Source organism: Rothia koreensis, assembly GCF_004136575.1.
GTDB classification, from domain to species: Bacteria; Actinomycetota; Actinomycetes; order Actinomycetales; family Micrococcaceae; genus Rothia; species Rothia koreensis.
In genome coordinates, this window is sequence record NZ_NOIQ01000006.1 from 57672 (window position 1) to 115107 (window position 57436).

The window sequence follows — 57436 nt, forward strand, 5'->3', positions numbered from 1 at the left end:
GACCAGCTGGAGAACGTCCCGCGGTACACCGGCCTCCCACAGGGCATCGGCGATGACGGCACCGCAACGCTTCGATTCGCCGGCGGGCTTGAAGAGGACCGCCGACCCCGCCGCCAGAGCCGCCAGGGTCGAGCCCGTGGGGATGGCCACCGGGAAGTTCCACGGCGGGGTCACCATGGTGACCTGGGAGGGGTGGTACTGGGCGCCGTCGACCTTCTCCAGGGCTTCGGCAAGTCCCGCGTAGTAGTTGGCGAAGTCGATCGCCTCGGAGACCTCCGGGTCTCCCTGGTCCAGCAGCTTGCCCGCCTCGGAAGCCATGACCTCGAGCAGCTCCGCGCGCTTCGCACCGAGAACTCGACCTGCCTTCCGCAGGATCTCGGCACGCTCGTGGGCCGGGCGCGATCCCCATTCCCGGCCGGCCTTCTTGGCGCGTGCGACGGCGTCGAGGACCTGATCCTCTGAGGTGAGAACCGACTTCTCCACGAGTTCGCGCCCCAGGTCCGAGTTCTCGGCCCGGGCCAGGATCTGTTTGCCCCACTCGCGGTTGTGGGCGAGGGACGTGTCGGTGTCCGGCGTGTTCTCGAAGACCTCGCCCGGGGAGTAGACGTTGTCCACGGTCTCCTCCGAACGGTTCTGCTGCCTCTTCGGCGCGGGAATCTCGGAGGTGACCTTCTCGAGCGAGCGCTCGAAGCGTGCCTTCTCGCGGTCGAAGAGGAACTGGCTGTCGTTCAGATCGAAGATGGCCGACATGAAGTTCTCGCTCGAGGCATTCTCCTCGAGGCGGCGGACCAAGTAGGAGATCGCGACGTCGAATTCTTCGGGACGGACCACGGGCGTGTACAGCAGCAGTTGGCCGACGTCGCGCCGGACCACCTCGGCCTGCTGGGCCGCCATGCCGATGAGCATTTCGTACTCGACGTCGTCGAGAACGCCACGGTGTTCGGCCAGCAACCAGGAGAAGGCGATGTCGAACAGGTTGTGGCCCGCGACGCCGAGGCGGATGTTCTTGGTGTGTTCGGGCCTGAGCGCATAGTCCAGGACCCTCTTGTAATTGGTGTCCGTGGCTTCCTTCGAATCCCAGGTGGTCAGTGGCCACTTGTGGACCACGGCCTCGACCATTTCGAGCGAGAGGTTGGCGCCCTTGACCAAGCGGACCTTGATCCGCGAGCCGCCGTTCTCGACGCGCCGCGCCGCCCACTCCTGAAGGCGTTCCATGGCCTCGAGGGTGTCCGGCAGGTAGGCCTGGAGCACGATTCCGGCCTCGAGGTTCTTCAGGTGCGGCTGGTCCAGAATCCGGGTGAAGACCTCGATCGTCATGTCGAGGTCCTTGTACTCCTCCATGTCCATGTTGATGAACTTCCGGGTTCCGGCCTGGGCCGCGTACTCGTAGAGGGGCGTCAGGCGTTCGACGGCGCGATCGACGACCGCGTCGAAGGACCAGGGAGAGTGCGGTCCCGAGACGGCAGAGACCTTGATGGACACGTAGTCGACGTCGTCCCGGCGCAGGATGCGCTCGGTCTCGCGCAGGCGACGCTCGGCCTCCTCGTTGCCGAGAACGGCCTCGCCCAGGAGGTTGATGTTGAGCTTGTTGCCCCCGGCCGTCAGGTGCTTGATCGCGGGACCGAGCTTCTCGTCCCGGGCGTCCACGATCAGGTGTCCCACCATGTCCCTCATCGCCTTGCGCGCGACGGGGATCGTGGGCCAGGGCATCTTGGGGGCCACGACTCCGCCCGCGCGGACGGCCGCGCGCAGGTGCGGGGGAAGGAATTTGGGCACGATGGGCGCGAGTCGCCCGAGGTTCTTGCCCGCCGCGGCGTCGTCCTCGGGGCGAATGACCTCGTCAACGAAACCTACAGTGAATTCGAGCCCGTGGGGGTCCTTGAGGACGCCGGCCAGCTGCGCCGCAGCCTTGTCCTCCGGAACGTCCCGAGAGGCTTCCAACCAGCCCCTGACAATCTTTCCGGCCTCGGTGGCCATCTTCTGGTATTCCACGGAAGCGAAAGGGTTCGACGACAAAAAATGCCTCCTCTAGAAGTAGCGGTGCCGCAAAGACAGCCGACAGCGTACGTCTCCATTGACGTGTGCGCACAGCGCGCTCCGGTCCAGTATGTACCATGATTTCAGTTAGAAAAAGTTACTGAAATTTACGATTATTCGTAAGCTCGGCTCATGAATTGAGGAACATGCTCGACGTCCGGAAATTGCGCGTCCTCCAGGAACTGTCCGCCCGCGGAACCCTCGCGGAAACCGCGGATGTCCTGGGGTACACCCCGTCAGCCGTTTCCCAGCAGCTGACCGCCCTGGAGAAGGAATGCGGGCACCGCCTTCTCCTGAAACAAGGGCGGACGGTCGCACTCACGCCGAAGGCCCGGATCCTCGTCGAGCATACCGAGAAGATACTGCACGAGCTGACGCTTGCCCAGACAGCCCTCGAGTCCACGGACGACTCCCCCGCCGGCACCGTGCGTCTCGCCATTTTCCAGACCGCGGCGATGGCGTTGCTGACGGACACGCTCGAGGCCCTGGCCGACACGCACCCTGACCTCAAGGTTGAAGTACTGCAACGCGAACCGGAGGCGGCCCTCGAACACACCTACATGAGAGACGTGGACCTGGTGATCGCGGAGCAGTACCCGCACCACGCGGTCAGGGAATTCGCCGAGCTCGACTCGCGCCCCCTGAATGAGGATCCCGTCATGCTGGCCGTTGCGCCCGAGTCCGAGGTCTACTCGATCGCGGACGCCGCCAACGCACCATGGGTCATGGAGACTCGTTCGAATGCCAGCCGCAGCTGGGCGGAACACGTCTGTCGGTCCGCAGGATTCGAACCGGATGTCCGGTTCGAATTCGACGACGTCCGGACGCACATCGACCTCGTGGAATGCGGCCAGGCTGTAGGCCTTCTCCCGGGGTTCGCCTGGGCCGGGTCCACGCCCCGTGTTCGCCTCATCGAGCTCCCGAATCTGCCGCACCGGCGAGTCTTCACTTCGGCCAGGCGAGACATGGCCCAGAGACCGGCCATCGAAGCCGTACGACGCGCACTCGAAATCTCGGCCATGAAGGTCAAGCTCTTGTAGAAGTTCACTCGTGGCCGCGAGGCTGGAGAGTGCGCGCGGCCGCAGTCTTGTCGAGCAGAATCTTGGCGGTCAAGGAGTCGACGACGAGGTCGGTCACCGCTCTGGCTCGCAGAGCGCCGAGGAGCGCACCGGCTCGGTGCGGACCGGAAACGACGCACAACCGCCGACGGACGCGGGACAGCTCGACCGGCGTCGGCCCCGACGCCCTTCTGTTCATCTCAATGTCCTGCCAAGTGCCGTCCTCCCTGAGAAGCACGGTACAGATGTCGCCCACGACGCCCTCCTTGGAGAGCACGTCGAAGTCCCGTTCATCGAGGTATCCGGAACTGTAGACGTGGGACGGAACCGGGCCATTCAGAGCCCCGACCCCGAACACGGCAACATCGACTTGAGATTGAAGGTGGAGAACGCTCCGAATGCTGCGCTCCCGCCACATCGCCTGCTTCGTGTCGGCGTAGTCGAAGAAGGCCGGCACGGGAAAGTGGACGATCTGGGAACCGAAGGCCTCGGCCACCGAGTTCAGGATCGCCCCCGTGTACGGGATGCCCGATCGACGGGCATTGCCCGCCCCGTTGAGCTGCACGACAACCGAATCCGGGACCTTGCGGGGCACGAGGTGACGGGACATCTCGGTCACGGTCGACCCCCAGGCCATACCGAGAACCGTGCCCGGCTCCATCATCCCGTCGAGAGCCGACGCCGCAACCCGTGAGACCTGCTCCATCTGCCCGATCGGCGAGGAACTCCCCCGGACCGGAACGACTTGCGCGTGGATCCCGAAGTTCTTTTCCAGACGCCCACCCAGCTCATTGCGTTCGCTGGGTGCGTCGGCGACCGTGATTCGGACCAGCCCAGTATCGCGGGCGTACTTGAGCAACCGGGACACGGTTGCCCGGGACACGTCGAACTCCTTGGCGACCGCGTCCATCGTCTGCTCCTGGACGTAGTACATCGTCGCCGCTTTGTGAGCCAGGTCATCACGTTTGTTCATGTCGGAACCCTTGAGGTGAACGTTTGTGCAGAAGTGATGATCATTCTTTCACGTTTGAGTAAGAATGGAGGAATCGGGTCCTCGGCGTCACCGCGCCGCGCGGACGCGATCGGAATGAACCACCACGATCAAGGAGGCTCCATGAAAACCGCCGCAACCCACCTCACCGCGGCTTCCCGCCACAAGGCTCTCCAGGAAATGTCGGATGCCGAAGGTGTGGACGTCCTCATCATCGGCGGTGGAGTCACGGGGGCAGGCATCGCTCTCGACGCGGCGACGCGCGGCCTGCGCACGGCCGTCGTCGACGCCGGCGACTGGGCATCCGGCACGTCGGCCTGGTCCTCCAAGCTCGTCCACGGTGGCCTGCGCTACCTGCTCAACTTGGACTTCAAACTCGTCGCGGAGGCCCTCAAGGAGCGCGGACTGCTCCTGACGAGCCTGGCCCCGCACCTCGTCAAGGCCCAGCCCTTCCTGTGGCCCCTGAAGATGCCGGTCATCGAACGCAGCTACTCGGCCGTCGGCATCGGAATGTACGACGCCATGGCCATTGCCGGCGCCCGCGGACACAAGACCGTGCCGACGCAGAAGCACTACTCCAAAAAGGGTGCCAAGCAGATTTTCCCGGACATCAAGGACTCCGCCCTGACCGGCGCCATCCAGTTCTACGACGCCCGTGTCGACGATGCCCGCCTGGTCATCGACCTCATCCGCACCGCGGCCGGCTACGGCGCCCTCGCCGCGAGCCGCACCCAGGTCACCGGCCTCCTGAAATCCGAGACCGGACGCGTGGTCGGTGCCAAAATCACCGACCTGGAGACCCAGGACGTCCACGAGGTCAAGGCGAAGCACGTCATCAACGCGACAGGCGTGTGGACCGAGGAGACCGAAAGCCTGACGGGCGAGGAACGCGGCCTGCAGGTCCTGGCGTCCAAGGGTGTGCACATCGTGGTACCCCGCGAGCGCATCAACGCGGAGTCGGGGATCTTCCTGCGAACCGAGAAGTCGGTGCTGTTCATCATCCCGTGGCAGCGCTACTGGGTCATCGGCACCACGGACACCCCGTACGACCAGGACGTCGCCCGTCCAGTGGCCACCGCGGAGGACATCGACTACATCCTCGATCACGCCAACGCGATCCTCGATACCCCTCTGACGAGGGACGACATCATTTCGACCTACGCGGGTCTCCGCCCCTTGCTCCAGCCGGGAGTCAAGGGCCAGGATTCGACCCAGTCGACCAAGGTTTCGCGTGAGCACACGGTGGCCGAGGTGGTCCCGGGCATGTCGGCCATCGCGGGCGGAAAGCTCACGACCTACCGCGTGATGGCCAAGGACGCCGTGGACTTCGCGCTCGGCTCCGTCGCCGGTGCCCGGCCCTCCGTCACGGAGGACATCCCCTTGGTCGGGGCCCAGGGGTACCGGGCCGCCGTGGCGCGTGCCGGCGAGATCGCGGAGGAGAACGGCTGGACCGCCGCTCGCGTCGAGAGCCTTCTGGATCGTTACGGTTCCGAGATCGACGACGTGCTCGATCTCGTCCGCGAGGACCCGGAGCTCGGCAAGCCGCTGAGCCATGCCCCCATGTTCCTTCGGGCCGAGGTTCTGCTTGCGGTCCGCTACGAAGGTGCGCTCCACCTCGAGGACGTCCTGATGCGACGGGTCCGCCTGGACCTTGAACAGCGGGACCGCGGTCTTGCCGCGGCCCCCGAAATCGTCGACATCCTGGCGGCCGAGCTCGGGTGGGGCGAGAACGAACGCCAGCGCGAGCTGGACAATTATGCGCAGCGGGTTCGCAACATCGCCCGCGCGGAGGAGGAAAAGGACGACGCCGGCGCGTCCGACGTCGTCACCTCCGACCCGGAGATCATGCCGCGCAAGATCCTGGGTTCCGACTGATCCGATGCTGCCGGGCCGGGCGGGAGGACAGAGCGCCAACCGCCCGGCCCGTGTTCCACCCATCCGACATCTACCCACCGGTCGAGAGCCGGTGTCAGTAACACAGAAAAAGGCACGAAGACGTGCCGGAAAGTGAGCGGTCATGACCGGTTCATTGCTCGCCGACGGGTCCACCGGGATCCTCGGCTTCGCCCCGCAACTGCTGGACAACGGGGTACCGACAACGCTCGGCATGTTCGCCTCAGAATTCATCGGGACCCTCTTGCTGGTCCTGCTGGGTTGCGGCGTCGTGGCCGGTCAGGTCCTGTCTCGCACCAAGAACAACGCCGGTGGCTGGCTCATGGTCGCTTTCGGTTGGGCACTGGGCGTGTATGCGGGAGCGTACGCGGCCTACGCGACCGGCGGCCATCTGAACCCCGTGGTCACCTTGTCCTTCTGGGCCGCCCACAAGGATCTCAGCGACGGAATCCCCGCGACCTTCGGCAATGTGGTCATCTACATTGTCGCCCAGATGGTCGGCGCGATCGTCGGCGCCATCCTCGTCTATCTGACGCACAAGAAGCACTTCGACCTCGAGGCACCTGCCGCCGACAAACTCGGCGTCTTCTCGACCGGTCCGGAGATCCGGGCTTACGGCTGGAACTTCTTCACGGAGGTCATCGCGACCTTCGTGCTGATTGCGTTCATCCTCTTTTCCGACAAGACTCCTAGCGAGATCGGACCGCTTCCGGTCGCTCTCGTCGTGCTGGCCATCGGCATCTCGCTCGGCGGACCGACCGGCTATGCGATCAACCCCGCCCGTGACCTGGGGCCGCGCATCGCTCACGCGATCCTCCCGATTCGTGGCAAGGGGTCCTCCGACTGGTCCTACTCCTGGATCCCGGTCTTCGGACCGATCGTCGGCGGTCTCCTCGCGGCCCTGGTGGTTCCGCTCATGGTGGCCCTCTAGAAAACCGGGCCGCAAGGACGCGGCCCATCAGGAAAGGCAATCCGAATGACCAACCAGAAAGACGGCACAAGGAACAACGCGTTGTTCTCCGAGACTATGAATACAAACAAGAAATACATCCTCGCCATTGACCAGGGAACGACCAGCTCCCGGGCCATAGTCTTCGACAAGAACGGCCAGATCATCACGGTCGGCCAGTACGAGCACGAGCAGATTTTCCCGCGGGCCGGCTGGGTCGAGCACGACCCGCTCGAGATCTGGCGCAACGTCCGCAAGTCCGTTGCTGACTGCTTCTCCGACGCCGAGATCAACCACCACGAAATCGCATCGGTTGGTATCACGAACCAGAGGGAGACCGCGGTCGTCTGGGACAAGAACACCGGCGAACCCGTGTACAACGCGATCGTGTGGCAGGACACCCGGACCCAGAAGATCTGCGACGAGCTCGCCGGTGACGAGGGCTACGACAAGTACCACGATCGCGTGGGTCTGTCCCTGAACACCTACTTCGCCGGCCCCAAGGTCAAGTGGATCCTGGACAACGTCGAGGGTGCCCGCGAGCGCGCCGAGAAGGGCGACCTGCTGTTCGGAACCACGGACTCGTGGGTCCTGTGGAATCTGACCGGCGGACCCGAGGGCGGCGTGCACGTGACCGACGTGACGAACGCTTCGCGCACGATGCTCATGAACATTCGCACCCTCGAGTGGGAGAAGGACATCGCGGACGACTTCGGAATTCCGATGTCGATGCTGCCGGAGATCAAGTCCTCCGCCGAGGTGTACGGATACGGTCGTGCCCGTGGCTTCCTGCGGGGAACCCCGATCGCCGGCATTCTGGGCGATCAGCAGGCAGCGACCTTCGGCCAGGCCTGCTTCGGGGAAGGCCAGTCCAAGAACACCTACGGCACCGGCAACTTCATGCTCATGAACACGGGCACCGACCCGGTGTTCTCGGAGAACGGGTTGCTGACCACGGTCGCGTACAAGATCGGGGACCAGAAGCAGGTCTACGCGCTCGAGGGGTCCATCGCGGTCTCCGGGTCACTGATCCAGTGGTTGCGCGACAACCTGGAGCTGATCGACAGTGCAGCGGACTCCGAGGCCCTCGCGACATCGGTTGAGGATTCGGGCGGGACCTACTTCGTCCCGGCGTTCTCGGGGCTGTTCGCGCCCTACTGGCGCCCGGACGCCCGCGGGGTGCTCGTCGGCATGACCCGGTACGTCAAGAAGGCTCATATCGTCCGGGCGGCCCTCGAGGCGACGGCGTTCCAGACCCGCGAGGTCATCGACGCGATGAACGCGGATTCCGGGGTCGATCTGACCGAGTTGCGTGTCGACGGCGGCATGACCGCCAACGAATTCCTGATGCAGTTCCAGGCGGACTTGTTGCGTGTACCGGTGATCCGGCCGAAGGTCGTCGAGACCACGGCCCTCGGCGCCGCGTACGCCGCTGGTATCGCCGTCGGCTTCTGGAAGGGCGAGGACGACGTCGTCGCCAACTGGCAGGAGGACAAGCGCTGGACGCCTGAGATGGACAACAAGGAAGTCGAGCGCCAGTACCGGCTCTGGAAGAAGGCCGTCACGCGGACCTTCGACTGGGTGGATGAGGATACATCCACCGAGTAGCCTGTGAGGTGCTGATTCGAACCCCGGATCGCGCTCGGTCGGGTCAACCCGACCGGCGTGGTCCGGGGTTTCGCTCGTTATGGCCCGGAGTCCGTGTTCGGCTCCGGGCCCCGGTGCGGAAAGGACGCGCGATGACCGAGACCGAAGGACTGTTTTCGGACGATGCCTTCGACCGCGAACCGCGGGAGGTCGTGCCGGGCGTCATGCATCTGCCCGGATGGTTGACGCCGCGGAGTCAGTCCTGGCTCGCGCGGCAATGGGACGACTGGGGTCGGGGCCCGATTCCTCCGCATTCACCCCTCATCAATGGACACCCGATGTCGGTCCGGTTGACGACGCTCGGCTGGCATTGGGATTCGAGCGGTCTCGCCCCGAGGGCGAGGCACTTCGATGATGCGGCACCGCTCCCGGTTCCCGACTGGCTCGTCCGTTGGGGGAGGAAAGCCGTCCAGGAGGCCTACTCCCCCAGCCACGGCGGAAGTTGGCCCGCCCTCTCCGAAAAGGAGGTTGCGGCGTGGGCCGGCGACTACACGCCCGACGTCGTGCTCATCAACTATTACGAGCCGACCGCCAGAATGGGTATGCACCAGGACAAGGACGAGCGTTCCAGCGAGCCCGTGGTCAGTTTCAGCGTTGGGGATACCGCGATTTTCAGGGTCGGAAATCCACAAACGAAGTCCAAACCGTACCGGGACATCCGGCTGGCCTCCGGCGACCTGATAGTTTTCGGTGGACCGAGCCGCTACATGTTCCACGGTGTGCCACGAATTCTGCCGAATACGGCACCTGCGGACTGCCCTGTACGGAGCGGCCGGTTCAACATGACCCTGCGGATGACGGGATGGGACAAGCAATGACGGCTTCGCCTTCTTCAGGCACGGCGGCCTCGGACGATTCGACGGCGAACAGCCGGAATCTGCCTCGGACCGCATGGGCCAACGGCAGCGCAATGATGCGGGAGTACTACGACCACGAGTGGGGCCTGCCCGTGATCTCGGAAGCGGGCCTCTACGAACGCGTGTGCCTGGAGGGTTTCCAGGCCGGGCTCTCCTGGGCGACGATCCTCGCCCGGAGGGACGCATTCCGCCGAGCTTTCGCCGATTTCGACCCCGACGTCGTCGCAAAGTACACCGATCAGACCGTTGAGGAACTTCTCCAGGACGCTTCCATCATCAGAAGCAGACCCAAGATCATGGCCGCGATCGGCAACGCCCGGGCAACTCTGGAACTTCGGGAAGCAGCGGAGCAGGATCCGATGCTCCAAGGGTTCTCGCTCCCGCTGCAGGACGGCGACTCCTTGCAGATAGCTTCCGGACTTCCGGCTCTCGTGTGGTCCCATGCCCCGGAGACCACGCCCTCTCCGACTCGCGCCGACGAGGTTCCCACCCAGTCCCCCGAGTCCGTTGCCCTCGCCCGGGCGCTGAAGAAACACGGATTCCGCTTCGTCGGGCCCACGACGATCTTCGCGCTCATGGAAGCGGTGGGCATCGTCGACACACACTGGGTGGGAAGCCACAAGCGGGCCGTGTCGAAGATCTATGCGCCAGACGGTCACCGCCACGCGTTCGTGGCCGACTGACAGCGTTCCGGACCCAATCCCAAGATGGCCTGCGGTCGTTCGGAGACGTGAGCACGGGCCACCGGGCATGGCTGGCCTCAAAAAGAACGACCGCCGGAGAGACCCCCGACGGTCGGTCCTGGACTTGGCTCCTGGGCAACGCGGTCACCAGGCAATGCTGTGGCGGTCAGTCGGCCCCGCGGGTGATCGCTTCGGCCTCAGCAACGGCCGTCTCGTGAGGACGCTGGGCACGGGTCAGGAGATGGCCGCCGAAGACGAGCACCAGGATGGACACCGCAAGAGTCGCCACAGCCATCCAGTAAGGGGCGCCGGCTCCCACCGCGTCGGACACGGGCCCGGCGACCGCGGGGGCGATAGCACCGCCGATGAAACGCACACCTGAGTACGTGGACGACGCGATCGACCGCGGCAGGCTTGTCGCTTCCATGACCGTCTCGGTGAGCGCGGTGTTCATAACACCCTGCCCCAGACCGGCGATCACGATGAACACGATCAAGGCGACCACGGATTCGTGCGACACCGCGGCACACGCCATCATGACCGCCAGAAGCCCCAGCATCGCGAACAGTACCGGGCGGAGCCCGAACCGACGTGTCAGGATCGGCGCAAGGAAGACGGAAGCGATGGCCAGGGCGACGCCCCAACCGAAGAAGACCAGGCCGAGTTCGTGGGCTCCGAATTCAGTGCCGTGCTTCGCCGCGGCCGCCTCGAGCGGGTAAGGGCTGTAGGCCAGGAGCACGAAGAAGGCGAAGTTGTAGAACAGGGCCGTAAAAGCCAGAACGCGCAGCGCAGGGTCCTTGAGGGCCTTGAGACCCGCGGTGAAGGCGTGCTTCTGAACGGGTGCGGACGCGTCCTTCTTGGGTGCCCGCAGAAGGCTGATGATCGCGATGAACCCGATGGCCATGAGTGCCGCCGTACCGAAGAACGGACCACGCCAGGAAATGGAGCCCAACAGCCCACCGACGAGCGGACCCACGGCCATACCGACGCCGAGAGCGGCCTCGTACAGCATCACGGCCTGACTGCTTCCACCCGCCGCGGCTCCGACGATGGCCGAGAGCGCCGTGGAAATGAACAACGCGTTGCCCAGGCCCCACCCTGCACGGAAGCCGATGATCTCGCCAACGGTTCCGGATGCGCCCGCCAGCGCGGCGAAAGCGATGATCAGAATCAGACCGACCAGAAGGGTCGTCTTGACGCCAATGCGACTGGATACCCAGCCGGTGAAGAACATGGCAATGCCCGTGATGAAGAGATAGCTCGTGAAGAGCAACATGGTCTGCCCCGCACTCGCGTCCAACTCCTTGCTGATGGCGGGCAGGATCGGGTCGACCAACCCGATACCCATGAAGGAGACCATGCAGGCGAATGCGATCGCCCATACCGCAATGGGCTGACGCAGGATGGACTGCTTCTTCTCCGGGGCCGGTTCGGGCTCCTGAATCCGTGTCTCCACCACGGGATGCGATCCGGTAGGTGTACTGGTACTCATTGGGTTTTTCCTCCACTGCGTGCGACCGCTTCGGTGCGAAACCGTCACACATTGCCTCACTATATAAATATGCAAAAGAAAGCACCCTGGCAACTCCAGAGTGATTTCCCGGTGGATCCGACCGGAGCCTCGCCAGTTCGCGCGGGCCCCGATCGGATTCTGGTGATTGCTACAAGACGTCGAGCTGCTTGCTCAGGGCCTCGAAGATGCCCGAGGCCCTCCACAGGGTCTGCCGCTCTTCGAGGGTCAGCTGGGCCAGCGCGGGCTGAATTCGCCGCGTGGCCTTCTTGCGGAAGTCGTCGAGAGCCTCCTTGCCCGTCGGGGTGATATCGATGAGCTGAGCACGACCGTCGAACGGATCCGCTTTCCTCTTGACGAGGCCTTCGGCCTCCAGGCGCTTCAGCACACCGGTCATGGTCGGCTGAGTGATGTGTTCCGCACTGGCGAGGTCGCCGATCCGCATGGGTCCCGCCAGGCTCAGGTTCGAGAGTGTGCGCAGGACAATGGTCGAGCGCTCACGGCCGCTGTGACGGGATGCCGCGCGAACGAATCGGCTGGCCAGCACGATCAATTCCGTAGCTTTTTCGGAGTCGGAAGCGGACAGTTCGTGGGCTTCCGAAGGACTGGTATTCAGGTGCGAGTCTGACATGCCACCCATTATACCCCAAGAAACTTAGCTTTGCTAATTATCTGCCGGTGACCCCCGGCGTTTCGCGAGAAATGGAAGAAAAACGGCACTCCAGATGCCGGCGCTCGCGGCCCGGAACGGCCCCATGTGGCCGATTGACCCGACCCCCAACCTCTTCGGCGAGAACCGAAAATGCATCTTTCGGGCCCCCGAATAGAAGGACAGCAACATCCGCAGCGCCGCCTTGGACATGACGACGTCGTCGGTGAAGGACACCGCGGTGATCGGCGACGTGATGCTCGCGTACCGCGGAGCCAGCCACGGCCGCTCCCCCAGGATATACCGAGGGTAGGCGACCCATGTTCTCCACTGACTCATCACACCGGAGGGAAGGTTCCCGAAGAACCTGAGCCGGCGCCCCGGATAGTAGCCGCAGAGCTTCTGAGCGATCGGCCCGACGAGGAAAAACATCACCATTCCCGGCACGGCGGTCTGCCAGGGGGACTTCCAGCCGGATCCGACACCGGTCGCGACAAAAATGCTCTGTGTTACGCCGCGGTCACCGGCAAGGCCCAGAAGTTGGCCGCCCAGGCTGTGACCGACCCAGGTCACGGGCAGCGTCGCATCTTTCTCAGCGACCCAGTCGAGAACGGTGCGCGCGTCCCGCGCCCAATCCAGGATGTCCACCGGCGAGTCCTTGAGCGGTCCCCGGAGGGAATCCCCGTAGCCGGAAAAGTCGAAGGTCACGGCCACAAACCCTTGGCCCACGAGCCAGCGAGCAAACGCGTTGTAATGCCGAGCGCGAGTGGCTATGGCCGGAACCACCAGGACCACACCTTCGGCCGAAGCCCAGTCGCCCCAGCTCGACACCGAAATCGGCAGACCCCGCTCACTGGTCAGTTCGAAGCGCTCGGGTTCGGCAACCGTCTCCGCGGTCGTGGACGATTCGGCTGTCACTCGAGACTCCTCCCCACGGCACCTTCCGGCGCCGCGTACTCTGGATCCGGAGGGGTGAACCCACCGATCACTTCACGATACCGAGCGTATCGGATATGAGCCACCTCACCACAAGCACCGGGGTGCCTGGGCAACGGCTTCGGGCGAGAAGAGAGGAAAACTATGTCACGAGCATTCCGACAGGTCGACGTCTTCGCACCGGGACCGCAACCCGGAAACCCCGTTGCCGTGGTTCACGATGCCGACCGGCTCACGGACCAGCAGATGCAGACCTTCGCCCACTGGACCAATCTCTCGGAGACCACGTTTCTCTTGAGGCCGACGCAGCCCGGTGCCGACTACAGAGTTCGCATCTTCACTCCCCAGAGGGAACTGCCCTTCGCGGGCCATCCCACGCTCGGCACGGCCCACGCGTGGCTCGAAGCCGGCGGCCGGCCCGGCTCCGAGACCGAGCTCGTCCAGGAGACCGCCGCCGGACTGATCACGGTGCGCCGATCCGACGACGCGCTCTTCTTCGCGGCGCCGCCTCTGGTGCGGGACGAGCCCGCCGACGAGAGCACGCGAAGCACGGTTGCTCGGCTCCTCGATATCGACGTCGCCCGCATCGAAGCCATGCGCTGGATCGACAACGGCCCCGGGTGGGTCGGCGTCGTCCTTCCCTCGGCCGATGACGTGCTCGGCCTCCGACCGCGCATGAGCGAGATCGGAGAGAGCCAGTTCAAGATCGGCGTCGTGGGATTCTTCGACTCTCCCGATTCCCCCGCGGACGTGGAGGTGCGCGCCTTCGGCGCGGGTGACGGCAGTCAGGAAGATCCGGTCACGGGAAGCCTCAACGCGGGATTGGCGCAGTGGCTGATTCGTGAGGGACGAGCCCCCGCCACCTACGTGGCACGCCAGGGCACGGCCCTGGGTCGACGCGGCATGGTTCGCGTCGAGGCCGATCACGAGAACGTGTGGGTGGGAGGGGCCACCCGAACGATCATCCGAGGCTCGGTCGATGCGTTCGGGTAGCCCCACCGGCTTCAGTCCTGGATACGGACCACCATCTTGCCGGTATTGGCTCCCTGCATCATCGAGATGAAGGCGTCGGTCGCGTTGTCGAGGCCGTCGACGACGGTCTCGTCGTACCGGATCTTGCCCTCACGGATCCAGGCGCTCATCCGCTCCTGGAATTCGCCGGCGTACTCCATGTAGTCGCTGACGATGAACCCCTTGAAGCCCAGCGACTGCTTGACGAAATTCGCCATGTTGTCCGGGCCCGGGTCCGGTTCCGTGTTGTTGTACTGGCTGATCGCACCGCACAGCGCCGCCCGGCCGTAACGGTTCAGAACATCCAGGGCGGCCTCGAGGTGGTCGCCGCCGACATTGTCGAAGTAGACGTCGATGCCGTTCGGAGCTGCCTTGGGCAGCTGTTCCCGGATCGGTGCGTCCTTGTAGTTCAGCGCGACGTCGTACCCGTACTTCTGCACGAGCACGTCCGTCTTCTCCTTGCTCCCTGCCGAACCGATGACCTTCGACGCGCCGAGCAATTGGGCGATCTGGCCGACGGCCGAGCCCACGGCGCCGGCCGCGCCCGACACGAACACGACGTCGTCCTCCTGCATCTTCGCGACCCGGGTGAGCCCGACGTACGCCGTCAGACCCGTGAGCCCCAGCATGCCGAGGTACAAGGACGGTGCAACCCCGGGGATCTCCGGGACCTCGTTGAACTGTCCTGCCGGAGCCTGAGCGACGTCGCGCCAACCGAACTGGTGCAGCACGAGGGCGCCCTCGGACAGGTCGTCGCTGCGGGATTCCACGACCTTGCCGACCGCTCCGCCGGTCATGGTCTCGCCGACCTCGAACGGTGCGACGTAGCTCTTGGCCGCGGACATCCGACCGCGCATGTACGGGTCGACGGAGATGTACAGGTTCTGGACGCGAACCTCTCCCTCGGACAGGTCAGGAAGGTCGACCGACACGGTCTCGAAATTTTCTTCGGAGGGCCAGCCCTTGGGCCGGGACGCGAGTTGGATCTGCTTGCTGACTTGGGTAGTCATAAATCAATTCCTCTCCAGTGATTTCGTGACCGACTATACTTCCAAGCACCGATGTCCCCGATCCGAATTAGCTATCAATGAACCAAACCTCGCAGGATCTCAGGTCGTCTCTCCAGCGTCTCGACGGCAATGGGTACGGCGCCTACAAACGCATCAGAGGCACCTACGACTTCGGGACCTTCGACCTCGCGATCGACCATGTGCAGTCCGACCCGTACGCCCCGCCGTCCTCGGCCCGTGTGATTCTTCCGCTGAACGGGACGTCGTTGCCCGAACATCTGGAGAACGAGCCCGAGGAGCGCGTCGCCGCCGCGGACTTCATCGCACGTCATCTCACCAAGACTCTGTGCGGATGCTCCTACCGCGGCATCAATATCACCAAACCGGGCCAAGAGGTTCTCGAGCGGTCCAGCGTGGTGGTCCGGCCTGATTCGGTCGAGGTTCGCCTCTCGGTTTCTCTGCCGGCGGCGGGGCGCCGCATCAAAGGGCGGGCCGCGGCGCACCTTTTGACGGACGACCTGCCCGAACTCGTTCAGGGATCCGCACTGTTGGACGGTTTGGATCCCGAGGCCCTCGAGCGCCACATGGAGCTGTACACGGACCAGCTCGCGCTCCAGGCCGAGCTGAAGGAGCGCGGTCTCATATCCTTCGTGGGCGACGACGCCGTTCTTCCCCGCGCATCGGGCAACTCCGACGTGCCCCTTCGTGACGCCGTGGCCTTCCGCTCCCCCGACAGCATGCGAGTCGACTTCTCGCTGCCCAGCGGGCGGACGGTGTCCGGCATGGGCGTCCCCCGCGGGATCACGGTGATCGTGGGCGGCGGCTACCACGGAAAATCCACCCTGCTCAGGGCCATGGAACGCGGGGTGTACCCGCATATCGGTGGCGACGGCCGCGAGTGGGTCCTGACTGTGCCCGATGCGATGAGCATCCGTGCCGAAGACGGACGGGCCGTCACCGGCACGGACATCTCGCCTTTCATCTCGAACCTGCCGTCCGGCGCCGACACCTCTCATTTCACGACCACGAATGCCTCCGGCTCGACGTCGCAGGCCGCCAATCTGGCGGAATCCTTGGAAATCGGGACGTCGCTGCTCCTCATCGACGAAGACACCTCGGCCACCAACTTCATGATTCGCGACCCGGCGATGCGACAGCTCATCCCCTCGGGCTCCGAACCGATCACCCCCTTTGTCGAACGCATCCGCCCCCTGCTGGATGAACGGGATATTTCGACGATCCTGGTGGCCGGAGGCACGGGGGCCTTCTTCGGCATGGCAGACCACGTCATCGCCATGGACGCATACACGCCCTCGGAGGTCACCGACCGGGCCCATCGCATTGCAGCCGACGACGCCTCCGAGAACGCGGGCACCACGGAATCGGCCGACAGTGTCTTCGTCGGGTCCGACGAGAGAATCCCCACGGCCGGCGCCTTGGACCCATCGGACAAGAAAAAGAGCACCCGCGCCCGGGGGCTCGGGACGATTCAGGTAGGCCGGGAGGATATCGACGTCGCCTACCTTGCCCAGCTGGTCGATCCTTCACAGACCAGCGCGATCGCCCAGTGCATCGAGGCGGTTTCGCGGGAACTGGACGGACAGCTGGGCTTCGTGGACGCCGTGGAGCGTGTCTGGCGTCGAATTCGGAAGAACGGCCTGGACGATCTGACCGGCGGTGGCCGGCCCCGCGGTGACCTGGCAATGCCCCGTCCGCAGGAAATCCATGGGGCCATCAGCAGGTACAGGAAACTGAAGCTGCGTTGAGATCATGCGCGTGGAGCGGGCACTACCCACAAAGGTAGTGCCCGCTCCACTGCGTCCGTCCCCGTGAGCCCCTAGCGTGGGAACCATGGCACTCAAGAGATCACGCAATCACAAAGTCATCGCCGGCGTCTGCGGAGGCATCGCAGAGGCACTCGACTGGAGCCCGAACTGGGTCCGGTTCCTGTTCCTCCTGTCCTTCCTGATCCCCGGCCCACAGGCGATCTTCTACGTGGTGGCCTGGATCATCATCCCGAAGGAGAACAGAATCTAGGCCTTCTTCCGCAGCACGACCACGGCGTCCTCGAGAACCGCCGGATTCCCCTCGGGGTCGGCGGCCTCGCGCTTCCGGACCTCCTGGACCTCGGTCTCCCATTCGGGTCCGAGGTCCAGGGCCCGCACTTCCTCACCCAGATCGGGGAAGTCCGCGTCGTGATGATGTTCTGCCCACGGCGGAGGCGCCGCGTGGGACAGGAGGCATATCCGGCCGCCACGGACCACGGCACGGCTTGCCCGCCGAAGGACGGCCACGCGGTCCAATGCCACGGGTGATTGGAAGAAACTGCCCGTGACCAGGTCGAGGTCCTCCGATGGCGTCCACTGCTCGAGGTCCTCGGCCACAAACGCGGCGCGATCCTCGAGCTGCGCGTCCCGGGCCGCCCCACGTGCCCGGTCGACGGCCGTCTCGGAGATATCGATCCCCGTGGCCTTCCACCCGCGGGCGGCGAGCCACAGCACGTCGCCACCTTCGCCGCACCCGAGATCCACCGCGCGCCCGGGCTCGATCCCATCGAGCAGGTCGACGAGGGTCGCATTCGCGTTCCCCGACCAGATCCTGTCCTGGGACCGGTACCTGCTCTCCCAGAAGTCCTTCGCGGGCTCGGGAGCGGCGTCGTCGAAGTCCTGCCCGACCAGGTACATGTTCACCATGCCTCCGGTCGTCGATCCCGCGCCCATCGTTCCCGGAACCGTCAGCGCCGGATTGACGACATTGCCGATCGCCCAGAGCCCTGGGACCGAGGTGGCCCCGAACTCGTCCACGGACAGAAAGTTGCCCATGGGTCCGTCCGCTCGCTCCGGCCCCAGGGATTCGAGGAAATCGTCGTGCGGGCGGAAGGCTCCGCCGGCGAACAGGGCGTCGATGGGATACACGCCCTTCTCGGTGCGAACCTCCGTCAGGTCCTGCCCGGGACCGTCCACGCCGACCACCGGCTCAGGCACCAGGCGGACTCCCCGCGATTCGAGGCGCGCCTGGGTGACCGGGTCGACCCCGCCGATTCCGGAGGTGAAGACGGTCAGGTCCTCGGACCACTGCCGCAGCAACTCGGCCCGCATGATGTCGTGCGGGGCCGTGGCCAGCAGGCCGAGGCGCCGGTCGCCGAATTCCCAGCCGTGGCAGTAGGGGCAGTGCAGTACGCTGGTTCCCCACCGTTCGGCCAGCCCCGGGATCTCGGGCAGAACGTCGGTCAGGCCCGTCGCCACGACGACGGCGCGAGCGCCCCGTCGTTTCCCCTCGGTGTCCGTGAGTACGAAGTCGCGCCCGTCCCGGTCGACCCGCTCGACCCTGGCCTCGGCGAATTCGACGCCGTAGGCTGCGACCTCCTCTCGTCCCTCGCGCAACAGCTGTGCCGGGTCCTTTCCTTCGTGCCCGAGCACTCCGTGCATGTGGTCCGCGAACCGGTTCCGCGGCATCCCTTCGTCCAGGACGAGAGCCCGACGCCGCGAGCGCCCCAGCATCAGCGCGGTGCTGAGCCCTGCGGACCCGCCGCCAACAACAATGACATCCCATGTGTTTTCCATGATCTCGACGCTAGACCTGAGAACTCAGATATGGCAAACTGTTTTGCTGAAATGGCAAGGAGTGATTTCTGTGGACGAACAGTTGTCCAAGGTGGGCCCACGACTGCGGGCGGCACGGCAACGGCTGGGATGGACCCTGGATGAGCTGGCGGATCGCGCAGGCTTGTCCGTGAGCACGCTGTCCAGGCTCGAGTCCGGCAAGCGACAATCGAGCCTCGAATTGTTGCTGCCCCTGACCCGGCAGCTCGGCATCGGGATCGACGAGCTCGTCCGCGCGGACACCCCGGACCCGCGGGTTCGTCGTCGCGCATACCGTCGTAACGGGACGCTCATCGCGCCCCTGAGCCCGGAGGCTTCGCCCGTCAACGCATTCAAGATGACCTACCCACCGCAGAGCACGTTGTCCGAACCGGGAGTGCACCCTGGGTTCGACTGGGTGTATGTGCTGTCGGGAACCCTGCGGCTGCGACTCGGGGACGACGAGCTCACGCTCCACCCCGGCGAAGCGGCCGAATTCGACACCACCACCCCGCACAGCATGTGCGCTGCCGGGCCCCAGGCAGCCGAGGTCATCAGCATCTTCAACCGGGACGGTGCACGCTTTCACACCCACGGGGCGGATGGGTTCCCGGATGACGACTAGGGTGTCTTCGTTCCGAAACCGGATGGAAAAGTACCAGGTCTGGGCATACCTGCTCGCCATTGCGATCGGCCTCGGTCTCGGCCTGTGTCTTCCCGGCTCCCGGCCATTCGCCGAGGCGCTGATATGGCCCGGGCTCGCCCTCCTGATGTATGCGACGTTCTCTCAGGTATCCCTGACCGAGATTCCGCACGCGGTCCGGGACGGTCGGTTCCTGGCGGCGGCGCTGGTCGGCAACTTTCTTCTGATCCCGTTGGCGGCGTGGGGACTGCTCCACTGGGCGCCGGACTCTCCCGCCGCCCGTCTGGGCCTTCTCCTGACATTGGTGGCGCCCTGCACGGATTGGTTCATCACTTTCACCCACCTGGGTCGCGGGGATTCCGTCCGTGCCACGGCTCTGGCGCCCCTGAACATGCTCATTCAGCTGCCGCTCGTACCCTTGTACATCAGCCTGTTCGGCCGCGATTCCGCCGGACCGATCCTGACTGCCGGCGCCGTGATCCCGGCCGCCGCCGTCATCCTGGTTCCGTTGGCGACGGTCGCGGGCACTGAGGTTCTGATGTCGCGGGTCTCCCGCGCGGAGGGCCCCGAACGTTCGCACGGGCACCGAGGGCGACGCTCCGTGGCCCTCGGCCGGCGTGCCGCTCTGTGGCATGAGAAGCTCGGCGTCCTGCCCGTACCGCTCCTCGCCGCGGTCATCCTGTGCGTGATGACATCGCACGCGGGCGAGGTCGTGGCGTCGCTGGAGCTGTTGCCGCAGGTCGGACGCGTGTGCGTGGCCTACCTGGTGGTTGCCCTGGTCCTGGCCAAGGCCATGGCCAGCGCCCTGCACATGACGAAGGAGCCCTCACGCACCCTGGCTTTCACCTTCGGTACGCGGAACTCCTTCGTCGTTCTGCCCCTCGCGCTCGCTCTTCCCGCCGGGTGGGGCCTGGCGGCCGTCGTCGTGATCTTGCAGTCGATCATCGAGTTGCTCGGGATGATCGTTTTCCTGTGGTTCGTTCCCCGGATCCTCTTTCCGGGCGACGACGTCGCGGCCGGTTAGCGCGCCGCCCCGGCCACGGGCTCGAAGACCGGAACCTTGCCCGTCTCCGGGACATCGGTTCCGCGCAGGGACGCGCCCTTGGTCTCCTTCATGAACAGGGACGCGACGAAGCCAATCAGGCAGGCACCCATCATGTAATAGGCCGGGACCAGGTCGTTGCCCGTCGCACCGATCAGGGCCTCGTTGACCATGGGCGAGGTACCGCCGAAGATCATCGTCGAGACGTTGTAGGAGATGGCAAAGCCGGCGTAGCGCACCGGGGCGGGGAACATGGCCGGGAACGTCGCCGAAATGGTGCTGAGCTGAGGAATGTAGAGCAGGCCCAGCACCGCGAAGCCGATCAGCGCGAACCAGAACCCCTGGGCCATGAGCATGTACATCGGCACGGCCAGCACGAACAAGGCGATCATCGAGGTGAACCACATCGGTTTGCGGCCGATCTTGTCCGAGAGCGCTCCGCCGAGGGGCATCACGAGCATCATGGCGAACTGGGCGATGAACATGACCGTCAGGGTCGTGGAGCTCTCCATGCCGACCGAGCTCTCCAAATAGGTGGGCATGTAGGTCAACAACGTGTAGTTGACGACGTTGACTGCCACGACGAGACCGAACACGATCGACATCTGACGGAAGTGGCCGGTGAACAGGTCCCTGAGTCCGCCGCCCATGGAGCTTTCCCTCTGCGTGTCCTCGAGCTCCTCGAAGATCGGCGATTCGGAGAGTTTGGACCTCAGGTACCAACCGATCAGGCCGAGGGGACCCGCGACGAGGAACGGAACGCGCCATCCCCATTCCATCATCGTGTCGTTGCCGAGCGTGAGCTCACCGATCAGCACGATCAGCGAGCCGAAGGCGAAACCTCCGAGAGTCCCGAATTCGAGGAAGCTTCCGTAGAATCCGCGACGCTTGTCCGGGGCGTACTCGGCCATGAAGGTCGCAGCACCCCCGTATTCGCCGCCGGAGGAGAAGCCCTGGATGACACGCAGGACGGCCAGCGTGATCGGTGCGAAGACTCCGATGGTATTCACATCGGGGATCAGGCCGATGCAGAAGGTCGCCCCCGCCATGAGCACGATCGTCATGGCCAGCACGCCCTTGCGCCCGAGCTTGTCGCCGATCGGCCCCCAGATTATGCCACCAATGGGTCGCATGATGAACGAGAGGGCGAGCAGGGACAGCGTCCAGAGCTGCCCGTTTCCCCCAGGGAAGAAGTGATGCGTCAGGTAGGCGGTGGACACCGCGTAGAGACCGTAATCGAACCACTCCGTGGCGTTGCCGATCGCCGATGCTCCCACGGCCTTCCGAACCGTCTTCAGGTCCGGTTCCACCGGGGCGGGCGCGGTCGAGGGGTCGCTGACGCTGGTACGACTCGCGTGAATATGGTTCTTCGATTCCTGTGCCATAGTTGGCCAATGCCTCGCTGTAGACCCAACCGCACTCATGCGGCGTACTTTGTCCCGACTGACGCTAGAGGGAGGGTCTGTGACAGTCAACACGAATACGGGCCCTCGGAACCGGTATTCCGCGGTATAGATGGGAAGTAGGCTGATGAAATTAATTTTGGGACGACACCTCACTTCCGCGCGGTGAGACGCGACTGCCTCATGATGGATCAGAAAATTCCGTTCGAGACGATTGTTCGGCGCCACGGCCCCACGGTGTGGCGGGTGTGCCGCGCCGTCCTGGGCCCCGGCCAGGACGCGGAGGACGCCTGGGCCGAGACGTTTATGGCGGCCCTGACCGTCTGGGAGGGGCTTCCGCCCGAGACCAACGTCGAGGCGTGGCTCGTCCGTGTCGCACGGAACAAGGCCGTCGACGTCGTCCGCTCCTCGGCGCGGCGCGCGGCGCCGACCGCTTCCCCGCCCGAATCCACCACGCACGACGACGCGGGACCACGGACCGGAATCGATCCCGCGGACGCCGCCGTGACGCGGGAGCGCGAGGACATGCTGTGGGTCGCCGTCGATGCGTTGCCCGAGCGGCAACGACTTGCGGTGGCCTATCACCACCTCGGCGGGCTGCCCCACGAAGAGGTCGCCGGCATCATCGGAGGCACACCGGCGGCGGTGAGGAGAGCGTCGTCGGACGGAATGCGGGCCCTGCGCCACCGACTCGGCGCATCGGGCAAGGCAGACGATCCCCTGGATCTCGACGCGAACACGGGAGGCACATCATGACATCCCCAGAGGAACTCACCCCGGACACGTTCCCGGTGAATGATCAGACCATGAAGGCACTGCATCGGCGTCTGGAGCGACGAGCCCCGGAAGACGGCGTCGTCGACATTTCCTACAGGACTCTTGAGACCCCTCTCGGTCGGTTGATGCTCGCCGCCACGAACAACGGGCTGCTCCGCGTGGCATTCGAGAACGAAGGGTTCGACGCCGTCCTGAATACCCTTGCCGACAGCGTGAGCCCACGCATCCTGGAGGCGCCTGCGGCGTTGGATGCCCCGGCACGGGAGATCGACGAGTACTTCGGGGGCCGACGTCGGAGCTTCGACCTGCGCCTGGACCGGACGCTGTCCCACGGGTTCCGGGGTGAGGTGCACGAATTCCTCCCCCGGATTGGGTACGGAGAGACCCTCAGTTACAAGGATCTCGCCGAAAGGGTCGGGAATCCTCGCGCGGTCCGGGCCGTCGGTTCGGCCTGCGCGACCAACCCGCTGCCGGTCGTCGTCCCCTGCCACAGGGTCCTGCGAACCGACGGAGCCTTGGGAGGATATGTGGGCGGGCTCGAGGCCAAGTCGACACTTCTGGAGCTGGAAGCCTCGGCCTAGGAGAACCGCTCCTGGAGATTCCGAACCGTTACTGCAATCTTCTCAGGATCGACCACCGGGAATCCTTTGGCCTCGAGGACCTTGGGATCCGTGATGTCCGACCAGTCGCAGTAGTTGGTCACTGACGTGCCGCCCTCGGCCGTCTCGAAGAGCCACCCCCATCGCCATCCCTGCGGGTCGTTGCCGTAATCCGCGACCAACCATTCGATGCCGTCGTCACCGATCCGCGTCACGGTGTTCTCGACCTGGTACTTCGTGGTGCCGTCGGTCCAGAGCATGTCCATGACGAAGACTTGGCCCTCGCTGTCCAGGGCTCCCTGCACGGCCTCGCCCTCGGACCCGGGGTCCGCGCTGGCCGCCCGAATCATTCCGGATCCGTCCACAGCGGCCTGGTTGCGCGGGTCCCGCAAGTATTCGTACAGGGCGTGGGGCGACGCCGCCACGAATCCGGACGCCGACACGGATTTTTCTGCGGTGTGAGTCTGTGCCTGTGGTTCGTTCATTCCCCCATCGTTGCAGTCAGTCCATGGGGCGTCCAGAGCGATCGCGGGAATGCGCGTGGGTGCGGTCAGGCCTCCCGGACCACGGACAGCACGGCTTCTCCGTAGTGTTCGAGCTTTTTCTCGCCGATCCCGCTCACCGCGCCCAATTCGGCGAGGCTGGACGGTGCCAAACGGGCGATCTCGATCAGCGTCGCGTCCGGGAAGACCACGTAGGCCGGCACTTGCTGCGCCTTGGCCTGGCCGGTCCGCCACGTCCGCAGGCTGTCGAAGACGGCCTTGTGCGCGTCGTCCAGCTCCGCCGAAGCCAGCGACGCACCGCTCGCTTTCCTGCCCCGACTCTTCTTGGTCACCGGGCGATCCGGGGCAGACCGCAGCATCAAGGTTTCTTCGCCGCGGAGAATCGGCCCGGCCGCGGGCGTCAGGACCAGGGCGCCGAACTCCCCCGTCGTCGAGATGATGCCCCTGGCCAGAATTTGCCGGACGACGGCGCGCCAGGAAACCTCGCTCATGTCGGCGCCGATCCCCCACACGGTCAGTTCATCGTGCCGGTACTGCGTGGACCGATCGTTCTCCTTGCCACGGAGTATGTCGATGATCTGTCCGGCCCCGAACCGTTGTCCGCGTTCGCGGTCCAGCCTCACGATGGCGGAGAGCAGCTTCTGGACAGGGACGGTCGCGTCCCACGAGGCGGGCGGGTTCAGGCAGGTGTCGCAATTCCCGCAGGGTTCGATCTCCTGGCCGAAATAGCGAAGGATCTGCACGCGGCGACAGTCGGTGGTCTCGCACAGGGCCAGCATCGCGTCGAGGTGGCGTCGCTGTATCCACCGGAAGTCTTCACTGCCCTCGGAGTCGTCGATCATGCGACGCAACTGGACGACATCCTGGAGCCCGTACGCCAACCAGGCGGTCGCCGGGAGGCCGTCGCGTCCGGCGCGGCCCGTCTCCTGGTAGTAACCCTCGATCGACTTGGGGAGGTCCAGGTGGGCCACGAATCTGACGTCAGGCTTGTCGATGCCCATGCCGAAGGCGATGGTCGCGACCACCACAACCCCGTCCTCCCGCAGAAACCGGCGCTGCCCTTCGGCACGCTCCGATTCGCTCAGCCCGGCGTGGTACGCGACGGCGTCGACCCCCTGTTTCCGCAACCAGGTGGCGGTCTGCTCGACGCGTTTCCTGGAGAGGCAGTAGACGATCCCGGCGTCGCCGTCGTGCTCGGTGCGGATCAGGTCGAACAATTGTTGGCGGGCGTTGTTCTTCTCGGTGATGCGGTATTGGATATTGGGGCGGTCGAAGCTCGAGACGAAGTGTCGCGCACCGTCGAGCTCCAGGTTCTGGGTCAGCTCGCGGTGGGTTGCCTCGGTCGCCGTCGCGGTCAGGGCTATACGCGGGACCCGGGGAAAACGACCGGCCAGCACGCTGAGGCCGAGGTAGTCCTTGCGGAAGTCGTGGCCCCACTGGGCCACGCAGTGCGCTTCGTCGATGGCGAAGAGCCCGATACGCACCCTGTCCAGGAGGTCCAGCGTTCGGGCCTGCACCAGACGTTCGGGGGCCAGGTACACGAGGTCGTATTCGTTGTTGACCAGCCCCTGTTCTACTGCCCGAACCTCTTCCGGCCCCAAGGTCGAGTTGAGGCAGGCGGCCCTGACACCGACCGCTTCCAAGGCATCGACTTGGTCCTGCATGAGCGCGATCAGAGGCGAGATGACGATTCCGACGCCTTCCCGGACGATCGCGGGGATCTGATAGCACAGCGACTTGCCACCGCCTGTAGGCATGAGCACGACGGCGTCGCCACCTCGGGTCACATGGTCGATGATCTCGGCCTGGTCTCCGCGAAAGTGCTCGTACCCGAAGGTAGTACGAAGGACATCCTGGGGCGTGGTGGGCGTTTCTGGTCCGGGGTTCACCCGTCCACGGTATCGGTTCTGGCACGCGACCGGGCGCGGGCCTGTGGATATATGCCCTTCCGAGCCCGTCACAGCGCGTCGAAGTAGGTTTTGACCGCCTGGTTGGCGATTTTCTGGCCCTCTTCGAAGGATTCGAATCCTACCGAGACCACGGCGACGGAGTAGGCGGCGTCGTCCGTGAAGACCGCTCCCATGGACGTGATGTTCCAGGTTCCGTCGTCGTTGGGAAGCCAGCCATTCTTGACCTCGACGGTACGCACCTGTTTGTTGCCGGCACGCCCGTTCTTCATGGACCCGACGCCCCAGCCCTGGGATTCGTCCTCAGGCGACATGAGGGATCTCAGGTACGCCATGTCGTCCGGGTGAACCCAGTCGACGCCGTCAACCAGCCCGCGGGCCACCTGCACCTGGTCTGCCGAACAGGTGGTGTTGTCACCCCATGTCTTGGCGGAACGCGTGTACTGGACGCCCAATCTGGTGTAGGTCAGATTGATGGCGTTGGCAGAGAGTGCTTCGCGGTCGTTTTGGCTGGACGAAATGGTGTCCGACGGGTTGTCCGCCAACGAACTGAACAGCTCGGCGGTGGCTTCATTGTCGGATTGTTCCACCGAGCGGCGGATCAGTTCTCGCTGGTCGTCGTCGATCTTGCCGCCGTGCTCCGCCGCCTGCCTCATCACGGACAGCGCGATCGGCACCTTGACCACGCTGGCCTCGTAGCTCTCCGTGTCGCCGTGGTCGTCGAATTCCTTCTGTCGCGAGTGATCGAACACGGACAGGCCGATTTTGGCCGAGTACTCCGTGCGGAGGGCATCCAGGGTGATCTTGGGGTCACGTCTGTCACCGTTGGTGCCGGAAATATCGCCCGAACATGCCGCGAGCAGCCCAGTCGCGGCCGCTCCCCCGGCCAGCCCCAGGAACGATCTGCGGGACAGTTCCCCGGCAGGGGTCATTCCGATGCCACGGTGCCCGTGCATCGGAGAGGCGTTGTCCGCCTCGCGCTGCTCGCCGCGGGATTTCCCCGCGTTGTCGGCGATGCCGTCTCGCCTGTGTGGAAACATAACCTTCCACGATACGTCTCTTGCCGGTACTTCTCGATGCCTCGGATGCTTTTGCGCCATGTCCTTGGGCACAGGACACGATGACGTGAACAACGACGCCGGCGGATTCGCTCGTTCGCCGACTCGTCGAGCCGAGGCGGCAGTGAGGTGGCATTTTCGGGCGCCTGAGCCCGCGAGGTGGCAGTTTTGGGACGAAAATCCGGGTTTTTTGTCCCAAAATTGCCACCTCGCGGGTCACCCCAGAGACACCTCGCGGGTCACCCCGGACACAAAAAAGCCCCGGATCACCAACACACGGTTGGCAATCCGGGGCAGTTCCGTCGGGTTGACAGGATTTGAACCTGCGACCCCATCACCCCCAGTGATGTGCGCTACCAAGCTGCGCCACAACCCGAAACCTTGCTCGGACAACGCCCGAGCACTCGATCAATAGTACAGGATCCGGCGCCCGAACGCACATCCGAGAGACTAGCGGCGTCGACCGCCCTTGCCGTCGCGGGAGGCCGATCGACGCTCGCGCACACGCATCGATATTTCGAGCGGGGTCCCCTCGAAATCGAAGGTCTCACGCAGTCGCCGGATGATGAACCTCCGGTACCCGGGGTCCAGGAATCCGGTCGTGAACAGCACGAACTTCGGCGGGCGGGAAGAAACCTGTGTACCGAAGAGAATCCGCGGCTGCTTGCCTCCTCGCAGCGGGTGCGGGTGCGCGGCCACGATCTCCCCCAGGAACGCGTTCAGGCGGCCCGTCGGAATACGCGAATCCCACGCATCGAGAGACCTCAACAGGGCCGGGACCATCTTGTCCTTGTGCCATCCGGTCTTTGCCGAAATATTGACCCTGGGTGCCCACGAGACATGGGACAGGTCCCGGTCGATCTCGCGCTCGAGCTCATCACGACGGTCCTCGTCCAGGGTGTCCCACTTGTTGAAGACCAGGACCATGGCCCGACCGGAGTCGATCGCGAGCTGGAGGATACGGACGTCCTGCTCCGAGAGCGGCTCGGAGACGTCCAAGAGCACCAGCGCAACCTCCGAACGCTCCAACGCGGTCTGCGTCCGCAGGGATGCATAGAACTCCGCGCCCTTGGCCATGTGCTGACGACGTCGGATCCCCGCCGTGTCCACGAACCGGAAGGGCTGCCCGCCCAATTCGATCAGTTCGTCCACCGGGTCACGGGTCGTGCCCGCGATGTCGTTGACGACGGCTCGGTCCTCCCCCGCCAGCTTGTTGAGCAACGACGACTTGCCCACGTTCGGTCGGCCGATGATCGCGACGCGTCGGGGCCCTTCGAACAGCTCGGGCTCGGCGTACTGCGAGTGCTCCGGCATGACCTTGAGCAACTCGTCGAGAAGGTCGGCGATGCCGCGACCGTGAACACCGGAAACCGGGTGGGGTTCGCCCAACCCGAGGCTCCACAGGGCGGCGGCTTCGGGCTCTTGGTACGAATCGTCGATCTTGTTGGCTGCCAGGAGCAGGGGCTTCTTGACGCGACGGAGCATCTGGACGATCGCTTCGTCCATCGTCGTGATGCCCACGAGGGCGTCGACCACCAGCACGACGACGTCCGCGTGCGCGACCGCAATTTCCGCCTGCGCCGCGACCTGGGCGTCGATGCCCTTCGCATCGGACTCCCACCCGCCGGTGTCCACCAGCGTGAAGTGCTTGCCGTTCCATTCGGCCTTGTAGGACACGCGGTCGCGGGTGACGCCGGGCTTGTCCTCGACCACGGCTTCGCGCCGACCGAGGATTCTGTTGATCACCGTGGATTTGCCCACGTTCGGCCGGCCGACGACGGCCACGACGGGATCGGGCTCGTCGGTGGGCTCGGAGCCGATATCGAATCCCCAGTCGACCAGCAGTTCCCGGTCTTCGTCCTCGAGTTCGTACTCGTCGAGCCCCGCGCGAAGCGCCTCCGCACGTTTCTCGGCCTCTTCGTCGTCGAGATTCGCCAGGTGCTCCTCGACCTGGTCGTCGGCGTCGGCGCCGCCCAAGTACTTTTCCTGGTACTCGTCGAAATTCTCAGTCATTGTCGTTGCTCTTGTCGCTCTCTCCATGGTGCTGGGCGGTCGTCGTCCGAATGACGTCGATGACCGCCTGCACCGTCTGGTCGAAGTCCAGCTCGGTCGAGTCCACCAAGGTGACCCCGTCGGCTGCTTCGGTGAAATTGTTGACCTTGGAATCCGCGGCGTCGCGCTGGGCGACCTCGAGCTTCAGCCGGTCCTCGTCCCCGGTCGCTCCGATCTGCTCCCCGCGGCGCTTCATGCGCGCCTCCTCGCTGGCGGTCAGCAGGATCCTCACGGAGGCGTCCGGGGCGACGACGGTCGTGATATCCCGTCCCTCCGCCACGATCCTGCGCCCGTTGGACACGATCTCCATGCGCTGCCGACCGATGAGGGCATCGCGCGCCTTCTGGTTCTTGGCCACCGCCGACACGTTCTCGGTGACCCGGGCTTCCCGGATGGCTTCGCGGATGTCGATGCCGCCGACCATGATGGTTTCGACGATCGGATCGGTGCCCATCTGGAGCTGGAAGTCGTTGGCCGCCGAGGCGACGGCGTCTTCGTCGTCCAGATCCACGCTCGCCTCGAGGCACCACCAGGTCAGGGCCCGATACATCGCTCCCGTGTCCAGGTACGCGAGCCCCAGGCGGTTGGCGACCTCCCGTGAAACCGAGGACTTGCCCGATCCGGAGGGGCCGTCCACGGCCACGACCAGCTCGGTCCGCCATGCTTCGGTCTGGTCCTCGTGCTTGAACTGGGAGGCGGCCGGTTCTGCGGGCACTGCCGCTTCCTCGAGGGCCTCCTGATTGTCCTGGCTCATGGTGTCCTCCAACTCGTCGTTGCCGGCCCGTGGCCGGGCGCTGCAGTGTCTATTCTGCGATTTTCCAACCGCGCTCCGTCAGCTCGTGGACCAGGCCGTCGCGGGCCGTGGGGACCACGGATATCTCGACCATACCGACCGGTTGGCCCTGGGAGTGCTCCATCCGCATGTCTTCGACGTTCACGCCGATCTCTCCGACCTCCGCGAGGAGGCGAGCGATCTGGCCCGGGGTGTCGTCCACGAGCACCGTGAGCGCGGAGAATGCCTTGGGCGCGCCGCCGTGTTTGCCGGGGATCCGCGCGACGCCGTCGTTGCCTTCCGTCATCAACTCCGCGATGTCCAGGCGGGCGCCGTCGGCCGTGGGCCGCTCGAGGGTCGCGATGAGCCGGTTCAGGTCCTCGCGAACCCCGTACAGGGTCTCGACCACGGGCCGGGCATTCGCGGACAGGATCTGGACCCACAGGCCCGGGTCCGATGCCGCGATGCGCGTGGTATCCCGGAGCCCCTGGCCGGCGAGGCTCAAGGACTCGAGCGGTGTTTCGCGCAGACGGGACGCCAACAGCGACGACATGACCTGCGGGACGTGTGAGATCAGGGCGACCGTCGCGTCATGCTCCTGGACGTCCATGGTGGCCACGTTCGCGCCCAGGTCCGTGGCCAGCCCTCGGGCCAGACGCACCGTTTCGGGGGCGACGTCGTCGTGTTCGCAGATCACCCACGGGCGGGACATGAACAACTCGCCGCGCGCCGCGACCGGCCCGGACTTCTCCCGACCCGACATGGGGTGGGTACCGATGTATCTGCTGAGATCCGCCCCGGTCTCGCGCAGAGCCAGAAGGACCGGTTCCTTGACGGAAGCGATGTCCACGACCGCGGCCTGCGGGTAGTCCTCGAGTGCCTGGGCCACGGTATGCGCCGCAACATCCGGAGGGGTCGCGACGACGACCAATTGCGGATCGATGTCGGCTCGCGCGCTCTCCGGCCCGACCTGTTCGACCAGGCGGGCCAATGACCGACCGGCCCCGATGTCCGCGGCGACGGCTTCGGTGGTCGGAGAGATGTCGGAAACCCACGTCTCCACACCCTGCACGGACAGGCCGAGCCCCACGGAGGCGCCCAGGAGTCCGGAACCGATGACCAGCACCGGCCCTGAAACCGTGGCAGCAGAATTCCGATGCATCGTCACAGACCCACCGAGGACAGCAGGGCACCGATTTCGACCTTCGACAGGTTGCGAACCGTCCCTTGCTTCTGGGATCCGATCCGTACCGGTCCCATCTCGGTGCGCACGAGTTTCTCCACGGGGTGACCGACCGCGTCGAAGAGCCGGCGAACAATACGGTTCTTGCCAGAATGGATCGTGACCTCAACCAGGAGGTGGCCCGGCGTCGAATCGACGAGCCGGAACTCGTCCACCCGTGCGACGCCGTCCTCGAGGCGAATCCCCTTCTTCATTTCCAGACCGACGCCGTTTTCCATGGGCCCGCGAACCTGGACCAGGTATTTCTTCGGCACCTCGTAGGAGGGGTGGGTCAGTCGATTGGCGAGTTCGCCGTCGTTGGTCAGCAGGAGCAACCCTTCGGTCGCGACGTCGAGACGGCCGACGTGAAAGATTCTTTCCTTGCGCTGCGGATTCAGGTAATCCGAGATGCACGAACGGCCCTCGGGGTCCTCCATGGTCGCGATGACGCCCTCGGGCTTGTTGAAGGCGTAGTAGACCTTGGAATCGTCCGTCTGGATGGTCACGCCGTCCACCTGAATGTGGGCCTTGCTCGGGTCGACTCGCACACCGAGCTCGGTGACGACCTCGTCGTCGACCATCACTCGGCCCTCGGAGATCATCATTTCGCACACACGACGCGAGGCGACGCCGGCCTGCGCCATGAGTTTCTGCAGACGGACGCCGTCACGGTCGTAGACGTCCAGCCGGTCGGCCGGTTCGGCGCGCGGGCGCCGGGGACGGTGCGGTCCCTTGTATTCGTGGTCGGGACGGTATTCGCCGCGTTCCCGGGCGAAGATCTTCCCGGCCTGCCCCTTCTTGGGCTTGAACTTCTTGGCGTCGGACTTGTTGGCGCCCGATTTCACGGACGGCTTCTGTGACCGTCCCGGGGCTCCGGGGCGCCCCGTACCCTTGAAATCCTTGTTGTTCTTGGACGCACCACCGCGCGCAGAGGGTTTCCCCTGCGCTCCTCGCGAGGTTCCGCGCGAGGAATTCTTGCCGGTGTTCTGACGTCCCGTCGATCTGTTGGCCATGATGTGTTCTTTCGGTGGTGTTGATCCAATTCTTCGGTGTGCGGCAACCGTGCCGGGTTCGGCACGGCTCCGCCGATCAGCCGCCCTGGAGGCGCTGTTCGTATTCGCCGATGTCTTCCACATCGGGAAGGTACGGCGAAATCTTGGGGAGTTCGTCCAAGGACTCCAACCCCATTTTCTCGAGAAACAACGGTGTCGTCACGTAGAGAATCGAACCGGATTCCCCCGGTTCGTCGTCTTCCGTGACAAGCCCCCTGGTCTTGAGGGTCCGCACGACGCCGTCCACGGTGACCCCGCGGATGGACGAAACTCGTGCTCGGGAAACGGGCTGGCGGTACGCGATGACCGCGAGGGTTTCCAGTGCGGCTTGCGACAACTTCGAGGTCTGGCCCTCGAGGATGAAACGTGAGACCCACGGCGCAAACTCCGTCCGCGCGTACAGTCGCCACCCTCCGCCGACGCGACGCAGTTCCATGCCCCGCGGCTCTCGGGGTCCCCGGCCGTCCGAGGAGTCCTCATCCGCGACGCCGTCGTTCGCGAAGGATCCAGTATACCCGTCATAATCCCTGGCCAGTTCATCGAGGGCACGTTCGACTCGGGACACGGGCACCAGCAGGGCTTCGGCCAGCTCGAATTCGTTGACCGCGGTCTCCGTGACCATCAGGATCGCCTCGACGGCTGCTTTGACACCGCCAGGCACCAGATCCACGCGGCCCGGTTCCGGCTTCTCCGGGGACGTCGTCTCCTGGTCGGGGTCCGTGGTCTCGCTCATTCTCCGTCCTCCCCCACGTAGTCGTCGTCGGCCAGACGCGCCGCCGTCCAGCCCTCCTCCGTGCCGACCCAGCGCACCGACAGTTCTTCCAGGGGACCTTCCTGGGCGAACCCGACGACGCGGTCCCGGTACATCTCGAGCAGGGCGAGAAAGCGGACGACGACGACCAGCATGTCCTCTGCATCCGATACCAATCGTGTGAACGTCGCGGGTGTTCCGTCCATGATGAGCGCTGCGATGTGTTCGGCCTCGTCGCGCACGGTCACTCGAGCCCCGTGCAGGTGGTCCAGACCGACTTCGGTCGATTCCTCGCGTTTGGGCCGCATCGCGTTCTCCGCGATCTCGGCCAGTCGTTGAGGGCTGGTGGTGACGATGAGCTCGGGGAGCAGATTCGCGAATTCGGGTTGCAGACCGCCCGGCCGGGGGAACCTGCTGTTCTCGGCCTCCATGCGATCCGCGAGAACGTGTGCGACGTCCTTGAATGCCTTGTACTGCAGGAGCCGCGCGAAGAGAAGATCGCGTGCCTCGAGCATCGCGATGTCTTCCTCGTCCTCGACCTCTCCCGCGGGCAGGAGACGAGCGGCCTTGAGGTCCAGGAGGGTCGCGGCGATCACCAGGAACTCGCTCGCTTCGTCCAGGGCCTTCTCCAGGCCCGTGTCGCGCAGCGCCCGAACGTATGCGATGAATTCGTCCGTCACGGCCGCCAGCGCGACCTCCGTGATGTCCATTTCCCGCTTGGAAATCATCGAGAGCAGGACCTCGAAGGGCCCCGCAAAATTCTCCAGGGACACCGCGAACCCGGTGCCCGCAGACTCTGCGGGCACCGGGTCCTGGGCGACGGCCTCGTCCGTGCCCAGGGATCCCGACCGCTTGTCGTCCGGAACGAGTTCCGGGTCGGTGGGAATCCCCTCAGCGGTCGGTCTCAGCGAGATCCTCCTCGGCTGATGAGCTCCTTGGCCAGCTCTCGGTAGGCGACCGAGCCGGTGTGCGTGGGCGCATAGCTGAGGATCGGCTCGGCGGAGACCGTCGCGTCCGGGAACTTGACCGTGCGCTTGATCACGGTGTCGAAGACCTTGTCCCCGAACGCGTCGATAATGCGCGCGATGACTTCCTTGGAGTGGAGTGTTCGCGAGTCGAACATGGTGGCCAGGACGCCGTCGATCTTCAGGTCCGGGTTGAGCCTGTCCTGGACCTTTTCGATCGAGTCAACGAGCAGAGCAACCGCACGCAGGGCGAAGAACTCACAGATCAGAGGAATGATGACGCCGTCCGCCGCGGTCAGGGCGTTGACCGTCAGGAGACCGAGCGAGGGCTGGCAGTCGATCAGGATGACGTCGTAGTCGTCCTTGAGCTTCCGGAGAGCACCGGAGAGCACCTGTTCGCGAGCCACCTCGTTGACCAACTGCACTTCGGCTGCAGACAGATCGATATTGGCCGGCAGAAGATCCATGTTCTCGAATTCGGTGCGACGAACAGCCTCGTGGACCTCGACCTTGCGGTCCATCATCACGTTGTAGACCGTCGTGTCCAGTTCGTGGGGGTTGACGCCGAATCCTGCCGAAAGGGCACCCTGCGGATCGAAATCGACCATGAGAACGCGTCGGCCCAATTCGGCGAGCGCCGCACCGAGATTGATGGTCGAGGTCGTCTTGCCGACGCCGCCCTTCTGATTGACCATTGCGATCACCCGTGCCGGCCCGTGGGAGTCCAAGACGGCCGGTTCCGGGAACTGCCGGAGGGGACGCCCGGTGGGGCCGAGTTCTGGTTCGGAGTTCTGAGTACTCACGCACACCCTTTTCAGATCGTTGGGCACATATGACTGCCCTTAACCCTACAACCCGCCATCCCTCAGATACGGATCGAGGTGGCCCCGAAGCGCACTCCCCTTGTGTGGGGTGCGGCTCGGTGCCACCTCGATACTCGGGAGGAGCAGGTTATCGGTCCTGGACCGCGGTCGCGGGGCCCGCGCCCCCGGAAGAGCTCGACCCGTGGGTCGCGCCTGCCGCGGCGCTCTCGACGGGGACGGCTTGTTTCTCCTCACCGTCGATGTCGACGTGGAAGTCACCACCCATCGTCGATTCGTCGAATTTCAATTTCCCGTCGAGCACGTCATGGACTCGGCCCATGTCAATTTCCCTCGACCACTTGCCCATGAGGAGGGCGGCCACGGCGTTGCCCGTGAAGTTGGTGAGCGCGCGGGCCTCGGACATGAAGCGATCGATGCCGAGAATGAGGCCGACCCCGTCCACCAGATCCGGGCGGTGGGATTTGAGCCCGACCGCGAGGGTCGCGATTCCCGCGCCGGAGACGCCGGCCGCACCCTTCGAGGCGATGATCATGAACACCAGCAACGAGATCTGCTGTCCGAGCTCGAGGGGCTTGCCCATCGCGTCGGATACGAAGATCGACGCCATCGTCAGGTAGATCGCGGTCCCGTCCAGGTTGAAGGAATAGCCGGTCGGGACCACGATGCCGACCACAGGCTTGGATACTCCGACGTGTTCCATCTTGGCGATCAGACGGGGCAACGCCGCTTCGGAGGACGACGTCGAGAAGATCAGCAGGTACTCGCGCGCCAGGTACTTCATGAGCTTGAGGATGTTGACCCCGGTGGCGAACTTCAGCAACGCACCCAGGACGACGACGATGAACAGGATGCAGGTGACGTAGAAGCCGATCATGAGGATCGCCATCTGTCCCACGGCCTTGAGCCCGGTCGAGCCGACCACGGCGGCCATGGCACCGAAGGCGCCGACCGGTGCGGCCCACATGATCATTCCGAGCAGGCGGAACACGAGGGCCTGGACGTAGCCGACGAATTTGAGGATCGGCTTGCCCGCCTCTCCCATGCGCTGAAGAGCGAAGCCGACGAGGAGCGCCACCAGCAGAGTCTGCAGGATCTTCCCGGAGGTCAGCGACGAGAGCAGGGAGGTGGGAATGATACCCATCAGGAACCCGGCGAGCCCCCCGGCCTCTTCGCCCTCGGAACCGCCCTCGGGCGTGTATCCGGTGGGCTCGTAGTGGAGGTTGTCCCCCGGGTGGAGCACATTGCCCACGATCAGGCCGATGGCGAGTGCGAACGTGGACATGACAAGGAAGTAGATGATCGCCATGCCACCGACTTTCCCGACGGTGACGGCCTTGGCCACCGAGCCCACACCGAGCACGAGGGTGCAGAAAATGATCGGTGCGATCATCATCGTGATGAGCTTGACGAACCCCTTGCCGAGCGGCTCCAGGGACTTTCCGACACCCGGAGCTACGAGGCCGACGATGACTCCGAGGACGACAGCCAGGATCACCGAGACGTAGAGCATGTGGGTACCGTCTTTGTACCACGGCTTCTTCGCTGTGGACTGGCCCATGACGCTCTCCTTTCAGGTTCGAGTCGATTGGTGCTTCGTGGTCCGAACCACGGTCGGGCTCGGCGAAGGTATTCAAGAAGTATGGTGGTCTAGGCCACAAGGAGACAATTGTGGTCATTAAGTTCTTGACCGTCCACTGATACCCGTCCGCATCCGCCCGTGAGGAGAGTCCGTGTCGCCCCAGGAAACGAGCCGTCCCCGCCTCGCCGCAGGGACGAGGTCCTCGTGGGCCATCGCTCGGATTTTCCTGCTGACCCAAATGGTGATCGTGGTCGTCGTCTGCGCGTCGGTCGGTGCTCTTCTCTATTGGCAGATCCAGGACTCGGCACGGGAGCAGGCCTCGGAGATTACGCGCGCCGAGAGCGCGACCCTGGCCCACGACCCGTTCGTGGTCGAAAACATCGCGTCGGGCCACCCGACGGATCGACTCCAGCCGTACGTCAAGGACGTCCTGTCGAACTCCTCGGTCAGCTTCATCACCATCATGTCCCCGGACGGAATCCGTTACACGCATCCCACCGAAGACAAAATCGGTCAGCATTACATCGGGGACATTTCCCGTGCCCAACATGGCGAGACCATGACCGTGGAAGAAGAAGGCAGCCTGGGCGTCTCGATGCGGACCATCACTCCGATCCGTGACGACGACGGCTCGATCATCGGGCTCGTGTCCACCGGGGTGACCATCAGCGAGATCGCTGCCGTGGCCCGCAACGGCGTGCCCGCCGTCGCCATGATCGCGGGTCTTCTGCTGCTCACGACCACGTTCACGACGCTGCTGCTCTACCGGTACCTGAATCGCGCAACCCTGGGATACAGCCGCGACGACATTCTGAAGTCCGAAGCCACCCGCTCGATGGCGGCGATGCTGCGAACCCAGAATCACGAGCACCGGAACCGGATGCACACCGTGCTGTCCCTCTTGGACCTGGGCAGGCTGGACGACGCCCGAAACTTCGCGCGCGAGGATTTGGCCTCCTCCGAGCAGAACGAGGTGCATTGGGGCAACTACAAGCAGCTCCCGGGCGTCACCGCGCTCCTTGCAGGCAAGAAGACGGAAGCGGAGGAACGCCGCATCGATCTCGGCCTCAAGATAGAGGGCGAATGGTCCGGCATCCCGTTGTCCGAGGTCGAACTCGTATCCGTGGTCAGCAACCTGGTCGACAACGCGATGGACGCCGTGGCCGACGCACCCGAACCGCGGGAGGTGGAGGTCGACCTGGCCGAAACCCATGAGGGGTGGGAGATCGTCGTCGCCGACACCGGACCCGGCGTATCCGGGGAAGACGAGCGGAAGGTGTTCGAATGGGGATACAGCACCAAACCTTCGGGGTCCGAAGGTCGCGGCGTCGGCCTGGCCCTCGTCCGCGACACGCTCCTCCGACACGGTGGCAGCATCGAGGTGCTCAGTGACGGCGGGTCGGTGTTCACCGCCAGAATCCCCAGGCCCCGGAAGGAGATCCGATGACCACCTACCGCGTGATCGTGATCGACGACGAAGAAGTCACCGCGTCCGCCCACGCCCAATTCATCAGGGAACGCCCCGACTTCGAGGTCGCCGGCACCGCGTACAACGCGCAGGGGGCCATTGCGGCCATCAAGGCTTCCTTCGCCAGAAAAACCCCCGTGGACCTGCTTCTTCTGGACATCAATCTTCCGGATCGGTCGGGTCACGAGGTCGCCAAATTCTTGCGCGCAGAAGGGCTGCCCGTCGACGTGATCATGGTGACGGCGGACCGGGACGCCTCGAGTCTGCGCACCGCCTCCCTCCATGGGGCGTTCGGGTACCTGGTCAAACCGTTCACGCTGGAGCATTTGGGCAGAAAACTCGACTCCTATTCGGCCCATCGGGGCAGGGTCCCCGACACGGGGGAACTCGATCAGGCCGCGATCGACAGTTTCTTCCACAGGAGCGAGGACGAAACGCGGGACCTGCCCAAGGGACTGTCCCAGGAGACCCTGGTCAATATCGTCGAGACGCTCTCCGACCATGATTCGGCCTATTCCGCGCGGGAGATCGCGGACCGCATGACTCTGTCCCGGGTCACGGCACGTCGGTACCTCGAGTACCTGCACGCCTCCCGCCGGGTCGAGAGACGACCGCGCCACGGCACCCCGGGCCGCCCCGAGCTCGAGTACGCGTGGCGCGGTTGACCCCCGGAGGCCCCTACGACGATTCGCAGGTCAGGACGTCCCTCAGGTTGTCGAGCACGGCCATGTCCTCGATCGTCGAGGGAACCTTGTAGTCCTCCCGATCCGCAATCTGTCTCATGGTCTTCCGAAGGATTTTCCCGGATCGGGTTTTGGGCAGGCCCTCGACCACACGGACCTCCTTGAAGTCGGCGACGGCCCCGATCCTGGAACGGACCATCCCGACCAGCTCGGTCGCGAGCTCGTCCTCCGTGATGCTCTCGCCCTGCTTGAGCACCACGTAGCCAGAAGGCCGTTGCCCCTTGAGCGGATCGGCGACGCCGATGACCGCGCACTCGGCCACCGCCGGGTGGGAGCCGAGCACCTGTTCCATGGCCCCGGTCGACAGGCGATGCCCCGAGACGTTGATGACGTCGTCGGTCCGCCCCATCACGAAGACGTACCCGTCCTCGTCCAGGTATCCCGAGTCCCCCGTCGCGTAGTAGCCGTCGAAAGCGGTCAGGTAGGAGGAGATGAACCTGTCATCATCGCCCCACAACGTGGGCAGAGTCCCCGGAGGCAGCGGCAGCTTCAAGGCGATGTTGCCCTCCGCGCCGGCCTCCACCGGATCGCCCGAGGGGTCCAGAACGGCGACGTTGTACCCGGGCACCGGCACGCTCGGCGACCCGGATTTGATGGGCAGGGGTTCGAGGCCCCGAGGGTTGGCCGCGATCGGCCATCCGGTCTCCGTCTGCCACCAGTTGTCGACCACCGGCACTCCGAGCAGTTCTCCCGCCCACTGGTAGGTGTCCGGGTCGAGCCTCTCCCCCGCCACGAAGAGGGTTTCCAAGGAGCTGAGGTCGTAATCCGCGGCCAGTTCTCCGCTCGGATCCGCCTTGCGGATGGCCCGAATCGCGGTTGGAGCGGTAAAGAGGACCTTGGCTCCGGATTCCTCGACCACGCGCCAGAAGGCCCCCGCATCCGGGGTGCCGATGGGCTTGCCCTCGTACAGGACCGTCGTCGCCCCCGTCAGCAAGGGTGCATAGACGATGTAGGAATGGCCCACGACCCACCCGACGTCGGAGGCGGTGAACATGACCTCGCCGGGGCCGACGTCGTAGATCTTCTGCATGGACCATCGGAGCGCGACGGCGTGGGATCCGTTGTCCCGGACCACGCCCTTCGGTGACCCGGTCGTACCGGAGGTGTAGAGGATGTACAGCGGATCGGTCGCCCGGACGGTCGTGCACTCTGCCGGGTCTGCCTCGTGAACGGCCTCGTCCCAGTCCAACCAACGGGTCGGCGACCCCTGCGCCCTGGAGGCCGCTTCCGCGACCGAGGTCTCGAAACCTGTCCGCGCTGTGACGAACACCGTGCCGACCGGGTGCTCCGCCAGCTTGAGCGCCTCCTCGACGGCCGGAATGTATTCGACGCGCCTCTTCGGTTCAACACCCCCGCTCGTGGTCACCACGGCCTTCGGCTCGCAGTCGTCGATGCGGGCCGCGAGCTCCGCAGGAGCGAAGCCTCCGAAGACCACCGAGTGGGTGGCCCCGATTCGCGCGCAGGCGAGCATCGCCACCATGGCCTCGGGGATCATCGGCATGTAGAGAAGCACTCGATCGCCGTGTCCGATACCGGCATCGGCGAGCGCGCCCGCAAAGCCACTCACCCGTTCGAGAAGTTCACCGTAGGTGATGTCCCGTTGGGTCCGGGTCACGGGCGAGTCGTACCGGATGGCGACTTGGTCTCCGCGACCGGCTTCCACGTGTCGATCGACCGCGTTGTAGCAAGTGTTCAGTTCACCGTCCGGGAACCACCGGTAGATCGGTGGCCTGGATTCGTCCAGTGCCCGAGTGGGAGGAGTCACCCAGTCGATGCCTTGGGCGGCCTCGAGCCAGAATTCTTCGGGTTGCTCGACGCTTCGTTCGAAGACTTCGCGGTACGTGGTCATGTCACCGGTTCCTCACATGTGCTCCGTTGCAAATGGTTCCGCGCCCGGAGGGTCCGAACGCGGGGAAGATTTTCACCAATGTAGTGTTCTGACTCACACAAAACAAGACTCTGTATACACACTGGGGAAAATCGACCACTGACCTCCCGCGATATTGCGGTGACGTTGCGTGACGAGGAGCACTTCTGTATACATAGAGGCACGAATCAGACGACGCCGACGCAGGGAGAACAAGTTCATGAGGGCCTCCGAGCGCGCATACCAGACCCTGCGGACCGACATCATCGAATGGCACCTCGAGCCGGGAACCACCGTCAGCGAGGTCGAGCAGGCCCAGCGACTCGGGGTCTCCCGAACACCCGTCCGTGAGGCCTTCTCGCGGCTCATGTCCGAAGGGCTGGTCGAACCCGGACCGGGGCGCGGCGTCGTCGTCACCCCCGTCTCGGTAACCAATGTGAAGGCCATGTTCGAATTGCGCATCGCCCTGGAGACTCAGGCGGCGGCCCTCGCGGCGCTCAAGGGCCGATCCGAAACCTTCGAGCAACTGGCCGCCCGGCTCGACGAGGCGGCCACGTTCCTGGATGACGACGACGCAGACCGCAGCTCCTACTACCTGCTCGTCGAGGAGATGGACACCGAGATCGACCTCGCAGCCCAGAACACGTATCTCACCCAGGCCCAACGGCAACTGCGCACCCACCTCGGGCGAGTCAGGAAGCTGTCCAAGGGCAACGAGAACCGCCTCATGGCGGCCGCCCACGAGCACGCCGCCATTTCCCGGGCCATCGGGGCGGGCGACGTCGAACTCGCTCAGGCCGCCGTGCGCATCCATCTGTCGAACGCGTTGCAGGCGATTCTCGACGCCGTCCCGGAGCTTCACCATCACGAAGACGACCGCATCGACGCCGCCTGAGGCAATCCACCGAACGAACACCTCGACCGAGGAAGAAAGGACATACCGTGACCGCCAATCATCACGTGCGTGTGCACCGCAGCGAAGAGAACCTGGCTCGCGAGGACCAACTCGCGCACAAGATCGCCGAGGTCGCCTCCGATCCCGTGGCGATCGACCCCGCCGTCGAGGACATGGTCATCAACCGCATCCTGGACAACGCGTCCGTCGCGATCGCGTCCCTCAACAGGGGTCCCATCATCGCGGCACGTGACCAGGCGCTGACCCACCGACCGGGGCCTGGGGGCTCCGGCTCGACCCTCTACGGCATCGACCCGAAACAAACCAAGGTTTCCCCCGAGTGGGCGGCCTGGGCCAACGGTGTGGCCGTTCGGGAGCTCGACTACCACGACACCTTCCTCGCCGCGGAGTACTCGCACCCGGGGGACAACATCCCGCCGATTCTCGCGGTCGCCCAGCATGCCCAACGCTCGGGTGCGGACCTGATCCGCGGTATTGCCACCGGGTACGAAATCCAGATCGACCTGACCAAGGCGATCTGCCTGCACAAGCACAAGATCGACCATGTGGCCCATCTCGGTCCCTCGGCCGCGGCGGGCATCGGCACCTTGCTCGGCCTGGACACGGAGACGATTTTCCAGGCCGTCGGCCAGGCTCTGCACACCACAACCGCAACCAGGCAGTCGCGCAAGGGCGAGATCTCGACATGGAAGTCCCACGCCCCCGCCTTCGCCGGAAAGATGGCCGTTGAAGCAGTCGACCGCGCGATGCGGGGCCAGACGTCACCGGTACCGATCTACGAGGGCGAGGACGGCGTCATCGCGTGGATGCTCGACGGACCGGACGCCTCCTACGACGTCCCCCTCCCCGAGTACGGCGAGGCGAAGCGCGCGATCCTGGACTCCTACACCAAGGAGCACTCGGCCGAGTACCAGGCCCAGGCCTGGATCGATTTGGCCCGCAAGCTGCATCGCGAGCGCCCCGACATCGCCGATCCGGACAAGGTCGAATCGGTGGTCCTCCACACGTCCCACCACACCCACTACGTGATCGGTTCGGGCGCCAACGACCCCCAGAAGTACGATCCGAAGGCCTCGCGGGAGACCCTGGACCATTCGATCCCCTATATCTTCACCGTGGCTCTGCAGGACGGCGAGTGGGACCACAATCATTCCTACGACGCCGAGCGCGCAGGCCGCAGGGACACCGTTGCCCTGTGGCACAAGGTCACGACCGAAGAGGACCCCGAGTGGACGCGTCGTTACCACTCGCTGGATCCGGAGGAGAAGGCCTTCGGCGGTCGAGCGGAGATCACACTCACCGACGGAACGGTCGTGACCGAGGAGATCGCGGTCGCCGACGCCCATCCGCTTGGGGCGCGCCCCTTCGCCCGCGAACAATACATCGGCAAATTGAGGTCTCTCGCGGAAGGGGCGGTCGCCGACGCGGAGCTCGATCGCTTCATCCAAGCGGCCGAGAATCTTTCGGACCTGGGCCCGGGCGATCTCGATGCGCTGACCGTGACCGCGGCCGGGGAGCTGGCCACCGGAGCGAAAGGACTGTTCTGACATGCTGTACCCCTCAACATCCCCCGCACAGAAACGGCTCGATCTGCGCCGGATTCTGGCGGACGGGCCGCGCAACGGCGGAACGATCAAACAGTTCCCGGGCGCGTACACCCCGATCTCGGCGAAGCTCATCGAGGAGAAGGGGTACGACGGCGTCTACATCTCCGGGGCGGTCATCGCCAACGAGCTGGGATTCCCCGACATCGGTCTGACAACCCTCACGGAGGTGGCCCACCGGGCCGGCCAGATCGCGCGCATGACGAACCTGCCGGCCATCGTCGACGCCGACACCGGGTTCGGGGAACCGATGAATGTGGCCCGGACCGTCCAAGAGCTCGAGGACGCCGGCCTGGCCGGTTGCCACATCGAGGACCAGTTCAATCCGAAACGTTGCGGCCACCTGGACAACAAGAACATCGTGGACGAGGACACGGCGATCAAACGCATCCGTGCCGCGGCCCAGGCTCGCAGGGACGAGAACTTCCTGATCATGGCTCGCACGGACCTCCGCGGGGTCGACGGCTTGGATGCCGCCGTCGACCGCATGAAGGCGCTGGTCGACGCCGGAGCCGACGCGATCTTCCCGGAGGCCATGAAGGATCTGGGTGAATTCGAAGCGGTCCGTGAAGCCGTGGACGTCCCCGTGCTGGCCAACATGACGGAGTTCGGCAAGTCCAGGTTGTACACGACCGATGAACTGTCCGGTTCCGGCGTGGATATGGTCATCTACCCGGTGACCCTGTTGCGCAGCTCCCTCGGGGCCATGGAGAGAGTCCTGGACGACATCGGAGCCCACGGTACCCAAGAGGCGTCCGTGGATGAGATGCTCACCAGACAGCGCCTCTACGAACTGGTGGACTACGAAGCCTACAACGCGTTCGATACCGGAATCTTCAATTTCGAGGTGCCTGAACGGTTCCAGTAGCCCGAAAGCATCTGCACGACACAGGCACAACCGATTCGAAGGAGAGTCACATGACCACGCAAGACGACATCAAGAAGGGCCTGGCCGGCGTTGTCGCGGACACGACCGCGATCTCTAAGGTCAACCCCGATTCCAATTCCCTGCTGTACCGCGGTTATCCCGTCCAGGAGCTTGCCGCGAATTGTTCCTTCGAAGAGGTCGCGCTGCTTCTGTGGACGGGCGAGCTTCCCGAAGCCGCCGACCTGAAGGAGTTCTCGGAGTTCGAGGCGGCACACCGTGAGCTCTCCCCGGAGCTCAAAGCGGTCATCGACGCGCTCCCCACGGACTGCCACCCCATGGACGTCTGCCGCACCGCGGTCTCGGTGCTGGGCGCCCAGGACCCGGCCTCGGAGGAGGACTCCCAGGAAGCCAACCTCACGAAGTCCAAGAAGCTGTTCGCCGCGATGCCCGCCGTGGTGGCCTACGACCAGCGTCGGCGACGCGGCGAGGAGATCATCCCGCCGCGTGCGGATCTGGACTATTGTGACAACTTCCTCTACATGACTTTCGGCGAGGTTCCTGCCCCGGAGGTCAAGAAGGCTTTCCAGGTCTCGATGGTTCTCTACGCCGAGCATTCCTTCAATTGTTCGACGTTCACCGCTCGCACGATTGCATCATCGCTGTCCGACCTGCATTCGGCCATCACCGGTGCCATCGGCGCCCTCAAGGGGCCCCTGCACGGTGGCGCCAACGAGGCTGTGATGGAAACCTTCGACGAGATGGGGATCCGGAAGGACGAGTCCGAGCAGGAGGCCGAGAAGAGGGCCAAGGAGTGGATGGACGACGCTCTGGCCCAGAAGAAGAAGGTCATGGGGTTCGGACACCGTGTGTACAAGAATGGCGACTCCCGAGTCCCCACGATGCAGGACGCTCTGACCGACATGATCAAGTACTTCGGCCGGGAAGAGATGCTTGGCCTGTACAACGGTCTGGCCAAGTCGATGGACGAGGCCAAAGGCATCAAGCCCAATCTGGATTACCCCGCCGGGCCGACGTATCACCTGATGGGTTTCGACACCCAGACGTTCACGCCATTGTTCGTGGCCGCCCGCATGACCGGCTGGACGGCGCACGTGATGGAGCAGCTGGCTGACAACTCCCTGATCCGGCCGCTCTCGGACTACGACGGCCCGGAGGAGCGCCACGTCGAGAAATAAAGACTGCTTCGTAGTGCCCGGGCCATCGCGGGAGCAACGCAGTCCTTGACGGTTGCGCCCGGTCCGGGCCGCGGGCGGCGTCGGCCCCTCGGCCCGGCAACTACCCCAGGGCGCGGGGATGGCTGGTCAGGAACACCTCGCGAAGGGTGTCGGCGGTGACCTTGGTGTATATCTGCGTCGTCGTCAGCGACGAATGCCCCAGGAGCTCTTGGACGACCCGGATGTCGGCGCCGCCCTCGATCAGGTGCGTCGCAAAGGAGTGCCGGAGCGTATGGGGCGAAAGCTCGTCGACGACGTTGGCCCGTTCGGCGGCCTGTTTGAGCACCAGCCATGCCCCCTGTCGTGTGAGGCGCCCTCCCCGGGCGTTGAGGAACAGGGCCGGGGTGCCCCGGCCTTTTGATGCGAAGAGCGGCCGGGTGCGCACCACATAGGATGAGATGGCTTCCCGGGCATAGGAGCCGACGGGAACCAGGCGTTCTTTGCCTCCCTTGCCCTTGAGTCGGGCGACTCCGCCGGGCCCCGGCTCATCGCCCTGCGCGGCCGGCCCTGACGGCTGATCAAAATCCGCCGACAGGTCGTCCCGGTCCACGCCGACGGCTTCCGAGATGCGCGCGCCGGTCGAGTACAGGAACTCGAGCAATGCCGCGTCGCGAAGACCCCCGGGGGTCGACCGGTCGGGTGCTTCGAGGATCCTGGTCACGGTCTCGACGGGGAGAGCCTTGGGCAGCCGCTCCCCCGCGCTGGGCGGAGTGACCGAGTCGGCCGGGTCCTGGTCCGTCAGGCCCTCCAACAACCAGAATTTGTGGAGACCCCTGACGGAGACCACGCCTCGCGCCACGCTTCGGGTCGAGAGTCCGCATCCGCCGTCGTCCGTCGGTCGGGCGAGATACTGGACGAAGTCGCGGACGTCGTCGGTCGCGATGTCGCGCGGGTCCGCAACGTGCCTGTGGCCCGCGAGAAAAGCAAGATAGCGGCTCAGGTCCCGGCGATACGAGGTGAGGGTGTTCCGGGACAGTCCGCGCTCGACCGTCAGATGCTGGAGGTACCTCCCCAGGGCGCGCTCCAGGCCGTCCGGGAGGTCCCGATCATTCACCGGTACCCGATTCCCGCAGCAGCTTGTGGGCAGGCCACGGCTTGTCAGGGGCCTGAAGATCGGCGTGTCCGCGTTGAATGCTCGCCCACACAGCCAGGATCGCGAGGTTCGACGTCGGCGAATGCAGTTCCAAGGAAAGCACCGCACTCACGGCCCGTTCGATCGGGACCCAGCGGGTGACGATCTCTGCCTCCTCGGCCTCGCGCTCGATGAGGTCTCCCGCGGCCGCGTCCTCGATCCCTCTGGCCAAGAAAATCCTGTTGGCTTCGGTCGAGCACCCGGGCGAATTGTTGAATTCTGCGAGCGTGTGCCAGGTTCTCGCGCTGAGGTCGGTTTCCTCCGCGAGCTCGCGCTGGGCCGCGTGAAGAGGCGATTCGCCGTCGATGTCCAGCAGGCCGGCCGGAATCTCCCACATATTCATCTCGACCGGCTGGCGGTACTGGTTGATCAGCAGGATCTCGTTGTCCTCGTTGAGGGCTGCAATCGCGACGGCGCCGGGGTGCTTCATGTAGTCGCGGACGAGTTCGTCACCGCCCTCGGTGAGGGCGAATGTCTCGCGGACGACGTCGAAGATCTGCCCGGTGAACGCGGTCTCCCGGGAGACGAGGGTTCGAGGGTTGACCCTGTCCTGGGGCAGACCATCGGCCGAAAGGTGGAGATTCGGGGTCTCGTCGCTGGGTGCAGTCATGCTCCCAGGTTACCGTCGGGGCGGGCGGGTCACCCAGCCGTGCCCTGATTCGACGCGGTCCGGGGCCCGCGTTCCGGACCAGCCCGAACCCTGCGGCCGCCGCGACGACTGATCGACGTCGTCCGTGGTGAAGACATGTCGTCGCCGGACTCCACGGAGCCCCGGAGAACACTATTCCGAACCCCAGTGGTTCGGATTACAATTTCTTTGCCGATCCCAACATCACAAGAAACGGAAACAATTGTGAACCGAACAATATGCCCACTTCTTCGCGCATGGAGTGAGCGCTGAGGAACCAACCAAAGCCACCCTATTCATAGATCACCCATGAATTTTCTGCGAAGATCACTCACTCTGCTTTTCGCTCCGCTGGCGGCGGCCATCTTTTCCTTCGCATCACTCTGGATTGTTGAGACTGACGCACCTCTCATCGCGAATCACATTCTGTGGATTGCCTCGGATATCAGCGATCCGGCGGCAAAAACCCCGACGACCAATCCGGAGCTGGCCCGTAGGCTGGAGGATGAGGTCAGTAAACGGAACCTGAATATCGCCAAGTTTCTGTACAACCCCGAATCGCCCGCCAGTGGGGCGGAATTGCAGCTCCTGATCACCAATCCCGGGCATCGCTCACAGAGGCTTTTGGAGGACGGGTACTCTCCCTTCAACCCGGGCTACGTGGTCACCGTGAAGCCCTGGAATCATTCGGAGAACGACCCCCGTGCCTTCTATTGTCTTTTCGGTGATGCCCACTCCATGGAGGGGCTGGAGGATGTGCTCGGCACACCTGGATACAAGGTGCAACAGTACGAAACCTACTCACCCAGGGAAGTTCTTGAGCGCCACACGGGCTCGCCCTTGTCGTTGGCATTCTCCGCCAGCCTCATCTCGGCTTCGTGTGCCTCCCTCACGACCACCTTGGTAGGCTCCAAGAAAATCGCGCGCCTGCGGCTCGCCGGATGGTCGATCTGGCGGATTCTTGGTCGTGATCTTCGGTCCGGGGCGTTCCCGCTGATCGCGGGTTTCTCGGCTACCGCCGGAGTCGCTGGCGTTGCTCTGTACTTCTACAACGGGCTCGCATCATTCGGCATCTATCTTGCCGTCTGCGCGGCGTTCACTGTTGTCTTCATCGCCGCGGTGCTTGCATGCAGGCTCATCGCTCTGGGGCTGTTGTGTTGGATTCCGGTTCCCGCGACGCTGACCGGCAAGAGACCCGTCAGATCGTTGTACGCCCTGCTCTGCCTCCTCGAAGTCAGTTGCGTAGTACTTCTTCTCGCATCGATCAGTTCCTGGTCCGAGGACTATGGTCTCGCGGCCTCGCACCTGCGAGCCCACGGGCAATGGCAGTCAACGCCCAAGGCCGCCTTTCTTCCCGTCGCGGGGTCGACCTGGAGCGAGGCCGAGGGCAAGCCCATCGAGGATTGGCTGGCCGGGGAGCTTCGGCAAAGGAACGTGATCATCAGCTACTCGGATATCAGTCAACAGAATGACGACGGCGACGCCGTCCCCGAGTCCAGCTACCCGATCGTCTACGTCAACCCCGAATACCTGAGGCACCACAAAATCCAGGGGGTTTCGGATCGCCTGGTGATCGAGGACGTGGAACGGTCGAAGACAACCCAGACCTTCGTGCCCCGCGGTGCCCCGGGCAAGGGCCTGACGGCGGACAGCCTGATCCCCGGCGTCGAACTGGATGATCCAAAAATGTCGGCCATCGACACGACGGGCGAAGTCTTCACCCATGGGGATTTGGACAATTTCGACCGCGAATTCGTCGAAAACCCCATCGTAGTGGTCGTACCGGATCAGGTCCTGATCGACCACCCCAGTCCGCTCACTTGGTGGGTGACTCGCGGGGGCGTCCTCCTGGAAGACAGTGGGGTCGCGGCAGACCGTCTGCGCGGATCCGCGGCGGAACACTACGTCGCACCGATGTCGCCCGGGCTGGCCCACCAGGCACACGCACTCAAACTGACGATCGTGAACCTTCAGGCCACGGGTTTCGCGATCGTAGTCTACGCCGTGCTGGTCGCGTTCTCGTGCCTGGGCTTCGCTGCGACCTACGCGGCGGCCCGCAAGGACCAGCTCTTCCGAAGGCAGCTCTTCGGTTGGCGGCCGCTCATGGCCGCGTGGCCCGCTCTCGCCGGCGTGGGTGCCGTGTGGCTCTCGATACCGGTTTTCACCTGCTTCCTGATTCAGCAGGCCATGGATCCCATGGTCCTCATAGAAAAGTCATCCGGGGAGGTCAGAACCTACATCGAGTACATGGCACAAGCAGGAATGATGGTGGGCGCCGTCGTCCTCCTGCTCTCGGGCGGTGGGATCGTTGTCTTCGCTCGCCGTGCCGTCCAAGAGAGAGGAAGAATTCAGTGAAGTCCTACCTTCGATTCGAATCCGGTCGCCTGGAACTCGGCGGGAGGCCGATCTGGGGCGGGCTCGAGATGTCGGCCGAGCCACGGGAAATGGTCGCGATCATGGGGCCATCGGGGTCCGGGAAGACGACGCTGCTCAACTGCTTGGGAGCGCTGACGCGACCCACCAGCGGCGCGCTCACGATCGGCGGCATCAGCGTGCACCCCGCATCCGCGGCAGTCAGGCGAAAATTCCGGCGGGACCACGTCGGGTACCTGTTCCAGAATTTCGCGCTCGTCGAATCGGAATCGGTCGAGAGGAACATCGTCGACCCGCTCCGCATCATGCCGCGAAAACGCCGCCCGAGCACCTCGGACATATCGCGGGCCCTGGGAGAGCTCGGACTGCCTGGCCGGGAGAAGGACAAGGTCTGCCGGCTCTCGGGTGGTGAACAGCAAAGGGTCGCTCTGGCGGCCGTGCTGGTCAAGAGACCCTCGTTGATCCTCGCGGATGAGCCGACGGGCTCCCTCGACTCCGCGAACGGGCACGTGATCATCGAATCGATACGTCGTCTGACCGATCAGGGGGCCTGCGCCGTGATCGCGACCCACGACCGCGACGTCGCCGACTGCTGCGATCGCGTCGTGGACCTCGGACAGTTCGCGGTCTCGGCCAGGACCTGACCGCACGGAAACGCAGGGCCGCCGTCATCCCTCGATCGGGAGACGGCGGCCCTGCGCGCTCTGGACAGGAGGCCTACTTGATGCGTTCGAGGGCCGCCGCGACCAATCCACTGAACAGCGGGTGCGACCGTGTCGGGCGCGACAGCAATTCGGGGTGGGCCTGCGTCGCCACATAGTACGGGTGTTCCGAGGCGGGCAGTTCCACGAATTCGACGAGACGCCCGTCCGGGCTCGTCCCGGAGACCACGAGGCCCGCCTTTTCGAGATCCGCGCGGTAGGCGTTGTTGACCTCGTAGCGGTGACGGTGCCTCTCCTCGACCTCCGTCGTGCCGTAGGCCTTTGCGGTCACGGACCCCTCGACCAGTTTGGCCGGGTACAGACCCAGTCGCATGGTTCCGCCCAAGTCACCGGCGCCCTCGACGAACTGTTTCTGTTCCTCCATGGTCGCGATCATCGGGGTCGTCGTTTCCGGCTCGAATTCCGTCGAGGACGCATCCGCGAGGCCGACGACGTTCCGAGCGTACTCGATGACCATGCACTGAAGTCCCAGGCAGAGGCCGAGCGCGGGGATGCCGTTCTCCCGGGCATAGGTGAGCGCACCGAGTTTTCCTTCGAGACCACGGATCCCGAATCCGCCGGGGACACAGATCGCGTCCACGTCGCCAAGCTGGTGGGCGGCGCCCTCCGGCTGCGCGCAGAGGTCAGAGGCGATCCACTTGATCCTGACCTTCGCGTCGTTGGCGAAACCACCGGCCCGGAGCGCTTCCGAGACCGAAAGATACGCATCGGGCAGGTCGATGTACTTGCCGACCAAACCGATCGTGACCTCATGCGTGGGCTCGTGGACCACCTTGAGCAATTTGTCCCATTCCTCGAAGTCGGCGTCCTGGTAGTCCAGACCCAGGTAGTCGAGGACGTAGGTGTCCAGATCCTGATTGAACAGCGTCTTGGGGATGTCGTAGATGCTGGGCGCATCGGGGCAGGAGATCACGGCTTCGGTATCGACGTCGCACGCTCCCCCGACCTTGGCCTTGAGCGGCTCCGGAATGTCCTGAACGCACCGGAGAACCAGGGCGTCCGGGATGATACCCAGGCCGCGGAGCGCGGCCACGGAGTGCTGGGTCGGTTTGGTCTTGAGCTCGCCCGAGGGCCCGATGTACGGGATCAGTGAGACGTGGAGGAAGAAAACGTTCTTGCGTCCGACGTCGCGACGCACTTGGCGTGCCGCCTCCAGGAAAGGCTGGGACTCGATGTCCCCGACCGTTCCGCCAATCTCGGTGATGATGATGTCCGGGGCATCGGAGGCACCTGTGGCCCGGCGCCTCATGCGGGATTTGATCTCGTCCGTGATGTGCGGGATGACCTGGACGGTGTCCCCCAGGTACTCGCCTCGGCGCTCCTTCGCGATCACGGAGGAGTAGACCTGCCCGGTCGTCACGTTGGCCGAGGCGTCCAGGTTCTCGTCCAGGAATCGCTCGTAGTGCCCGATGTCCAGGTCGGTTTCGGCGCCGTCGTCGGTCACGAAGACTTCACCGTGCTGGAAGGGGTTCATGGTTCCCGGATCCACGTTCAGATAGGGATCCAGTTTCTGCATGGTCACCGAAAGACCGCGGGATCGCAGAAGGCGACCGAGGCTTGACGCGGTCAGACCCTTGCCCAGGGACGACGCGACACCACCCGTCACGAAGATCTGGCGAGTCAATTTTTCGTCGTTTGGAGTGCTTGCCGGGGATGTCTGAGTATCGTTCACCACGGAATTCAAGCCTAGCACGCGAGGGTCTCGGCCTGCCCAGGAATTGTGACCGGAGACAGGTGTCCGCGAGGGGTCGGACGGGACGTCAGAGCTGGTCAGCGTCCTGCAGGAGCTCCTTCGCGTGGGCGCGTGCGGCCTCGGAATTCTCGTGCCCCGCGAGCATTCGGGCCAGCTCCACGGTTCGTTCTTCGACCGAGAGCACGTTGACCTGACTCACCGTTGAATCATCGGATTTCAGAACCAGCACGTGACGATCCGCATAGGCCGCGACCTGCGGCAAGTGCGTGACCACCAGGACCTGGACGTGCTTGGCCAAATGCGCGAGTCGTTTTCCGATCTCGACCGCGGCCTTGCCGCCCACGCCGGCGTCCACCTCGTCGAAAATGAACGTGGGCACCGGGTCCACCTCCGCGAGGACGACTTCGAGAGCCAGCATGACGCGCGAGAGCTCGCCGCCCGAAGCGCCCTTCCCCAGGGGGCGGGGGGTCGCGTCCTGGTGGGGCGCGAGTTTGAAGGCGATGGTGTCCTTGCCGTCCGGCCCGAATTTCTCGGCCTCTTCGATCTCCACGACCAGCGATGCGTTGGGCATCGCCAAGGCTTTCAACTCGGTGGATACCGCCACGGCAAGTTTCTTCGCCGCAGCGCGTCGCAAGTCCATGAGTTCCAGCGACTGCTGGTTCATGTCCTGGCGGAGGGTCCGCAGTTTTTCCTCGAGAGCCTCGGAACGCGCGGGATCATCGCTGAGTTGGTCGAGTCTGGCCCTGTTGGTCTCGGCCCATTGCAGGACCTCGGCGATATCGGCACCGTACTTCCGCGTGAGCTTCTTCAGCGCCGAGCGCCGGGCCTCGACCTCGCTCAGCCTCCCCGGGCCCTCGGCGTTGAGGTCCGAGAGGTAGCCGGAGAGCTCATCCCCGATGTCCGAGGCCTGGATCATCAGGTCACGGACCCTTTTGGCGAGTGCGGCGAGCGCGGGGTCCTCTTCCGCTTCCTGGGCGAGGGCTCTGTGCGCCGAATCCAGCAGCACGGACACGGTAACGGCTTCCAGGTCGGCGTCGTTCCCGCCCACGAGTGCGCCCTGGGCCGTCTGAGCAGCCCCGCGCAATTGCTCGAGGTTGGTCAGCCGCGCGGATTCGGCGTCGAGGGATTCCTCCTCCCCCGGTTGCGGCTTGACGGAGTCAATTTCCTTGAGCGCCTGGCCGAGGCTCTGAGCCTCGAAGGCTCGCGCTCTGGCGTTCTCCCTGACCTCACGGAGTTCTCGAGCCGCCGAACGGTATTCTTCGTAGTTCGCGCGGTATTTCTTGAGAGCGGTTGCCAGCTTGTTGCCTGCGTAGGAGTCCAACGCGCTGCGTTGCGCCTCGGCGGAGCGCAGACGGAGTTGGTCCGACTGCCCGTGGACGGCCACGAGGGTCTCGCCGACGCGTGCCAGGACACCGATGGGGGCCGCGGCACCACCGATGGTCGCCCTGGACCGCCCCGAGGCGTTGACGGTGCGCGAAAGGATCAGCTCGTGAGGGAGCTCGTCCGCGAGGTCGTCGCCTTCGATCGGGTGGGCTTCTCCCCCGGCGTCATCCGTCAGTTTCAGGGCAGCGTGATCATCCGGAAGGCGGACGACGGCCTGGGACAACGCCGACTTCGCGCCGGAACGCACCGCGGCGGCGTCGGACCTGGCGCCGAGGAGCATGCCCAGCGCGGTCACGACCATGGTTTTGCCCGCGCCGGTTTCGCCCGTCAGAACCGTCAGTCCCGGTCCCAGTGGGAGGGTCGCATCCGTGATGACGCCCAGGTCCCGGATGTGGATTTCTTCGATCATGAGTCCTGTATCTCCCCACGGTCGTTCTCGCCACGGTGTCGGCGTACGGGTCCTCTCCATCCGCGCGTCGGGAGGTCGAATTTCTTGACCAGCCGCTCGGAGAACGGGGCCGGGTGGATCCGGGCGAGCCGTACCGGCTTGTCCGAGCGCTTCACTTCGATGCGGGAGCCCGGGGGCAGCTCATTGGTCCGGCGCCCGTCACACCACAGGACCCCGTAATGTCCGTTGGCCGGGAGCACTTCCACGGCCATCGTCGAGGACGGAGCGGTCACCATCGGGCGGGCGAAGAGCGCGTGGGCGCTCAGCGGGACCATGAGCATGGCCTCGACCTCCGGCCACACGATGGGGCCCCCTCCGGAGAAGGCGTACGCGGTGGATCCGGTGGGGCTGGCCAGCACCACCCCGTCGCAGCCGAACGTGCTCAGCGGCCGTCCGTCGACTTCGATCACGACCTCGATCATCTTTTCCCGGTTGCCCTTTTCGATGGACGCCTCGTTGAGAGCCCACGTGTGGGTCAGGATCTGGCCCTGGCACCACACGACGACGTCGATCGCCATGCGTTCCTCGACCGTGTACGTCCGGTTGACGATGTGGTCCACCGTCTCGTCCAGATCGCTCCGCTCGGATTCCGCCAGAAATCCCACGTGGCCCAGGTTCACGCCGATCAGGGGAATATCGGTGTGACGGATGATTTCGGCCGCCCGCAGGACGGACCCGTCACCGCCCAGGACGACGCCCAGTTCGATGTCGTCCAGAGCAACGTTTTCGTTGATCACCTGCACGCCCACGGATTCGGCCTCGGTGCCCCGGAGTATCTCCAGGTCCCCTCGGCTCATGACCGGAATCAGCCCGGCCTCCCGGAGGCGCACGCACGCCTGGGCCGCCGCCGTGGTGGCTTCCGGGCGACCGGTGTGCGCGAACAAGAGGATCTTCCGACTCATGTGCTGTGTGCCTTCCGATGGGAGCAAGTGTGGTTCCGACGCGGAATCCGTATTCCTACATTAGGCGACGAGACTGACACTTTAAGGCTTTCCGGATGCGGTGCCCGCCGGCGGCGCGTTGGACTCTTGCCCCGTCGGATCGGTGTCCGGCCTGCGAAGATGCAGGAAGTATTCGAGATTTCCGTCCTGGCCCGGCAGTCTCGAATCCTGGCCTGCCACGATCTGAAGACCATGGTCCTCGGCGGCAGCTCGGACCGCGTCGATGGCCGCGGCGCGGTCCTGCCTGTTTCGCACCACGCCGCCTTTGCCGAGCTTCGACCGACCGACCTCGAACTGCGGCTTGACCATCAGGATCAGATCGCCGCCGGGGCGTGTGACATCGGCCAGGGGGCCGATCACCAGGGTCAGGGAGATGAAGGAGAGGTCCCCGACCGTCAGGTCCACCGGTCCGCCGATCGCCTCCGGAACGATGTTCCGAACGTTCAGTCCCTCGATGGACTCGACCCGCGGGTCGCGTTCGACCATCGGGCTCAGCTGTCCGTGCCCCACATCCACCGCGACGACGTGGCGGGCTCCTGCTTCCAGCAGGACCTGGGTGAATCCGCCCGTCGAGGCGCCCGCGTCAAGGCACCTGCGGTCGCGGACGACGACGTCCGGGAAGGCCCGGAGCGCCCCCGCGAGCTTGTGGCCGGCGCGGCTGACGTATTCGTGGTCGACCGACGGAGAGACCGTGATCTCGTCCTCTGCGCCCACCTCGTGAGCGGCCTTGCGGATGGCCTTCCCGTTCACGGCGACCCGCCCATCGGCCACGAGTTTCGCGGCCAGTGTGCGCGACGATGCGCTCCCGAGCTGCACCAGGTGCTTGTCCAGCCTCACTCGGTCCCGTCCGTGGTCTCCGGGTCGTCTCCCCCGGCCGAGGTCGGCCTGGCGATGCTGTCCACGAGCCCCTTCGGGAGGGCCGAGGGGTCCTGGTCCAGCAGGCGACGCAATTCCCCGTGCAGCCTGTCAAAGATTTCGGCGTGCTCGTCCACGGGCGATTCATCGAGCAGATCCAGAATCTCGTCGAGCGAGTCCGCGGTGCCCCGATGCGCGAAAGCGTCCAGAGCCGCAGCTCGTTGCTCGGCGCGGGCCGACGCCGCTTCGGAGAGTTCTTCCGCGGTGTCGTTGACCCGTTCGGCGTCGTTCGCCTCGCCCGCCACGTTCTCTTCCTCGCTCATGACCACACGACCTCCGGACGGGTTTCTTCGTTCTCCCGGGGATGTGCGGCCCACCATGCGGCCATGGCCGTCCGCCAACCCAGGAGACTGTGGGTTCCCTCTCTCACCTGGGTGCGGACGGTGGTCGCGTCGGCCTCCGCGCGGGCCGCACCGTCGATCTCGGCGACCGCGGCCCCCTCACCCCCACTGACCTCGGGGTGCCGGTATTCCTCGAACAGTTCCCTCAGATTGCCCACGACGTATGTGGGGCGCTCCTCGGTCCGTGCCTCGAGCACGTCGCTCATCGTCTGGACACCTGTCATGACGGCGATGCTGGGGAGGCCCGCCTGGTGTGCGCCGGAAATGTCCGTGTCCAGGCGGTCACCGACGACGACGGGGCGTTCGACGTCGAGCCTCTCGACGATCGTGGTGAAAATCGTGGCACCGGGCTTGCCCGCAACGAGTGGTTCCCGACGCGTGGCTGCGGACACCGCATGAACAAGAGTCCCGTTCCCGGGAGCAATCCCGCGCTCCTTGGGGATCGTCATGTCCGTGTTGGAGACGACCCACAGAACGTCCTTGTCGGCCAGCGCGTATGAGGCATCGGCAAGCTCCTGCCATCCCAGACCCGGATCGAATCCTTGGAGAACGGCCTGAGGACCGTCCTCGAGTCCGACCACCACGAGCCCGGCCGACCTCGCGCAATCGGCCAGAGCCTCGGAACCGCAGATGCCCACCGACGCGCCGGATCCCAAATGGTCGACTGCGAGGCTGGCGGCCGCCTGGGCGGAGCTGACGACGTGGTGACCGTCGGTCGTCAGCCCCAGGGAGTTCAGATGTTCCGCCACGGCATCGACCGAACGTGAGGCGTTGTTGGTCACGTAGGCGACCGCGATGCCGTCGGCGACCGCGCGGTTGAGTGATTCGACCGCGCCGTCGATCGGATCAGGTCCCGCGTAGACCACACCATCGAGGTCGGAGAGTATCGCGTCGAAAGAGGAAATCAGCGAACTCATGGACGGATCAGTCGTCCTCTCCACGGGTCTCCTGGACGGGTTGCGTCTCCGGATCGAGGCCCGTCTCGTCTCGTTCGACGACGTCGCCCTCCTCTTCCGCCTCCCGGGAAGCCTCCTCGACGGCCTCAGGGTCAGGGGTCGGTCCGCCGGCCGGGGCCAGCTCCTCATGGTCGGGAGAGGACAGCTCGTCCGTCGGACCCGAAGCGCCTGTCTCCTTCTGGTCGATCATGGCTTCGGTGAGATCGACGCCTTCTTCGTCGTCCGGAGCAGGGGCGGCGGGCTCTTCGTCCGGAAGGACCTCGATCTCGTAGATTTCCGGCTCCTCGAACTGCCCCTGGCCCAAGGCCGCTTCGGCGACGACGGCCAGGCGCGCCCACGAGGTTGCTTCCTTCGCGCGACCCATGTCCTCGAGAACGTCCGCGTAGGCGCTGAACAGGCGCGGGCTGTAGGAAAAGGCCTTGTTGCGGTTCAGCTCAGGGATCTCGAGCGCTGACTTGGCCTTCTCGAGGTCCCCCTGGTCCCGGTGGATTCCGGAGACGACCATGGCCAGCTCCGCCTTCTGGGAACCGGTCAGATCGGTCAGGCTCGGGTCCTGGGCCGTCTCGAGGGCCTTCTGCCCCCGTCCGAGGGCTCTCTCCGAGTCGACGATCAGCGCGATGTGCTCGTTGCTGCCGGTCATGCGGCGGTGGGTTCTGAGCTCCCGCAAGGCCGTGTCGAAGCGCTCGGCGACATAGGCCGCGATCGCGGCAGCTTCCCTCACGGCTGCGACTCGGCCCCCGCGACGCACCGCCGCCTGAGCGTGCTCAAGGGCGAATTCCGGGTCGACCTCGAGGTACTGGCTGGCCATCACGAGGTGTTTGCCGACGGCCTCCGCGTTGTCCTTCTCCAGGACACGCAGCTCGCGCAGGACCGATTTGTCCAGCTCCTTGCCGGTGACTTCTTCGTCGATTTCGGGTGCCTTGGGACGGGACTGACGGTATCCGGCCCTGGACGGCTTCTGCTCGCGGTGGTCCCGTTCGAATCGGCCCTGAGGATCCTGGTCGCGACGCCGCGGGTCCCTGTCGGAGCTGCCGTACGGTTTGCGGTCGTTGAAGCGGCGCTCCCGATCGTTGCCGCGGCCGCCGTCCCTGTTCCGGTAGGCCTTGCCGCCCTTGCGATCGAAGGCACCCCGCTCCGACCCACGGTTCCGGTTTCCCCCGCGTTGCGAATCCCTGCGGTCGTCCTGAGCCAAATTGGTTCTCCTCTGTCTGCGTTGTACGGGCGGCGTCGACGTCGGTCGAC

The 57436-nt window shown here is 65.0% G+C and carries 50 protein-coding genes and 1 tRNA gene (1 of these 51 running past the window's edge); 21 read left to right on the top strand and 30 right to left on the bottom strand.

Annotated elements, in window-relative coordinates; all coding sequences use genetic code 11:
* A protein-coding gene (locus tag EWU68_RS06710; RefSeq protein ID WP_129315405.1) for a bifunctional proline dehydrogenase/L-glutamate gamma-semialdehyde dehydrogenase crosses the window boundary here: on the bottom strand, nt 1-1977 show its 5' portion. The gene continues 1470 nt to the left of window position 1, outside the view; the window shows 1977 of its 3447 coding nt (coding positions 1-1977); the start codon lies at nt 1975-1977; its stop codon lies off the left edge, out of view.
* A 206-nt stretch (nt 1978-2183) separates the two neighbouring features.
* Here EWU68_RS06710 and EWU68_RS06715 point away from each other — a divergent pair, with 206 nt between their 5' ends.
* The gene (locus EWU68_RS06715) at nt 2184-3077 is read left to right on the top strand and encodes a LysR family transcriptional regulator (RefSeq protein WP_129315353.1); all 894 of its coding nucleotides are present in this window, start codon (nt 2184-2186) and stop codon (nt 3075-3077) included.
* A gap of 4 nt (nt 3078-3081) precedes the next feature.
* Here the strand turns inward: EWU68_RS06715 and EWU68_RS06720 are convergent, their stop codons facing one another.
* Nucleotides 3082-4068 (bottom strand): sugar-binding transcriptional regulator, encoded by a 987-nt coding sequence (locus tag EWU68_RS06720; protein ID WP_129315354.1) that lies wholly within the window; start codon nt 4066-4068, stop codon nt 3082-3084.
* A gap of 141 nt (nt 4069-4209) precedes the next feature.
* On the opposite strand from EWU68_RS06720, the gene EWU68_RS06725 reads away from it, so the two are divergent.
* From EWU68_RS06725 to EWU68_RS06745, 5 genes are all read left to right on the top strand, one after another.
* Entirely contained in the window at nt 4210-5961 is a 1752-nt protein-coding gene (locus EWU68_RS06725) for a glycerol-3-phosphate dehydrogenase/oxidase (protein ID WP_129315355.1), read from the top strand.
* A gap of 142 nt (nt 5962-6103) precedes the next feature.
* Nucleotides 6104-6910, top strand: coding sequence for an MIP/aquaporin family protein (locus tag EWU68_RS06730; protein WP_129315356.1), 807 nt, complete (start codon nt 6104-6106; stop codon nt 6908-6910).
* Nucleotides 6911-7006: 96 nt separating this feature from the next.
* Entirely contained in the window at nt 7007-8536 is a 1530-nt protein-coding gene (gene glpK, locus EWU68_RS06735) for a glycerol kinase GlpK (RefSeq protein WP_129315406.1), read from the top strand.
* 131 nt (nt 8537-8667) lie between these two features.
* Nucleotides 8668-9393: an alpha-ketoglutarate-dependent dioxygenase AlkB gene (locus tag EWU68_RS06740; RefSeq protein WP_129315357.1), complete on the top strand. Its 726-nt coding sequence runs from the start codon at nt 8668-8670 to the stop codon at nt 9391-9393.
* Complete coding sequence (locus tag EWU68_RS06745; protein ID WP_129315358.1) at nt 9390-10115, top strand: DNA-3-methyladenine glycosylase I; 726 nt, start codon at nt 9390-9392, stop codon at nt 10113-10115. Before EWU68_RS06740 ends, EWU68_RS06745 begins: the two co-directional genes overlap by 4 nt.
* Nucleotides 10116-10281: 166 nt before the next feature.
* On the opposite strand, the gene EWU68_RS06750 is transcribed toward EWU68_RS06745, so the two are convergent.
* From EWU68_RS06750 to EWU68_RS06760, 3 genes are all read right to left on the bottom strand, one after another.
* Nucleotides 10282-11607, bottom strand: a complete 1326-nt coding sequence (locus EWU68_RS06750) for an MFS transporter (RefSeq protein WP_129315359.1) — start codon at nt 11605-11607, stop codon at nt 10282-10284.
* Nucleotides 11608-11776: 169 nt separating this feature from the next.
* A complete protein-coding gene (locus EWU68_RS06755) occupies nt 11777-12256 on the bottom strand; it encodes a MarR family winged helix-turn-helix transcriptional regulator (protein ID WP_162421382.1) in 480 nt (159 codons plus the stop codon).
* A 33-nt stretch (nt 12257-12289) separates the two neighbouring features.
* Nucleotides 12290-13192, bottom strand: coding sequence for an alpha/beta hydrolase family protein (locus EWU68_RS06760; RefSeq protein WP_129315361.1), 903 nt, complete (start codon nt 13190-13192; stop codon nt 12290-12292).
* A 162-nt stretch (nt 13193-13354) separates the two neighbouring features.
* Between EWU68_RS06760 and EWU68_RS06765 the strand changes: the two genes are divergently transcribed.
* Nucleotides 13355-14203 (top strand): PhzF family phenazine biosynthesis protein, encoded by an 849-nt coding sequence (locus tag EWU68_RS06765; protein WP_129315362.1) that lies wholly within the window; start codon nt 13355-13357, stop codon nt 14201-14203.
* A gap of 11 nt (nt 14204-14214) precedes the next feature.
* Here the strand turns inward: EWU68_RS06765 and EWU68_RS06770 are convergent, their stop codons facing one another.
* A complete protein-coding gene (locus tag EWU68_RS06770; protein WP_129315363.1) occupies nt 14215-15231 on the bottom strand; it encodes an NADP-dependent oxidoreductase in 1017 nt (338 codons plus the stop codon).
* A gap of 77 nt (nt 15232-15308) precedes the next feature.
* Here EWU68_RS06770 and EWU68_RS06775 point away from each other — a divergent pair, with 77 nt between their 5' ends.
* Both EWU68_RS06775 and EWU68_RS06780 read left to right on the top strand, forming a co-directional pair.
* Entirely contained in the window at nt 15309-16997 is a 1689-nt protein-coding gene (locus tag EWU68_RS06775; RefSeq protein WP_129315364.1) for an ABC-ATPase domain-containing protein, read from the top strand.
* Nucleotides 16998-17082: 85 nt separating this feature from the next.
* A complete protein-coding gene (locus tag EWU68_RS06780; protein WP_129315365.1) occupies nt 17083-17268 on the top strand; it encodes a PspC domain-containing protein in 186 nt (61 codons plus the stop codon).
* Here the strand turns inward: EWU68_RS06780 and EWU68_RS06785 are convergent.
* Nucleotides 17265-18794 (bottom strand): FAD-dependent oxidoreductase, encoded by a 1530-nt coding sequence (locus EWU68_RS06785; RefSeq protein WP_129315366.1) that lies wholly within the window; start codon nt 18792-18794, stop codon nt 17265-17267. The two genes, EWU68_RS06780 and EWU68_RS06785, sit on opposite strands and share 4 nt — an antisense overlap.
* A 70-nt stretch (nt 18795-18864) precedes the next feature.
* Here EWU68_RS06785 and EWU68_RS06790 point away from each other — a divergent pair, with 70 nt between their 5' ends.
* The gene (locus EWU68_RS06790) at nt 18865-19437 is read left to right on the top strand and encodes a helix-turn-helix domain-containing protein (protein WP_238692362.1); all 573 of its coding nucleotides are present in this window, start codon (nt 18865-18867) and stop codon (nt 19435-19437) included.
* Nucleotide 19438: 1 nt separating this feature from the next.
* Nucleotides 19439-20479, top strand: coding sequence for an arsenic resistance protein (locus EWU68_RS06795; protein WP_202976697.1), 1041 nt, complete (start codon nt 19439-19441; stop codon nt 20477-20479).
* Here EWU68_RS06795 and EWU68_RS06800 read toward each other — a convergent pair.
* Complete coding sequence (locus tag EWU68_RS06800; protein WP_129315369.1) at nt 20476-21882, bottom strand: MFS transporter; 1407 nt, start codon at nt 21880-21882, stop codon at nt 20476-20478. The two genes, EWU68_RS06795 and EWU68_RS06800, sit on opposite strands and share 4 nt — an antisense overlap.
* Nucleotides 21883-22086: 204 nt before the next feature.
* Between EWU68_RS06800 and EWU68_RS06805 the strand changes: the two genes are divergently transcribed.
* Complete coding sequence (locus EWU68_RS06805) at nt 22087-22656, top strand: RNA polymerase sigma factor (protein WP_129315407.1); 570 nt, start codon at nt 22087-22089, stop codon at nt 22654-22656.
* Nucleotides 22653-23258 carry a methylated-DNA--[protein]-cysteine S-methyltransferase gene (locus EWU68_RS06810; protein WP_129315370.1) on the top strand — a complete coding sequence of 202 codons (606 nt, stop codon included), beginning with the start codon at nt 22653-22655 and terminating at the stop codon, nt 23256-23258. Before EWU68_RS06805 ends, EWU68_RS06810 begins: the two co-directional genes overlap by 4 nt.
* Here EWU68_RS06810 and EWU68_RS06815 read toward each other — a convergent pair.
* The 12 genes from EWU68_RS06815 to EWU68_RS06870 all read right to left on the bottom strand — a co-directional run bounded on the left by EWU68_RS06815 (nt 23255) and on the right by EWU68_RS06870 (nt 35940).
* Nucleotides 23255-23761, bottom strand: coding sequence for an SRPBCC family protein (locus EWU68_RS06815; protein ID WP_129315371.1), 507 nt, complete (start codon nt 23759-23761; stop codon nt 23255-23257). The two genes, EWU68_RS06810 and EWU68_RS06815, sit on opposite strands and share 4 nt — an antisense overlap.
* A gap of 65 nt (nt 23762-23826) precedes the next feature.
* Complete coding sequence (recQ, locus tag EWU68_RS06820) at nt 23827-25668, bottom strand: DNA helicase RecQ (RefSeq protein WP_129315372.1); 1842 nt, start codon at nt 25666-25668, stop codon at nt 23827-23829.
* 68 nt (nt 25669-25736) lie between these two features.
* Nucleotides 25737-26726: a serine hydrolase gene (locus tag EWU68_RS06825; RefSeq protein ID WP_129315373.1), complete on the bottom strand. Its 990-nt coding sequence runs from the start codon at nt 26724-26726 to the stop codon at nt 25737-25739.
* A 320-nt stretch (nt 26727-27046) separates the two neighbouring features.
* Nucleotides 27047-27120 (bottom strand) — tRNA-Pro (locus EWU68_RS06830).
* A gap of 74 nt (nt 27121-27194) precedes the next feature.
* On the bottom strand, nt 27195-28757 hold the full coding sequence (der, locus tag EWU68_RS06835) for a ribosome biogenesis GTPase Der (RefSeq protein ID WP_129315374.1): 1563 nt from the start codon (nt 28755-28757) through the stop codon (nt 27195-27197).
* Nucleotides 28750-29550 (bottom strand): (d)CMP kinase, encoded by an 801-nt coding sequence (gene cmk, locus EWU68_RS06840; RefSeq protein WP_129315375.1) that lies wholly within the window; start codon nt 29548-29550, stop codon nt 28750-28752. The genes der and cmk overlap by 8 nt, the downstream gene beginning before the upstream one ends.
* 49 nt (nt 29551-29599) lie before the next feature.
* Nucleotides 29600-30730, bottom strand: a complete 1131-nt coding sequence (locus tag EWU68_RS06845; protein ID WP_129315376.1) for a prephenate dehydrogenase — start codon at nt 30728-30730, stop codon at nt 29600-29602.
* A gap of 2 nt (nt 30731-30732) precedes the next feature.
* On the bottom strand, nt 30733-31803 hold the full coding sequence (locus EWU68_RS06850; protein WP_129315377.1) for a pseudouridine synthase: 1071 nt from the start codon (nt 31801-31803) through the stop codon (nt 30733-30735).
* Between the two features lie 76 nt (nt 31804-31879).
* Nucleotides 31880-32575, bottom strand: a complete 696-nt coding sequence (gene scpB / locus EWU68_RS06855) for an SMC-Scp complex subunit ScpB (RefSeq protein WP_129315378.1) — start codon at nt 32573-32575, stop codon at nt 31880-31882.
* Nucleotides 32572-33399 (bottom strand): segregation and condensation protein A, encoded by an 828-nt coding sequence (locus EWU68_RS06860; RefSeq protein ID WP_238692363.1) that lies wholly within the window; start codon nt 33397-33399, stop codon nt 32572-32574. Before EWU68_RS06860 ends, scpB begins: the two co-directional genes overlap by 4 nt.
* A gap of 98 nt (nt 33400-33497) precedes the next feature.
* Nucleotides 33498-34361, bottom strand: a complete 864-nt coding sequence (locus tag EWU68_RS06865; RefSeq protein ID WP_238692364.1) for a ParA family protein — start codon at nt 34359-34361, stop codon at nt 33498-33500.
* A gap of 148 nt (nt 34362-34509) precedes the next feature.
* On the bottom strand, nt 34510-35940 hold the full coding sequence (locus EWU68_RS06870) for a cation:dicarboxylate symporter family transporter (RefSeq protein WP_129315380.1): 1431 nt from the start codon (nt 35938-35940) through the stop codon (nt 34510-34512).
* 172 nt (nt 35941-36112) lie between these two features.
* Here EWU68_RS06870 and EWU68_RS06875 point away from each other — a divergent pair, with 172 nt between their 5' ends.
* Nucleotides 36113-37408 (top strand): sensor histidine kinase, encoded by a 1296-nt coding sequence (locus tag EWU68_RS06875; RefSeq protein ID WP_129315381.1) that lies wholly within the window; start codon nt 36113-36115, stop codon nt 37406-37408.
* Nucleotides 37405-38094 carry a response regulator gene (locus EWU68_RS06880; protein WP_129315382.1) on the top strand — a complete coding sequence of 230 codons (690 nt, stop codon included), beginning with the start codon at nt 37405-37407 and terminating at the stop codon, nt 38092-38094. Before EWU68_RS06875 ends, EWU68_RS06880 begins: the two co-directional genes overlap by 4 nt.
* Nucleotides 38095-38107: 13 nt before the next feature.
* Here the strand turns inward: EWU68_RS06880 and EWU68_RS06885 are convergent, their stop codons facing one another.
* Nucleotides 38108-40021, bottom strand: coding sequence for a propionyl-CoA synthetase (locus tag EWU68_RS06885; RefSeq protein ID WP_129315383.1), 1914 nt, complete (start codon nt 40019-40021; stop codon nt 38108-38110).
* Between the two features lie 238 nt (nt 40022-40259).
* On the opposite strand from EWU68_RS06885, the gene EWU68_RS06890 reads away from it, so the two are divergent.
* Genes EWU68_RS06890 through EWU68_RS06905 form a run of 4 tightly spaced genes read left to right on the top strand, consistent with a single transcriptional unit; the run spans nt 40260 to nt 44623 of the window.
* Nucleotides 40260-40934 carry a GntR family transcriptional regulator gene (locus EWU68_RS06890; RefSeq protein ID WP_129315384.1) on the top strand — a complete coding sequence of 225 codons (675 nt, stop codon included), beginning with the start codon at nt 40260-40262 and terminating at the stop codon, nt 40932-40934.
* Nucleotides 40935-40981: 47 nt separating this feature from the next.
* The gene (locus EWU68_RS06895) at nt 40982-42502 is read left to right on the top strand and encodes an MmgE/PrpD family protein (protein ID WP_129315385.1); all 1521 of its coding nucleotides are present in this window, start codon (nt 40982-40984) and stop codon (nt 42500-42502) included.
* A gap of 1 nt (nt 42503) precedes the next feature.
* The gene (prpB, locus tag EWU68_RS06900) at nt 42504-43427 is read left to right on the top strand and encodes a methylisocitrate lyase (protein WP_129315386.1); all 924 of its coding nucleotides are present in this window, start codon (nt 42504-42506) and stop codon (nt 43425-43427) included.
* A 50-nt stretch (nt 43428-43477) separates the two neighbouring features.
* A complete protein-coding gene (locus tag EWU68_RS06905; RefSeq protein WP_129315387.1) occupies nt 43478-44623 on the top strand; it encodes a bifunctional 2-methylcitrate synthase/citrate synthase in 1146 nt (381 codons plus the stop codon).
* A 100-nt stretch (nt 44624-44723) separates the two neighbouring features.
* On the opposite strand, the gene EWU68_RS06910 is transcribed toward EWU68_RS06905, so the two are convergent.
* Together EWU68_RS06910 and EWU68_RS06915 are read right to left on the bottom strand one after the other, a co-directional pair.
* Nucleotides 44724-45716, bottom strand: a complete 993-nt coding sequence (locus tag EWU68_RS06910) for a site-specific tyrosine recombinase XerD (protein WP_129315388.1) — start codon at nt 45714-45716, stop codon at nt 44724-44726.
* Nucleotides 45709-46404 carry an NUDIX domain-containing protein gene (locus EWU68_RS06915; RefSeq protein WP_129315389.1) on the bottom strand — a complete coding sequence of 232 codons (696 nt, stop codon included), beginning with the start codon at nt 46402-46404 and terminating at the stop codon, nt 45709-45711. The genes EWU68_RS06910 and EWU68_RS06915 overlap by 8 nt, the downstream gene beginning before the upstream one ends.
* Nucleotides 46405-46731: 327 nt before the next feature.
* Here EWU68_RS06915 and EWU68_RS06920 point away from each other — a divergent pair, with 327 nt between their 5' ends.
* Entirely contained in the window at nt 46732-48777 is a 2046-nt protein-coding gene (locus EWU68_RS06920; protein ID WP_129315390.1) for a hypothetical protein, read from the top strand.
* Complete coding sequence (locus EWU68_RS06925; RefSeq protein ID WP_202976698.1) at nt 48774-49439, top strand: ABC transporter ATP-binding protein; 666 nt, start codon at nt 48774-48776, stop codon at nt 49437-49439. The genes EWU68_RS06920 and EWU68_RS06925 overlap by 4 nt, the downstream gene beginning before the upstream one ends.
* Nucleotides 49440-49512: 73 nt before the next feature.
* Here the strand turns inward: EWU68_RS06925 and EWU68_RS06930 are convergent, their stop codons facing one another.
* The 7 genes from EWU68_RS06930 to EWU68_RS06960 form a co-directional block, all read right to left on the bottom strand.
* The gene (locus tag EWU68_RS06930; protein WP_129315391.1) at nt 49513-51210 is read right to left on the bottom strand and encodes a CTP synthase; all 1698 of its coding nucleotides are present in this window, start codon (nt 51208-51210) and stop codon (nt 49513-49515) included.
* A gap of 67 nt (nt 51211-51277) precedes the next feature.
* Nucleotides 51278-53002: a DNA repair protein RecN gene (recN, locus tag EWU68_RS06935; protein ID WP_129315392.1), complete on the bottom strand. Its 1725-nt coding sequence runs from the start codon at nt 53000-53002 to the stop codon at nt 51278-51280.
* A complete protein-coding gene (locus EWU68_RS06940) occupies nt 52999-53943 on the bottom strand; it encodes an NAD kinase (RefSeq protein ID WP_129315393.1) in 945 nt (314 codons plus the stop codon). The genes recN and EWU68_RS06940 overlap by 4 nt, the downstream gene beginning before the upstream one ends.
* Before the next feature lie 81 nt (nt 53944-54024).
* Entirely contained in the window at nt 54025-54819 is a 795-nt protein-coding gene (locus EWU68_RS06945) for a TlyA family RNA methyltransferase (protein ID WP_129315394.1), read from the bottom strand.
* A complete protein-coding gene (locus EWU68_RS06950) occupies nt 54816-55160 on the bottom strand; it encodes a hypothetical protein (RefSeq protein ID WP_129315395.1) in 345 nt (114 codons plus the stop codon). Before EWU68_RS06950 ends, EWU68_RS06945 begins: the two co-directional genes overlap by 4 nt.
* Entirely contained in the window at nt 55157-56179 is a 1023-nt protein-coding gene (locus EWU68_RS06955) for an HAD-IIA family hydrolase (RefSeq protein WP_238692365.1), read from the bottom strand. The genes EWU68_RS06950 and EWU68_RS06955 overlap by 4 nt, the downstream gene beginning before the upstream one ends.
* Entirely contained in the window at nt 56163-57386 is a 1224-nt protein-coding gene (locus EWU68_RS06960) for a hypothetical protein (protein WP_129315396.1), read from the bottom strand. The genes EWU68_RS06955 and EWU68_RS06960 overlap by 17 nt, the downstream gene beginning before the upstream one ends.
* Nucleotides 57387-57436: the final 50 nt, after the last annotated feature.

What these genes read in the sequence shown, in the direction of transcription:
- prpB (WP_129315386.1), top strand. Translation starts at nt 42,504, where the DNA reads ATGCTGTACCCCTCAACATCCCCCGCACAGAAACGGCTCGATCTGCGC.
- recN (WP_129315392.1), bottom strand. Translation starts at nt 53,002, where the DNA reads ATGATCGAAGAAATCCACATCCGGGACCTGGGCGTCATCACGGATGCG.
- EWU68_RS06725 (WP_129315355.1), top strand. Translation starts at nt 4,210, where the DNA reads ATGAAAACCGCCGCAACCCACCTCACCGCGGCTTCCCGCCACAAGGCT.
- EWU68_RS06785 (WP_129315366.1), bottom strand. Translation starts at nt 18,794, where the DNA reads ATGGAAAACACATGGGATGTCATTGTTGTTGGCGGCGGGTCCGCAGGG.
- der (WP_129315374.1), bottom strand. Translation starts at nt 28,757, where the DNA reads ATGACTGAGAATTTCGACGAGTACCAGGAAAAGTACTTGGGCGGCGCC.
- EWU68_RS06905 (WP_129315387.1), top strand. Translation starts at nt 43,478, where the DNA reads ATGACCACGCAAGACGACATCAAGAAGGGCCTGGCCGGCGTTGTCGCG.
- EWU68_RS06730 (WP_129315356.1), top strand. Translation starts at nt 6,104, where the DNA reads ATGACCGGTTCATTGCTCGCCGACGGGTCCACCGGGATCCTCGGCTTC.
- EWU68_RS06870 (WP_129315380.1), bottom strand. Translation starts at nt 35,940, where the DNA reads ATGGGCCAGTCCACAGCGAAGAAGCCGTGGTACAAAGACGGTACCCAC.
- EWU68_RS06810 (WP_129315370.1), top strand. Translation starts at nt 22,653, where the DNA reads ATGACATCCCCAGAGGAACTCACCCCGGACACGTTCCCGGTGAATGAT.
- EWU68_RS06880 (WP_129315382.1), top strand. Translation starts at nt 37,405, where the DNA reads ATGACCACCTACCGCGTGATCGTGATCGACGACGAAGAAGTCACCGCG.
- EWU68_RS06920 (WP_129315390.1), top strand. Translation starts at nt 46,732, where the DNA reads ATGAATTTTCTGCGAAGATCACTCACTCTGCTTTTCGCTCCGCTGGCG.
- EWU68_RS06770 (WP_129315363.1), bottom strand. Translation starts at nt 15,231, where the DNA reads ATGACTACCCAAGTCAGCAAGCAGATCCAACTCGCGTCCCGGCCCAAG.
- glpK (WP_129315406.1), top strand. Translation starts at nt 7,007, where the DNA reads ATGAATACAAACAAGAAATACATCCTCGCCATTGACCAGGGAACGACC.
- EWU68_RS06850 (WP_129315377.1), bottom strand. Translation starts at nt 31,803, where the DNA reads ATGGCCAACAGATCGACGGGACGTCAGAACACCGGCAAGAATTCCTCG.
- scpB (WP_129315378.1), bottom strand. Translation starts at nt 32,575, where the DNA reads ATGAGCGAGACCACGGACCCCGACCAGGAGACGACGTCCCCGGAGAAG.
- EWU68_RS06890 (WP_129315384.1), top strand. Translation starts at nt 40,260, where the DNA reads ATGAGGGCCTCCGAGCGCGCATACCAGACCCTGCGGACCGACATCATC.
- EWU68_RS06885 (WP_129315383.1), bottom strand. Translation starts at nt 40,021, where the DNA reads ATGACCACGTACCGCGAAGTCTTCGAACGAAGCGTCGAGCAACCCGAA.
- EWU68_RS06740 (WP_129315357.1), top strand. Translation starts at nt 8,668, where the DNA reads ATGACCGAGACCGAAGGACTGTTTTCGGACGATGCCTTCGACCGCGAA.
- EWU68_RS06775 (WP_129315364.1), top strand. Translation starts at nt 15,309, where the DNA reads ATGAACCAAACCTCGCAGGATCTCAGGTCGTCTCTCCAGCGTCTCGAC.
- EWU68_RS06745 (WP_129315358.1), top strand. Translation starts at nt 9,390, where the DNA reads ATGACGGCTTCGCCTTCTTCAGGCACGGCGGCCTCGGACGATTCGACG.
- EWU68_RS06825 (WP_129315373.1), bottom strand. Translation starts at nt 26,726, where the DNA reads ATGTTTCCACACAGGCGAGACGGCATCGCCGACAACGCGGGGAAATCC.
- EWU68_RS06915 (WP_129315389.1), bottom strand. Translation starts at nt 46,404, where the DNA reads ATGACTGCACCCAGCGACGAGACCCCGAATCTCCACCTTTCGGCCGAT.
- EWU68_RS06800 (WP_129315369.1), bottom strand. Translation starts at nt 21,882, where the DNA reads ATGGCACAGGAATCGAAGAACCATATTCACGCGAGTCGTACCAGCGTC.
- EWU68_RS06720 (WP_129315354.1), bottom strand. Translation starts at nt 4,068, where the DNA reads ATGAACAAACGTGATGACCTGGCTCACAAAGCGGCGACGATGTACTAC.
- cmk (WP_129315375.1), bottom strand. Translation starts at nt 29,550, where the DNA reads ATGAGCCAGGACAATCAGGAGGCCCTCGAGGAAGCGGCAGTGCCCGCA.
- EWU68_RS06765 (WP_129315362.1), top strand. Translation starts at nt 13,355, where the DNA reads ATGTCACGAGCATTCCGACAGGTCGACGTCTTCGCACCGGGACCGCAA.
- EWU68_RS06950 (WP_129315395.1), bottom strand. Translation starts at nt 55,160, where the DNA reads ATGAGCGAGGAAGAGAACGTGGCGGGCGAGGCGAACGACGCCGAACGG.
- EWU68_RS06780 (WP_129315365.1), top strand. Translation starts at nt 17,083, where the DNA reads ATGGCACTCAAGAGATCACGCAATCACAAAGTCATCGCCGGCGTCTGC.
- EWU68_RS06940 (WP_129315393.1), bottom strand. Translation starts at nt 53,943, where the DNA reads ATGAGTCGGAAGATCCTCTTGTTCGCGCACACCGGTCGCCCGGAAGCC.
- EWU68_RS06750 (WP_129315359.1), bottom strand. Translation starts at nt 11,607, where the DNA reads ATGAGTACCAGTACACCTACCGGATCGCATCCCGTGGTGGAGACACGG.
- EWU68_RS06805 (WP_129315407.1), top strand. Translation starts at nt 22,087, where the DNA reads ATGGATCAGAAAATTCCGTTCGAGACGATTGTTCGGCGCCACGGCCCC.
- EWU68_RS06815 (WP_129315371.1), bottom strand. Translation starts at nt 23,761, where the DNA reads ATGAACGAACCACAGGCACAGACTCACACCGCAGAAAAATCCGTGTCG.
- EWU68_RS06755 (WP_162421382.1), bottom strand. Translation starts at nt 12,256, where the DNA reads ATGTCAGACTCGCACCTGAATACCAGTCCTTCGGAAGCCCACGAACTG.
- EWU68_RS06715 (WP_129315353.1), top strand. Translation starts at nt 2,184, where the DNA reads ATGCTCGACGTCCGGAAATTGCGCGTCCTCCAGGAACTGTCCGCCCGC.
- EWU68_RS06845 (WP_129315376.1), bottom strand. Translation starts at nt 30,730, where the DNA reads ATGCATCGGAATTCTGCTGCCACGGTTTCAGGGCCGGTGCTGGTCATC.